This is a genomic window from Pseudokineococcus sp. 5B2Z-1, assembly GCF_037482305.1.
Taxonomy (GTDB): Bacteria; Actinomycetota; Actinomycetes; order Actinomycetales; family Quadrisphaeraceae; genus Pseudokineococcus.
Window position 1 is genome coordinate 145173 of sequence record NZ_JBBHZG010000001.1, and the last position, 57671, is coordinate 202843.

Sequence of the window (57671 nt, forward strand, 5' to 3'; positions counted from 1 at the left end):
GCCGCGCGGCGCCGCAGCACGGGTGACGACGAAAGGACGATCGACGATGGCGCAGCAGTCCCTGCTCGGACGGGTCGGGCAGCTGGTCCGGGCCAACCTCAACGCGGCGCTGGACGCCGCGGAGGACCCCGAGGTCATGCTCGACCAGATGGTCCGCGACTACACCGCGAGCATCCGGGAGGCCGAGGACGCCGTCGCGCAGACGATCGGCAACCTCCGCCTGCTCGAGGCCGACGCCGCCGAGGCGCGCCAGACGGCCTCGGAGTGGGGCGGCAAGGCGCTCGCCGCGAGCCGGCGCGCCGACGACCTGCGCGCGTCCGGGAGCGCCGCGGAGGCCGACCGCTTCGACACCCTCGCGAAGGTGGCGCTGCAGCGGCAGATGGCCGCCGAGTCCGAGCTGCGCGGCTTCGAGCCCCAGATCGCCGCGCAGACGGAGGTCGTCGAGAAGCTCAAGAAGGGCCTCGACGGCATGCGCGGCAAGTTGGCCGACCTGCGCACCAAGCGCGACCAGCTGGCGTCCCGCGCCAAGGTGGCCGAGGCCCAGAACCGCATGCACGACGCGGTGAAGGGCATCGACCTCATGGACCCCACGAGCGAGGTCTCCCGCTTCGAGGAGAAGGTGCGCCGCGAGGAGGCCCGCGCCGCCGGCCGGGCCGAGCTGGCGGCGTCGTCGATCGACGCGCAGTTCGAGGAGCTCGAGGCCGACTCCGACGCCCTCGAGGTCGAGGCCCGGCTCGCCGCCCTCAAGGCCGGCGGCGCCTGACCCGGCCCCTCCCTCCCCGCGCGTCGTCGGCACGTCGCCGTCCCGGTGGCTCGGGGGCCCCGCCTAGGGTGCGGCGGGTGCCCGACACCGATGTCACCGCCCTCCGCCAGCCCTCCGCCGTCGACGAGCTCGCCGACGCCCACGTGGACGCCTACGCCGCCCTCGACCCGGTGGCGGCCACCGGCATGGGCGCCCCCGGGCACGACGACGAGATGACCGACTACGGCCCCGCGGGCGACGCCGCGCGGGCCGACCTCGCCCGGCGCACGCTCGCGGCGCTCGAGGCGCTGCCCGCCGACGCGGTGCGCGACGACGTCGACGCCGTCACCGTCGCCGCGATGCGCGAGCGGCTCGGCCTCGAGGTCGAGATGGCGGACGCGGGCCTCGGCTCGGGCGAGGTCACCGTGCTCGCGACGCCGCTGCAGGACGTCCGCGAGGTCTTCGACCTCATGCCGGTGGCGACGGCGGAGGACTGGGCCGTCGTCGCCCGCCGGCTGGCGCGCGTCCCGGACGCGCTCGCCGGCTACACGACGTCGCTGCGGGCCGCGTGCGACGGCGGTCGGGCGCCCGCCCGGCGCCAGGTGCGCGCCGGCGCCGAGCAGGCCGCCGAGTTCGCCGGAGCCGGCGGCTTCTTCGACGCCCTCGTCGCCGGGGCGCGACCCGACGGAGCGGCCCCCGGGGGCGCGCTGGCCGCCGACCTCGAGCGCGGCGCCGCCGCCGCCCGCGGCGCCTACGCCGACCTCGCGCGCGCGCTCACCGAGGACGTCCTCCCCCGCGCGAGCGACGAGGACGCCTGCGGCCGCGAGGAGTACGCGCTGCGCAGCCGCCTCTTCCTCGGCGCCGAGGTCGACCTCGAGGAGACCTACGCGTGGGGCCTCGAGGAGGTCGCGCGCATCGAGGCGGAGATGGCCGAGGTCGCGGAGCGGATCCGCCCCGGGGCGGGCGTCGACGAGGCGATCGCCGTCCTCGACGCCGACCCCGCCCGCCGGCTGCCCGACGCCGCCGCCTTCACCGCCTGGATGCAGCGCCTGTCCGACTGGGCCGTCGAGGAGCTGGGGCGCGAGCACTTCGACGTCCCCGCGCCGCTGCGGCGCCTGGAGTGCCGCATCGCCCCGTCGGCGTCCGGCGCCATCTACTACACGGGCCCGAGCGAGGACCTCACCCGGCCGGGGCGCATGTGGTTCTCCGTGCCGCCCGGGCAGACCTCGTTCTCCACCTGGCTGGACACGACGACCGTCTTCCACGAGGGCGTCCCCGGCCACCACCTGCAGGTCGGGCACGCCATGGTGCGCTCCGACCTCCTCAACCGCTGGCGCCGCACGATGGCCTGGAGCAGCGGGTACGGCGAGGGCTGGGCGCTCTACGCCGAGCGCCTCATGGCCGAGCTCGGCCACCTCGACGACCCGGGCGACCGCATGGGGATGCTCGTCGGGTCGGTGCTGCGCGCCTCCCGCGTGGTCGTCGACATCGGCCTGCACTGCGGCCTCGCCGCGCCCGCCGAGGTCGGCGGCGGCACCTGGGACGCCGACGCGGTCTGGGCCTACCTCACGGCCCACGCGCGCCAGGACGAGCCGGTGCGCCGCTTCGAGCACCTGCGCTACCTGGGCTGGCCGGGGCAGGCGCCGTCGTACAAGGTCGGCGAGCGCCTGTGGCTGCAGCTGCGCGAGGAGGTGCGCGCCCGGGAGGGCGACGCCTTCGACCTGCGCGCCTTCCACCGGCGCGCGCTCGACCTCGGCGCCGTGGGGCTGGACGTGCTGCGCGCGGCGATGTCGCCGGCCGCCTGACCCCCGGCCGCGGGCCGCTCACCCTCCCCCGGCTATCCCGACCGCGGAGGTCGGGATAGCCGGGAATGCCGCCGGACCCGGCGGTGGTTGCGAGCCGCCGTGACTCTCCTCCGCCGCGCCGCGCGCATCCCCTTCGGCGCCCAGATCCTCGTCGGCCTCGTGGTCGGCGTCGGGCTCGGCGTCCTCGCCCGCTCCCTCGGCGGCACCTCCGAGGACCCGAACGCCCTGACGACCACCCTCGCCACCATCGGCAGCACCTTCGTCCAGCTGCTGCGGGTCGTCGTCCCGCCGCTCGTCGTGACGGCGATCATCGTCTCGATCGCCAACCTGCGGGAGGTGACGAACGCCGCCCGGCTGGCGGGGCAGACGCTGCTGTGGTTCGCCATCACCTCGCTGATCGCCGTGACGATCGGCATCGGCATCGGCCTGCTGACGAACCCCGGCGCCAACGCCGACATCAGCACGGAGGGAGCCACGGCGTCGAGCACGCAGGGCGGGTGGACCGACTTCCTCGACCAGCTCGTGCCGGCCAACGTCTTCAGCCTCGGCGCGCGCACGGACGTCGCGGTCGACCCCTCGGGCACCTCGGCGACGGCGTCGACGAGCCTGTCCTTCGGCGTCCTGTCCCTCGTCGTGCTCGCGCTCGTCATCGGCGCGGCCATCCTCAAGACCGGCGAGAAGGCCGAGCCCTTCCTCGCCGTCGTCCGCTCCGCGCTCGCCGTGACCCAGACCGCGCTGTGGTGGGTCATCCGCCTCACGCCCATCGGCACCGCGGGCCTGCTCGGCAACGCCGTCGCGTCCTACGGCTGGGACCTCGTCGCGCCGCTCGCCGTCTTCACCGCCGACGTCTACGTCGGGTCGCTCATCGTCATGCTCGGCGTGTACCCGCTGCTCGCCCGCCTCCACGGGCTGTCCGCGCGCAAGTACCTCTCCGGCGCCTGGCCCGCCATCACGCTGGCCTTCGTCTCCCGCAGCTCGGTGGGGACGCTGCCCGTCACCCAGCGCGTCGCCGAGCGGAACCTCGGCGTCCCGCGGACCTACGCCTCGTTCGCCGTCCCGCTCGCCGCGACGACGAAGATGGACTCCTGCGCGGCGATCTACCCGGCGCTCGCCGCCATCACGGTGGCGCAGCTCTTCGGGATCGACCTCGGCATCACGGACTACCTGCTCATCGCCTTCGTGTCCGTGGTCGGCTCGGCCGCCACGGCGGGCCTCACGGGCGCCGTGGTCATGCTCACGCTGACCCTCTCGACGCTCGGCCTGCCGCTCGAGGGCGTCGGCCTGCTCCTGGCCATCGACCCGATCCTCGACATGATCCGCACCGCCACCAACGTGGCCGGGCAGGCGCTCGTGCCCGCGATCGTGGCCAAGCGCGAGGGCATCCTCGACGTCGAGGCCTACCACGCCCCCCGCGGCCGCGACCCGCTCGCGCCCCGCGACGACGAGCGCGAGGACGCCGGCGTGCGCACCGGCGAGGCCGACGACGCCCGTCGCGGCGCCGACGACGGCACCCGGGTCGGCGCCCCGGCCTGACCCGCTCCCGCCCCGCTCGCGGGGCACCTCCGCCGCAGGCCCGCTCCCTCGCCGGGAGCGGGCCTGCGGCGTCCCCGACGCGCCGCGCCCTCGCGCCGTCCCTCCGGGGCCGGGGCGGGTGGCGGCCGGCGCGGCCACCGCGTCTACGGTCCTCGCGTGCGCCTCGTCCTCGCCTCCGCCTCCCCCGCCCGGCTCGCGCTCCTGCGCTCGGCGGGCACCGACCCGCTCGTGCTCGTCAGCGGGGTCGACGAGCCCGCCGTCGTCGAGCGCTACGGCGTCACCGACGCCGAGGACGTCTGCCTCGTCCTCGCCCGCGCGAAGGCCGAGGACGTCGCCGGCCGGCTCGACGAGCTCGACGTGGCCGAGGACGAGCCGCTGCTCGTCGTCGGCTGCGACTCGGTGCTCGAGCTCGACGGCGAGGTCCACGGCAAGCCCGTCGACGACGCCGAGGCCGCGGCGCGCTGGCGGCGCATGCGCGGCCGCTCGGGCGTCCTCCACACCGGCCACTGGCTCGTGGACGCGCGCGAGGACGGCGGCACGGGCGCCACGCTCGGCGCCGTCTCGTCGACGACCGTCCGCTTCGCCGACGTCGACGACGCCGAGGTCGAGGCCTACGTCGCCACCGGCGAGCCGCTGCGCGTGGCCGGCGCCTTCACCCTCGACGGCCTCGGCGGCCCGTACGTCGCGGGCGTCGAGGGCGAGCCGTCCGCCGTCGTCGGCCTCGGCCTCGCCACCCTGCGCGGGATGCTCGGCGAGGTCGGCGTGCGCTGGTCGGACCTGCGGACGCCGTAGCCCTCCTCGCCTCGCCGCACTTCGTCGGCACCTCGTCCTCCGCAGGGCCGCCCTCCCGGCACTTCGTCGACACGTCGCCGTCCGCACGTCCCCTCCCCCAGCACTTCGTCGACACATCGCCCCTCGAGCACGCCCTCCGGGGGCGCGTCGTCGACATGACGCCGCAGCGAGCGTCTCGACCTCCGCCGCGACGGCCCGGCGGGACGGACGGGCCGTCGCACCGGACTAGGCTCCCCGGCGGCGCGGAGCCGGGTCGGTCCGGCGAGCGCCACGGACGGCACCCGAGCACCAGGAGGCGGACGAGGCATGGCGACGGCGGACGACGGCGGGCGCACGATCACCAAGGTCCTCATCGCGAACCGCGGGGAGATCGCCGTCCGGGTGGCCCGGGCGTGCGCCGACGAGGGGCTGACCTCGGTCGCCGTCTACGCCGACCCCGACCGTGACGCCCTCCACGTCCGCACCGCCGACGAGGCCCACGCCCTGGGCGGCGTGACGCCGGGCGAGTCCTACCTGCGCCAGGACCTGCTCCTCGACGTCGCCCGCCGGTCGGGCGCCGACGCCGTCCACCCCGGCTACGGGTTCCTCTCGGAGAACGCCGACTTCGCCCAGGCCGTCATCGACGCCGGCCTCGTGTGGGTCGGCCCCCCGCCCGCGGCGATCCGCTCCCTCGGGGACAAGGTGGCGGCCCGCAAGATCGCCGAGCAGGTCGGCGCCCCCCTGGTGGCGGGCACGAAGGACCCCGTGTCCGGCGTCGAGGAGGTGCTCGCCTTCGTCGACGAGCACGGCCTGCCGGTCGCCATCAAGGCCGCCCACGGCGGCGGCGGTCGCGGCCTCAAGGTCGTGCGCGAGCGCGGCGAGGTCGAGGCCTCCTACGAGTCCGCCGTGCGCGAGGCCGTGACGGCGTTCGGCCGGGGCGAGTGCTTCGTCGAGCGCTTCCTCGACCGGCCCCGGCACGTGGAGACCCAGTGCCTGGCCGACGCCCACGGCGGCGTCGTCGTCGTCTCCACGCGCGACTGCTCCCTGCAGCGGCGCAACCAGAAGCTCGTCGAGGAGGCGCCGGCGCCCTACCTCACGGCCGAGCAGCAGGCCGAGCTGTACCGCGCGTCCAAGGCGATCCTGCGCACCGCCGGGTACGTCGGAGCGGGCACCTGCGAGTTCCTCGTCGCGCAGGACGGCACCATCTCCTTCCTCGAGGTCAACACGCGCCTGCAGGTCGAGCACCCGGTCTCCGAGGAGGTCACCGGGCTCGACCTCGTCCGCGAGCAGCTGCGCCTCGCCGCCGGTGAGCCGCTCGGGTACGACGACCCGCCGGTGCGCGGCCACTCGCTGGAGTTCCGCATCAACGCGGAGGACGCCGGCCGCGGCTTCCTGCCCGCGCCGGGCACCGCGAGGCGCTTCGAGGCCCCGTCGGGCCCGGGCGTCCGGCTCGACTCCGGCGTCGTGGCGGGCGACGCCGTCGCAGGCGCCTTCGACTCCATGCTGGCCAAGCTCGTCGTCTCCGGCGCGACCCGGCGCCAGGCCCTCGAGCGCGCCCGCCGCGCGCTCGGCGAGTTCGTCGTCGACGGCATGCCGACCGTGCTGCCCTTCCACCGCGCCGTCGTCGTCGACCCGGCCTTCGCGCCGGAGGTCACCGGCGGCGAGGGCCCCTTCACGGTCCACACGCGGTGGATCGAGACGGAGTTCGACAACCGGGTCGAGCCCTACGCCGGCCCCGTCGCCGACGGCCCGGAGCCGGTCGAGCGCGAGGGCGTCGTCGTCGAGGTCGGCGGTCGACGCCTCGAGGTCGTGCTCCCCGCCGGGCTCGGCGTCTCGTCGGGAGCCCCGGCCGCGGCTCCCGGCCGGGCCAAGGCCCGCCGCGGCCGCGCCCAGAAGGCGGCGGCGAGCGGTGAGTCCCTCACCTCCCCCATGCAGGCCACGGTCGTCAGCGTCGCGGTCGCCGAGGGCGACGCCGTCGAGGCCGGCGACACCGTCGTCGTGCTCGAGGCGATGAAGATGGAGCAGCCCCTGGTGGCCCACCGCGCCGGCGTCGTCAAGGGCCTGCAGGCCCAGGTCGGGCAGTCCATCGCCTCCGGCGCGGTGGTCTGCGAGGTCGTCGACCCCTCCTGAGGAGATGCCCTCGGAGGGCCGTCCCCGGCACATCGTCGACACATCGCCATTGCTAGGGGTGTTTTCACCGCACTTCGTCGACACATCGCCCTTTCCAGGGACGGCTGCACCGCACTTCGTCGACACGACGCCGCCCGGGTCGACCCGCGGAGGTCACTTCGGCGACGAAGTGCGGCCTCCGCTTCCTGTGGACGACGCGCGCCGAGGACCGCGCCGCCCCGGCACCGTCCTCCTGTGCGCGACCTCGACGACCTCGACCTGCCCCTCGTCTTCCGCGGCCGCGATGCCGTCGAGGCGGGCGTCCTCACCCCGCGGCAGCTCCGTGACGGCCGGTGGCGACGCCTGCTCCACGGCGTGTACACGCGTCGCGACGTCGAGGTCACGCACCCGCTGATGTGCGAGGCGGCCGGCCTGCTCCTCCCCTCCTCGGCGCAGGTCACCGGCCCCTCAGCCGCGACCGTCCGAGGCGCCGACTGGCTCTCGCCGCGGGATCCCGTGGAGGCCGTGCTGCCGTCCGGTGGAGCGCACCCCGCCATCCGGGGCGTCCGGGTCCGGCGGTCGAGCGCTCCGCTCGTCGCGGGGACGCCATGGCGGACCACGACCCTCGCCGTCCCCGAGCGCATGGCCTTCGACGCTGCGGCACGCGTCCCTCTCACGCTGGCCGTCGGCCGCCTCGACGAGCTCGTCCGCCGCGGCGAGGTCTCGACCGACCGACTCGCCGCGTGGCTGGAGGGGCGCCACGACAACGACGTCGCGGCCGTGAGGACGGCGCTCGACCAGGTCGACGCGTCGGCCGAGTCCCTGCCGGAGTCCGCACTCCGGGTGCTCCTGCGCCGGGCCGGTGTCCACGTCGTGCCGCAGGTCGTCGTCCGCCATCTCGGCCGTTCGGTCGCGCGGGTGGACCTCGCGCTGCCGGACCTGCGCATCGCCATCGAGTACGACGGGCAGTGGCACGCCGCCAGGGAGCAGCTCGAGAAGGACCGCGCTCGGCTCAACCGTCTTCGGGAGGCGGGGTGGGTGGTGGTGCACGTGACCGCGGCCGACCTCGCCGAGCCGGGACGGGCGGTGGCCCTCGTGCGCGCCGCGATGTCGAGGCGGTGACGCCCGCTCCAGACCGCCTCGACGGCCATCTGACGACGAAGTGCCGTGACGCAGGCGTCTGCTGAAGCGAACTGACGACGAAGTGCCGTCAGCAGCCCCCCGCGGCCGACACTGTGACGACGAAGTGCGGAGGAGGCGCCTCGGGACGGAGAGGAAGGCGACGACGTCCGAAGCGGCGACGTCGGGGTCAGTCGACCTCGGGCGCCGTGTGCAGGCGGCGGGCGGCCTCGGCGAGGGAGCCGGACAGCGAGGGGTAGACGCTGAAGGCGTGGGCCACCTGGTCGACCGTGAGGCGGTGCTCGACGGCGAGCGTCAGCGGGAAGACGAGCTCGCTGGCGCGGGGGCTGACGACGACGCCGCCGATCACCGTGCCGGAACCGGTGCGGCAGAACAGCTTCACGAAGCCGTCGTGGATGCCCTGCATCTTCGCGCGGGCGTTGCCCGCCAGCGGGAGCTTGACCACCTGCCCCTGCGCCTCGCCGGACTCGATCTGCGCCTGGGTCCAGCCGACCGTCGCGATCTCCGGTGCGGTGAACACGTTGGCCGCCACCGTCCGCAGCTTGAGCGGGGAGACGGCGTCGCCCAGGGCGTGCCACATGGCGATGCGCCCCTGCATCGCCGCCACCGACGCGAGCGGCAGGACGCCCGTGCAGTCGCCGGCGGCGTAGACCCCGCGGATCGACGTGCGCGAGACCCGGTCGACGACGACGTGGCCGGACTCCGACGTGCGGATGCCGGCCTCCTCCAGGCCCAGCCCGGCCGTGTTGGGGATCGACCCGACGGCCATGAGGCAGTGCGAGCCGCGGACCTCGCGCCCGTCGGCGAGCGTGACGAGCACGCCGTCGCCGTCGCGCGCCACCGACTGCGCCCGCGAGCGGGCCATGACGGTCATCCCGCGGCGGCGGAAGACGTCGTCGATGACCTGCGCGGCGTCGGCGTCCTCGCCCGGGAGCACGCGGTCGCGGCTCGAGACGAGGACGACGTCGGAGCCCAGCGCCTCGTAGGCGTTGGCGAACTCGGCGCCGGTGACGCCGGACCCGACGACGACCAGGCGCTCCGGCAGCTCGGTGAGGTCGTAGAGCTGCTTCCACGTGAGGATCCGCTCGCCGTCCGGCATCGCGTCGGGCAGCTCGCGCGGGTGGGAGCCGGTCGCGAGCAGGAGGACGTCGGCCCTCAGGTCCCGCGTGCCGCCGTCGGCGAGCTCGACGCGCACCCGGTCGGGGGCGAGGACGGTGCCGCGGCCGACGAGGACGTCGACGCCCTCGCGCTCGAGGCGCTCGCGGATGTCCTCGGACTGCGCCTTCGCGAGCCCGCGCACGCGGGTGTTGACCTTGTCGAGGTCCACCGTGACGGCGCTCTCGGCGTCGGTCTCGCCGCGCCCGGCACCCGGGAAGCGCAGGCCCAGCTCGACGGACTCGGTGACGGTCGCCATGACCTCCGCGGTCGCGATGAGCGTCTTCGAGGGCACGACGTCGGTGAGCACCGTCGACCCGCCCAGACCGTCGCGCTCGACGACCGTCACGGAGGCGCCGAGCTGCGCCGCGACGAGCGCCGCCTCGTAGCCGCCGGGGCCGCCGCCGAGGACGACGACGCGCGTGCTGGCGACGTCGGTGACCGCGGAGCGCACGGGCAGGGGCGGCTCGGCGGCGCGGCGGTCGGCGTCCTCGTCGTCGGCCCGGGCGGCGCCGCGCGGGGGCGCGGCCGAGCCGTCGGCCTCGCTGCCCTCCGGGGAGCGCTCGGCGGGAGCGCCCATGCCCTCGGCGCCGGGGGCGCCGTCGTCCGCGACGGGGGCGTCGGACGGCGCGACGCCGTCGCTGCCCGGGGCCGCGGCGCCGGGGTCGGGGGCCGGGGTCTGCGCGTCGCGCTCGGAGGGAGACATCGGCGCCATTCTGCCTCGCAGCCCCGCCGGCGCGGGCCCTGCACCCGCCCGGACGCAGGGGCCGCCGCTCCGGGGCCCCCGGCCGCGGCGCCCGCGGTGCGGCGGGAGGCGGCCGACGGCTGGATACAGTCCCCGGCATGCCCCAGTACGCGGCCTACGGCAGCAACCTGCACCCCGCGCGCATGGCCGAGCGCGCCCCCCACTCGCCCCTCGCGGGCACGGGCTGGCTCCACGGCTGGCGCCTGACCTTCGGCGGTGAGGACCGGGGCTTCGAGGGGGCCCTGGCCACCGTCGTCCAGGACAGCGCGGCCGACGCCGCCGTCTACGTGGGCCTGTACGACCTCACGGACGCCGACGCCAAGGCCCTCGACGACCTCGAGGGCGCGGGGCTCGGGCTCTACCGCAAGGTCCGCGTGCGCGTGGACACGCTGTCGGGCCAGGTCCTCGCCTGGGTCTACGTGCTCGACGCCTACGAGGGCGGGCTGCCCGCGGCGCGCTACCTCGGCATGGTCGCCGACGCCGCCGAGGCCGCGGGCGCCCCCGCCGAGTACGTGACGGCGCTGCGCGCCCGGCCGTGCCGCGCGTCCGAGGCCGGCGGCCCCCCGCCGTCCGGGCTCGTCGGCGGCGCCTGACGGGACGCGCCCCTCGCGCGTCGCCCTTCCCGGCGATGTGACGACGAGGTGCCGCGGCGAGCCCCTCCGGACGGCGAAGTGACGACGAAGTGCCCCATGAGAGCCACTCCGGGGGCGAGGTGACGACGAAGTACCAGCTGGGAGTCCTCGCGACGGCGATGTGTCGACGAGGTGCCCTGTGACGGCCCTCGCCCACGGCGACGTGTCGACCACGTGCCCGAGGCCTGGCCGGAGGGCGCGGACCGACGGCGCCGGTAGCGTGCGGGCATGGCCAGCACCGCACCCGCCGGGGGCCCCGGCGAGCCGACCACGCCGGCGGACGCCGGTCCGCACGCTCCCGCCGGGACGGCGCCGCCCGGGGGCGCGGACGACGTCCTCGCCGACCCCGTCCGCGCCGCCGAGTCCGCCGCCCGGGTGCTCGCCGAGCGCACCGGCGCCGAGCGCCACGACCTCGCGCTCGTCCTCGGGTCGGGCTGGGGCACCGCCGTCGAGGCGATGGAGGTCCTGGCGGAGGTGCCGGCCGACGAGGTCCCCGGCTTCACGGCGCCCGCGGTGGCGGGCCACGTGCCCGTCTTCCGCTCCGTCCGGATCGGCTCGAGCGACCGCCGGGCCCTCGTCCTCGGCAGCCGCACCCACCTGTACGAGGGCCGCGGCGTGCGCGCCGTCGCCCACGGCGTGCGGACGGCGGCCGCGGCGGGCTGCCGCGGCGTCGTCCTCACCAACGGCTGCGGCGGCCTCGACCCGGCCTACTCCCCCGGCCAGCCGGTCCTCATCGGCGACCACCTCAACCTCACCGGCCGCTCGCCCCTGGAGGGCGCGACCTTCGTCGACCTCACGGACCTCTACAGCCGCCGCTGGCGCGACGTCGCCCGCGAGGTCGACCCCTCGCTGGCCGAGGGCGTCTACGCGCAGTTCCCCGGCCCGCACTACGAGACGCCCGCCGAGGTGCGCATGGCCGGCGTCCTCGGCGCGAGCCTCGTCGGCATGTCCACGGCCCTCGAGGCCATCGCCGCCCGCGCCGCCGGCCTCGAGGTCCTCGGCCTGTCGCTGGTGACCAACCTCGCGGCCGGCGTGGGCGACCGACCGCTGAGCCACGAGGAGGTCGTCGAGGCCGGCCGTGAGGCGGGCCCGCGCATCGGCGCGCTGCTCGCCCAGGTGGTGGAGCGGCTGTGAGCGCCGGCACGACCCCCGCCGGGGACGGCGCCCCCACGGACGCCGACCGCGAGCGCGCCCTGGCCGACGCCCGCACGGCCCGCCGGGACGAGGCCCGGGCGTGGGCCGACGCCGACCCGGACCTGGCGACGACCGCGGCGCTGCGCGACCTGCTCGAGCGCGCGGACGCCGGCGAGGAGGAGGCGCTCGCCGAGCTGGACGACGCCTTCGCCGGGCCCCTGGCCTTCGGCACCGCGGGGCTGCGGGGCCGCCTCGGACCCGGCCCGAACCGGATGAACCGCGTCGTCGTGCGCCGCGCCGCCGCGGGGCTGTCGCGCTACCTGCTCGACCGCGAGGGCGGCCCGGAGTCGCCGCCGCACGTCGTCGTCGGCTACGACGCCCGCCACGGCTCCCGGGAGTTCGCGCTCGACACCGCGGCCGTCGTCGTCGGGGCCGGTCTGCGCGCGTCGCTGCTGCCGCGCCCGCTGCCCACGCCCGTGCTGGCCTTCGCCGTCCGCCACCTCGGCGCGGACGCCGGCGTCATGGTCACGGCGAGCCACAACCCGCCGCAGGACAACGGCTACAAGGTCTACCTCGGCGGCCCCGGCGAGGAGGGCGCGCAGATCGTGCCGCCCGCCGACGCCGAGATCGCCGCGCGCATCGCGGCCGTCGGCGACGTCACCGACCCCGCCCAGGTGCCCATGGCCGACGCCGGCTGGGAGGCGCTGGGCGACGACCTCGTCGACGCCTACGTCGACGGCGCCGCCGCGGTGGCCGGCCGCACCGGCCCTCGCGACCTGCGCGTCGTGCTCACCCCGCTCCACGGGGTCGGCGGTCCCCTCGTCGAGAGGGCCCTGCGCGCAGCGGGTCTCACCGACCTGCGCACCGTGCCCGAGCAGGCCGAGCCCGACCCGGACTTCCCCACGACGGCCTTCCCGAACCCCGAGGAGGAGGGCGCGCTCGACCTCGCGCTGGCGCTGGCCCGCGAGGTGGGCGCCGACCTCGTCGTCGCCAACGACCCCGACGCCGACCGCTGCGCCGTCGCGGCCCCCCTGCGGCCCGGCGTCGACGACGACCCCGACGGCGCCGGCTGGCGCCAGCTGACGGGCGACGAGGTGGGCGCCCTCCTGGGCCACCACCTCGCCGAGCGGGGACTGCCCCCGGGCTCGGTGCTCGCCCGGTCCGTCGTCTCCTCCGACCTGCTGGCCCGGGTGGCCGAGGCGCACGGGCTCGAGAGCGCCGTCGCCCTCACCGGCTTCAAGTGGATCAGCCGCGTGCCCGGGCTGGCCTTCGGCTACGAGGAGGCGCTGGGCTACTGCGCCGACCCGGCGGCCGTGCGCGACAAGGACGGCATCAGCGCCGCCGTCCTCGTCACCGAGCTCGCCGCCGCCGAGAGGGCCCGCGGCCGGGGCCTGCTCGACGTCCTCGACGACCTCGCGCGGGCGCACGGGCTGCACGCGACGGCGCCGCTGACGCTGCGGGTCTCCGACCTCACCCTCATCTCCGACGCCATGGCGCGCCTGCGCGCCGAGCCGCCCGCCGCGCTGGCGGGCAGCGACGTCGTCGAGGTGGTCGACCTGTCCGCGGGCGACGGCGGGCTGCCCCCGACCGACGGCCTCGTGCTGCGCACCGCGGACGGGGCGCGCGTCGTCGTCCGGCCGTCCGGCACCGAGCCCAAGCTCAAGTGCTACTGCGAGGTCGTCGTGCCGGTCGAGGGCGGCGGGTCGGCCGACGCCGCCGCCGTCGCGGCGGCCCGCCGCGAGGCCGGGCGGCGCCTGGACGCCGTCCGCGCCGACCTACGCGACACCATCGCCCTCCCGGCGTGAGCGGCCTCGAGGAGGCCGAGGGTCGGCACGCACGACCGGACGGCCGGGAGGCGGCGGGGCTCGGCCAGGAGGCCCTCTTCGCGGAGCCCCGCGGGGCGCGGCGCCCGCCCGCGCGCCGGGTCGTGCTCCTCACGGGGCCGAGCGGCTCGGGCAAGACGTCGATGGTCCGCCGCCTCGGCCTGCCCGTGCTGGCCCTCGACGACTTCTACCGCGACGGCGACGAGGCGGGGCTGCCGCACCGCTTCGGCATCGTCGACTGGGACGACCCGGGCAGCTGGGACGCCGGCCGGGCGCTCGACGCCCTCGAGCGGCTGTGCCGCGAGGGCGAGGCCGACGTCCCGGTCTACGACATCCCGACGAGCCGGCGCACCGGCACCGTCCACCTGTCCGTCGGGACGGCGCCCGTGGTGCTGGCCGAGGGGATCTTCGCGGCCGACCTCGTCGCCGCCTGCCGCGAGCGCTCCCTGCTCGCGGACGCCATCTGCCTGCAGCGCCCGGCGGCCGTGACCTTCACCTTCCGTCTGCTGCGCGACCTCGCCGAGGCCCGCAAGCCCCCGCACGTCCTCGTGCGACGGGGACTCGGCCTGGCGCGGGCGGAACCCGCGCTGCGGCAGCGGTGGACGTCGCTCGGCTGCCGGCCGCTCGCGCCCGCCGACGCCGAGGCGGCCGTGCGCGCCCTGCTGTGAGCGGCGGCCGGGGCACCCCTGACGGCAGCGGGTCGGCGGGCAGCGGGTCGACGACCGGCGGGTCGACGTCGGGCCGGGTGCTCACCGAGCGCCTCCTGCTGGCTCCCCCGACGGCGGCGGACGTCCCCGCGCTGGCGTCGGCGGTCTACGCCGACCCGCGCACGTGGGCGCTCGACCCGTCGCTGCGCCGCCCGCCGGAGGAGCTGCCCAGCTTCGTCGCACGGCTCGCGGAGCGCTGGGCGCGCGACGGCGCGGGCTGCTGGGTCGTGCGCCTGCGGCCCCCTCCGGACGACCGGCACGACGACGAGAACGGCGGGACCGGCGGCGGAGGGGGCGACGGCGAGGTCGTCGGCCTCGGCGGCTGCGACCTCCCCGGCGAGGGACGCGCCTGGAACCTCTTCTTCCGGCTGGCCCCGGCCCACCAGGGCCGGGGCTACGCCCAGGAGGTCGGTCGCGCCGGCCTCGCGGCCGCGCGGCGGGTCCGACCGGACCTGCCCGTCACCGCCTTCGCCGCGGAGGCGAACACCCCGTCGCGCCGGACGATCGCGCGCCTCGGCCTCGCCGAGGTGTGGCGCGGGCCGGACCGACGCAGCCCCGACCCCGGCGCCGTCGTCGTCGTGTCCGCGGACCGCCCGCTGCCGCCGGACCTGCTGCGCACGCTGACGTCCTGAGAGCAGGGCCCCGGGCGAGGCGCTCAGGCCACGAGGACCAGCGCCAGCAGGAGCTGCGCCGTCGCCGCGGCGACCCGGACGTCGTCCCAGCGCACGAGGCGCCGGTGGGCGGCCGGGTCCCACGCCCGCCCCAGCCGCCGGTGCTCCGGCACGGCGCCGAGGGCCGTCACCCCGAGCACGACGGCCGTGCACGCGGCCGCGCCCAGCGCCGTGAGCGCGTCGGGCGAGCCCGCCGTCACGACGACGAGCCACGCGGACGACGCGACGAGCGCGAGGAACAGCGGCCCGACGAGCCGGGACACCCGCCGGCCGTGCGAGGCCTCCAGCGCCGGGAAGGCCTCGGCACCCCCGGCCGCCCTCGCGGCCGTGGCGAGCTGGGGGTAGACGACGACGCGCACCGTCCACTGGAAGCCGGTGTACGCCGCGGCGGCGGCGAGGTGCACCGCCGTCGCGGCGACGGTCCCGTCCACGCGTCGCGCCCCGGGCCGTGGCCGGTCAGCCGCGCGCCGCGGCGAAGCCCGGGCGCACGACCTCCTCGACGAGGACCTCCCGCACGGGGTGGGGCAAGAAGGCCGCCCGCGCCGCGGCGACGGTGGCCGCCTCCAGGTCGTCGAGGGTCCACCCCGCCTCGCGCACGAGGAGCTCCATCTCCCGCGACACCGACGTCGCCGACTGCAGCCGGTTGTCGGTGTTGACGGTGACGACGACGCCGAGGTCGCGCAGGGCGGTGATGCCGTGCTCCGCGATGGACGCCCCCGCCCCCGTCTGGAGGTTCGAGGTCGGGCAGAGCTCGAGGGGGATGCGGCGGTCGCGGACCCACGCGGCGAGCGGGCCGAGGTGCGCGTCCGGCGTCCCGGCGCGCTCGACGTCCTCGAGCAGGCGCACCCCGTGGCCGAGCCGCTGCGCCGAGCAGGCGTGCACCGCGCCGTGGATCGAGGCCAGGCCCGCGGCCTCCCCGGCGTGGACCGTGACGGGGACGCCGGCGTCGTGCAGCAGCTGGAAGGCCTCGCGGTGGCGCTCCGGCGGGAAGCCGTCCTCGGCGCCCGCGATGTCGAAGCCGACGACCGACCCGCCGGCGGCGGACCCGAGGTGGCGCAGGGTGAGCTCGGCGATCTCGACGCCCCGGTCGGCGTGGCGCATGGCCGTCAGCAGCGTGCCGGTGCGGATGGGCGTGCCCCGCTCGGCCGCCTCGCGCTCGCCCTCGGCGAAGCCCTCCTGCACCGCGACGACGACCTCGTCGAGGGTCAGCCCGCCGGCGAGGTGCTGCTCGGGCGCGTACCGCTGCTCGGCGTACACGACGCCGTCGGCGGCCAGGTCGAGCGCGCTCTCGCGGGCCACGCGGCGCAGCGCGTCCGCCGTCTGCATGACCGCCGTCGTGTGGTCGAAGGTCTCGAGGTAGCGCGCCAGCGTCCCCGAGCTCGCCGCCTCCTCGAACCAGCGGCCGAGGGCGTCGGCCGTGCTCGCGGGCAGCTCGTGGCCCACCTCGTCCGCGAGGTCGAGGAGGGTCTGCGGGCGCAGGCCGCCGTCGAGGTGGTCGTGCAGCAGCACCTTCGGCAGCGAGGGGATCGCCCGCAGCACCGCCTGGTCGACGCCGCTCACGCCTGCGTCCCCTCGAGCACCGCGGCGGAGGAGGAGAGCCCCAGCCGCGTGGCGCCGGCGGCGACCATGGCCGCCGCCTGGTCCGCCGTGCGGATGCCGCCGCTCGCCTTGACGCCGAGGCGCCCGCCGACCGTCTCCGCCATGAGCCGGACGGCGTGCTCGGTGGCCCCGCCGCTGGGGTGGAAGCCGGTGGACGTCTTGACGAAGTCGGCGCCCGCCGCCTCGGCCGCGCGGCAGGCGGCCACGACGGCGTCGTCCTCGAGCGCCGCCGACTCGATGATGACCTTGAGGACGCCCGGCGCGGGCACCGCCGCGCGGACGGCCGCGACGTCGTCGCGGACGGCGTCCCACAGCCCGGCCCGGGCGGCGCCGACGTCGATGACCATGTCGACCTCGTCGGCGCCGTCGGCGACGGCGCGCGCCGCCTCGGCGGCCTTGACCTCGCTGGCGTGCTTGCCCGAGGGGAAGCCGCAGACCGTGGCGACGACGAGGTCGCCCGTGTCCTCCAGCGGGAGCGTCGACGGCGACACGCACACCGCGAGGACGCCGAGCGAGCGAGCCTCGGCGACGAGCGCGGCGACGTCCGCCGGCGTCGCCTCGGGCTTGAGGAGGGTGTGGTCGACCATCGCGGCGACCTGCGCGCGCGTCGGGCGGCTCGTGTCGGCTGTCATGCCCGCATCCTGGCAGCCGACCCCGTCAGCCGCTGCCCCGTGCGCCGCCCTCCCCCGACCACCCGCCGCCCGCCGCGACCGCCCGGCGGGTCGCCGCCTAGCCTCGAGGGCATGGCGCGGGCGCAGCGGGACGACGGCGCGCCCGCGCTCGTCACGCTCCACGTGTGGGGGGTCCCGGCGGCGGCCGTGCCGGCGGCGCTCGGGCGGATGGCGCTCGACCGCGCGCTGCTGCGCGGCAGCGGCGCGCGCTGGACGAAGCTCCTCGGCACCGGCTCGGGGCGCACCTTCACCGCGCGCGACGCCGACCCGCGGCACTGGGCCCTGCTGGCGGCGTGGGACTCCCCCGGCGACGCCGCCTGGTTCGAGCGCTCCGCGACCGCGCGCGGCTGGGGGCGCCTGGCCGACGAGCGCCTGCGGGTGGCCATGGAGCCCGTCGCGAGCCGGGGCCGTTGGGGCGGCGTCGCACCCTTCGGCGACCCGCGGCGCCGGCCCCCGACCGGCGCCCCCGTCGTCAGCCTCACCCGGGCCCGCGTCCACCTGCGCTCGTGGGCGACCTTCACCCGCGCGGTGCCGCCCGTCTCGGGCGACCTCGCCCGGGTCGACGGCCTGCGCGCCGCCCTCGGCGTCGGCGAGGCGCCGGTCGGGCTCCAGGGCACCGTGAGCCTGTGGCGCGACAGCGACGCGCTCACCGCCTTCGCGCACGGACGGGCGCCGCACCGCGCCGTCGTCGAGCGCACGCCCCGGGAGGGCTGGTACGCCGAGGAGCTCTTCGCCCGCTTCGCCGTCACCTCCCTCGAGGGGACCCTGCACGGGCGCGAGCCCTGAGCGACCCGCCTACCCTTGCGCCGGTGGTGACGACGGAGCCCTCCCCGCCCCCGCGGGCCGCGACCGCCCGGCGGCGCTCGCCCCTCGCGGTCGCCTCGCTGCTCCTCGCGGTCCTCGCCGTGCTGGCGCAGGTGGCCCACCCGCTGCTGTCCGGGGACGCGCTGCACACGACGACGGTGGCGGCGGTCGCCCTCTTCGCCGCGGCCGTCCTCGCCGACGCGGCGCGCCGCTTCGGCCCGGCGACGGCCGGCGGCGTGCTCCTCGTCGCGGGCGGCATCGGCCTGCTCGCCGAGGCGGTCGGGACGGCGACCGGCTTCCCCTTCGGCGCGTACTCCTACGCCGGCTCGCTCGGCCCGCAGGTGCTCGACGTGCCCGTCGTCGTGCCGCTGGCCTGGACGATGATGGCCTACCCGATGCTGCTGGCCGGGCGCACGCTCGCCCCGCCCGGGAGCTGGACGGCCGTCCCCGTCGCCGCGCTGGGCCTCGCGTCCTGGGACCTCTTCCTCGACCCGATGATGGTCGCGCAGGGGCACTGGACGTGGGCCGACCCGGCGCCGGGGCTCCCCGGGGTCCCGGGCGTCCCGCTGACCAACTACGCCGGCTGGCTCCTCGTCGCGCTCGTCATCTGCGCCGTCCTGCAGCGCGTCGTGCCCGACCCGCGACGCCCGCCGCGGAAGGGCCGGCCCGCCGGCGCCCGCGGCCCCGCGTCGCGGCCCGCCCCCGCCCCGGGCACCGACCGGGCGCGCGGCAGCGCCGAGCTCGCCGTCCCCGGCCTCCTCCTCGGCTGGACGTGGCTCGGCTCGACCGTGGACGCCCTCGTCTTCTCCGGGCGCCCGTGGGTGGCGCTGTGGGGCTTCGTCGTCATGGGCGCCGTCGTCGCGCCGACCCTGGCGCACTGGCTGTGGGCCGCCGCGTCCATGCGTCGCCGGTGAGGGCCGGCGCCGGCTCCTCCCGCCGCGGGCCGACGGCGGCCGTCGGCGCGGCCCGGGCGCTCGTGCGCGCGACGTCGGCGCTGTCGGTCGGGCTGCTGGCCCACACCTGCGCCAACGCCCTGCTGCTCCGCCGACCCGACCTCGCCCCCCCGGCGGTGACGGGGCGGGTGAGCGTGCTGCTGCCCGTGCGCGACGAGGCGCACCAGGTCGCCGAGTGCCTCGCGGCCGTCCTCGCCCAGGAGCGCGTGGACCTCGAGGTGCTCGTCCTCGACGACGCCAGCTCCGACGGCACGGCGGAGGCCGCCCGGGCGCGCGCGGGCGACGACCCGCGCGTGCGGGTCCTCACCGGGTCGCCGACGCCGCCGGGGTGGCTGGGCAAGCCGTGGGCGTGCGCCCAGCTCGCCGATCAGGCCGCCGGGGACGTCCTCGTCTTCGTCGACGCCGACGTCCGCCTCGCCCCGCGCGCCGTCGCGGCCTCGGTCGACCAGCTGCGCCGCACGGGGCTCGACCTCGTCTCCCCCTACCCCCGGCAGCGCGCGGTCACCCCGGGCGAGCGGCTCGTGCAGCCGCTGCTCCAGTGGTCCTGGCTCGCGACGCTCCCGCTGCGGCTCGCCGAGCGCTCGCCGCGCCCCTCGCTCTCGGCCGCGAACGGCCAGCTCCTCGTCGTCGACGCCGCCCGGTACCGGGCGGTCGGCGGCCACGGGGCCGTCCGCGGCGCGGTGCTCGACGACGTCGCCCTCGTCCGCACCGTCAAGGCCGCCGGCGGGCGCGGCGGCGTCACCGACGGGACGGCGCTCGCGACGTGCCGCATGTACGACGGCTGGGCGGGCGTGCGCGACGGGTACGCCAAGTCGCTGTGGAGCGCGGCGGGCTCGCCGGGCCGCTCGCTGGCGCTGGCCGGCGGGCTCGCGGCCCTCGGGCTCGGGCCGCTCGTCGGCGCCCTCGCCGGCTCCCGCGCCGGGGCGCTGGGCCTCGCGGCGGGCGTCGCCTCCCGCGTCGTGGCCGCACGCCGGACGGGCGGGCGGGCCTGGCCCGACGCCCTCGCGCACCCGGCGTCGCTCGCCGTCCTCGCCGGGCTCGTCGTCCGCTCCGTGCGGGGGCACCGGCGCGGCGACCTGCGGTGGAAGGGACGCCGGCTCCCCACGGCGTGACGCCGCCCCCGCGCACGGCCCGACGGGGGTCCCCGGCGCCGCTCGACTACCGTGGCGGGATGCCCACCGGTCGCCCCGCCCGCCCGCGCGCGGGCCGCCTCCGGGCGCTCGCCCCGGCGGTGCTGCTCGTCACCCTCGTCGGCGCGGCCGGCTGCACCGACGGGCGCGAGCCCTCCGCCGACCCCGCGCCCTCCTCCGCGTCGGCGCCGAGCGCGAGCCCCAGCCCCAGCACGGCCCCGACCGAGGCGGGCGCGACGCCGTCGGCGTCCCCCTCGGAGAGCGCCTCGCCGTCGGCCTCCCCCACGCCGGCGCCGTCGGAGGTCGCCGTCGGCGAGGTCGTCGAGGGCTTCCCCCTCGACGTCGTGCCGCTCCTGCCCGACGCCGAGGTGGCCCTGTCCAACGTCGTCCGCGACGAGGGCGGCCGTTCGGTCGCGCTGGCGGGGCGCACCTCCCGCAGCCCGCAGGAGGTCGTCGACTTCTACACGCAGGCGCTGACGGCGCAGGGCTTCACGGCGACGACGCCCCCGGCCGTCGACGGCGCCGTCGTGACGACCTACACGCGCGGGCCCGCCGCCGCCGACCTCCTCACGCTGTCGGTTACCTCCTCCGCGGGGCTGCAGGACTTCTCGATCGGCGGTCGGCTGGCCTGATGGCCCGCGTCGTCGTCGTCGGCGCGGGGGCCGGCGGGCTCGCCGTCGCCATGCGCCTGGCCCGCCGCCGCCACGACGTCCTCGTCCTCGAGGCGGCCGACGAGGTCGGCGGCAAGCTCGGCTGGGTCGAGCACGAGGGCTTCGGCTTCGACACCGGCCCCTCGCTCATCACGCTGCCCGCCGTCTACCGGGACCTCTTCCTCAAGACGGGGAAGAAGCTCGAGGCGTGCCTCGACCTCGTGCCGCTCGAGACGGCGGCGCGCTACCGCTTCGCCGACGGCACCGTGCTCGACCTGCCGGCCGGCTCGCGGGGCGCGCTGCGCCGAGCCCTCGACGACGCCCTCGGCGCCGGCGCCGGCGACCAGTGGATCCGGCTGCTGGAGCGCGGGTCCCGCATCTGGGACCTCTCCCGCGGACCCTTCCTCACCTCGCCGCTGCGGGGTCTGCGCACGCTGCTGCCGCTGGCCCGCCGCCGCCGCGACCTCGCGACGATCGCGCCGACGACGTCGCTGCGCCGCCTCGGCGAGCAGCTCCTCGAGCACCCGCACCTGCGGACGATGCTCGACCGCTACGCCACCTACTCCGGCTCCGACCCGCGCCGCGCGCCCGCGGCCCTCGCCTCGACGGCCTTCGTCGAGCAGGCCTTCGGCTCCTGGTACGTGCGCGGCGGCCTGCGCCGCCTGGCCCTCGCGATGGCCGGGCGCGTCGAGGCCCTCGACGGCGAGGTGCGCTGCGGCGCCGCGGTGGAGGAGGTCCTCGTCGACGGCGGGCGCGCCGCGGGCGTCCGGCTCGTCGGCGGCGAGGAGGTGGCGGCCGACGTCGTCGTCATGGCCGGCGACGCCGCCGCCCTGTACGGCGTCGGCACCGGCGGGCGCGCCCTCCTGCCGCCGGGCCGGGTGCGCCGTCGCGGGGCCCGCCGGCTGCGGCTGGCGGAGCCGTCCGCGAGCGGCTTCGTGCTGCTGCTGGCCCTGTCGGGCCGGACGCCCGACCTCCAGCACCACACGGTGCTCTTCCCCGCCGACTACGACGCCGAGTTCGACGCCCTCTCCGGCACGGGGCGCCACCGCGGCGCGCCCGTCCCGGTGGAGGACCCGACCGTCTACGTCAGCGCGCCCGACGACCCCGCGACGCGCCCCGACGAGGACTCCGAGGCCTGGTTCGTGCTCGTCAACGCCCCCCGCCACCGCCCCGGCGCCCCGCGCGAGGGCGTCGACTGGGACGCCGTGGGCGACGACGGCGTGCCGCTCGCCGAGCGCTACGCCGACCACGTGCTCGACGTCATGGCCCAGCGCGGCCTCGACGTCCGCGACCGGGTCCTCTGGCGCGGCGTCCGCACCCCCGCCGACCTCGAGCGCCTGACCGGCAGCGTGGGCGGGTCCATCTACGGCAGCTCGAGCAACGGCGCCCGGGCCGCCTTCCTGCGCCCCGCCAACGCGACGGCGCTCCCGGGCCTGTACTGCGTCGGCGGCTCCAGCCACCCCGGCGGCGGGCTGCCGCTCGTGGGCCTGTCCGCGGAGGTCGTCGCCGGGCTCGTCGGCGACGCCTGACGCGGCTCCCGCCCCGCGGGCGGAGGAAACCTTCACCGTCCGAGGCCCCTCCCCGGCGAAGGTGACGCCCCCTTCACCCCGTGAGGCCCCTCCCCGGCGAAGGTGACGCCTCCTTCACCCCGTGAGGCCCCTCCCCGGCGAAGGTGACGCCCCCTTCACCCCTCGGGGCCTCCCCCGGGTGGAGGTGACGCCCCCTCCGCACCTCGGGGCCCCGGGGACGACGACGCCCGGCCGCGAAGAGGCCGCGGCCGGGCGTCGTGGAGCGTGAGGGAGGAGGCGTCAGCGACCGCCGCGGCGTCCGCCGCCCGCGCGGGAGACGTCGACGACGGAGCGGCGCTGGGCCGGCGGCCGGGACGCGGAGCCCGAGCCGGAGGACGAGCCGCCGCCGTAGCCGGGCGAGGACGACGACCAGCTCGAGGGCGCCCCTCCGGAGCCGGAGCCGCCGCGACCACGGCCGCCACCCGCGCCGCCGCCGGAGCGCCCGCGGCCGCCCGCGGGGCCCGAGGCCTGGCGGGCGCCACTGCTCCGCCCCTGGCCCTGGGCCTGCCCCTGGGAGCCACCGCCGCCGGCGCCACCACGGCCGCGGCGACGCCCGCCCCCGGCGGCCGGCTGCTGCGGAGGTGCGGGCGGGGCGGGCTCGACGTGCGGGGCCACCGGCCCGGTGAGGTCGGCGACCACCGGCGAGGAGGCGTCGACGTCGTGCTTGGCCGGTGCGATGCCCGCGAGGCGCACGAGGGTGCGCACGTCGCCGTTCTGCTCGGGCAGCACGAGCGTGACGACGTCGCCGCCCGAGCCGGCGCGCGCCGTGCGCCCGGAGCGGTGCAGGTACGCCTTGTGCTCGGTGGGCGGGTCCACGTGGACGACGAGCTCGACGTCGTCGACGTGGATGCCGCGCGCCGCGATGTCGGTGGCGACGAGGACCTTGACGTCGCCCGTGGAGAAGGCGGCGAGGTTCTCCTGCCGCTTGTTCTGCGACAGGTTGCCCTGGAGGTCGACCGCCGGGATGCCCTGCGCCGTCAGCTGCTTCGCGAGCTTCTTCGCTTGGTGCTTGGTGCGCAGGAACATCATCCGGCGCCCGGTGCCGGAGGCGAGCGTGCGGACGACCTCGGCCTTGGTCTCGGCGTCGCGCACGGCCAGCCAGTGGTGGGTCATCTCGACGACCGGCGAGGTGGCCGGGTCGATGGCGAAGGTGAGGTGGTCGGCGAGGTAGCGGCGCACGAGCACGTCGACGCCGTTGTCCAGCGTCGCGGAGAAGAGCATCCGCTGGCCGCCCGCGGGGGTCCGGTCCAGCAGGCGCTTCACGCCGGGCAGGAAGCCGAGGTCCGCCATGTGGTCGGCCTCGTCGAGGACGGTGACCTCGACCTCGTCGAGGCGCAGGAAGCCCTGGCCGATGAGGTCCTCCAGTCGCCCCGGGCAGGCGACGACGACGTCGACGCCCGCCTGGAGCGCGGTGACCTGACGGCCCTGCGGCACCCCGCCGAAGATGGTCGTGACCTTGAGCCCGACGGCGGTCGCCAGCGGCTCGAGCGTCGCGGTGATCTGCGTGGCGAGCTCGCGCGTCGGCGCCAGCACCAGACCGCGGGGGCGACCGGCGGGGCGGCGGCCGCCCGCGCGGGTCCCGCCCTCGCCGGCGAGCCGCGCCGCCAGCGGCAGCGCGAAGGCGAGCGTCTTGCCGGAGCCCGTGCGCCCGCGGCCGAGGACGTCGCGACCGGCCAGCGTGTGGGGCAGCGTCACGGCCTGGATGGGGAAGGGCTTCGCGAAGCCGCGGTCGGCCAGCGAGGCCGCGAGCGGCGCCGGGACGCCGAGCTCGGCGAAGGTCTGCTCGACGAGCGCGTCCTCGGAGACGAGGACGGCGCCGGCGAGCTCGTCGGCGGGGGCCGCGGGCGCCGGGGCCGGCCGGCCGCCGCCGCGGGGGGCGCCGCCGCGGCCGCCGCCGGGACGACCGCCGCGGGGCGGGCGGGGTCCGCCGCTGCGGGCGGGGCGGCCGGAGGTGGCGCTGCGGGACGCGCCCGAGGGCGCGGACGAGGTGGGACGGGGCGTGCGGGAGTCGGGCACAGGTGCCTCTCGGGCCGGTGTTCTCAGGGCGCCGAGGAGGTCCTCCCGCGCGTGGTCGGCGGGCCCGGAGGGCCGCGGCCGGGAGCTGCGGGGGCGGCTCGGCGGGGCGCCGGAGGCGCCGCGGTCCTCCCAGTGTGCCGCATCGGCGGCGGTGACGCCGTCGCCGCCGCCCGCGAACAGGGACGCGCCGCCGTGACGACCGACCTCGACCCGCACGGCCCCGCGCCTCCGGTCAGCCCTCCCGGGACCCACCCGGCGAGCCGGCGTCCGGCGCGGCGCGGCGCGGGGGCCGGCGGGCGGGCTCGCCGAGGGCCGCCCGCACGTACGGGACCTGCAGGAGGACCCACGTCAGCGCGGTCGCCGCGAGGAGGTGGGCCGGCAGGAGGAGCAGCACCGTGCCCAGCACCTCGGCGAGGGAGTCGGGCGGCCCCGTGAGGGCGCGCAGGCCGTAGACGAGCGCGCCGTGCACGAGGAAGACGCCGAAGGCGTACGGCGCCGAGCGCGCGAGCGCCGTCCCGACGCGCCGCGGCGCCCGGTCCAGGCCGCGGTGCAGGAGGAGGTAGGCGCACGTCGAGGCGACGACGACCGTCGGGGAGAGGAAGTCGTAGGCGTAGCGGCCGAGGGAGCCGTAGCCGGTGGCGCCCGCTGCGAGGGCCGTGAGCGCCAGCGAGGTCCAGAGGCCCACCCGCGCCAGCAGCAGCGCCCTCCCCCGCACGAGCACGTCGCGCAGGCACCAGCCGAGGACGTAGTAGCCCGCGAAGGGGAGGAAGCGCGTGGCCGCGTTGGCCTCGCCCACCCCGCCGGCGAAGGCCAGCACCTGGTCGAGGACGCCCAGCCCGAGGAGCACGACGGCGAGGCCGAGGGACATCCGCCAGGTGGCGTGCCGCGTGACGACCTTGAGGAAGGGCGTGGCGAGCACGAGCCCGGCCAGGACGTAGAGGAAGTACAGCTGGAGGAACGGCGCCCCGGCGGCCACGTCGGCGGCCGCGTCGGCCGGGGTGAGGTCCGCGCCGAGCACGTACGCGCGGAAGAGGAGGTAGAGCACCGTCCACACGACGAGCGGGATCCCGATGCGGGCCGCCCGTCGCCGGAAGTACTCGCGCGGCCGCGCCGTGCGGCCCGGGTCGAGCGCGAGAGCCCCGGAGATCATGACGAAGACCGGCACGCACCAGCGCGTCCCGGCGTCGAGCGCGTTGGCCACCCACCACCCGGCGCTGCCCACCGGCACGCCGCGGCCCTCGACGACCGGCGCCAGCAGGTGGATGAGGACGACGGCGACGATCGCGAGCACGCGGGCGCCGTCCATCCACCGGGTGGCCGTGGGACGCGGCGCCCGCTCCGGGACGCGGTCGACGACGCTCACGCCCCTCGCCCCCCGCGCTCGCCTTCCCCTCGTCCGACGCCTTCCCCTCGTCCGACGCCGTCCCCTCGCCCGTCGAGCTCGCGCAGCTGGCGCCGGAGCACGGGCAGCAGCTGGACGAGGGCCACGACGGCGACGACCAGCGCCGCCCAGGCGCCCACGGCGGCCCACGTGGCGGCGTCCTGCGGACGCAGCCCGGCCACGAGCGCGGTCGCCGCGACGACGAGGACGCGCGTCGGCCGCTCCCCCACGGTGACGACGCCGACGTCGCGCACCCCGGCGCCGCCGCCGCGGGCCCGCGCGTACTCGGCGAGCGCGGCGAGCGCCCCGGCCGCGACGACGACCGGCCCGGGCGCGCCGAGAAGCCACAGGGCGGCCAGGGCCAGGGCGTCGGCGACGCGGTCGGCGAGGGCGTCCGCCACCGCGCCCCACGCGCTCGTGCGCCCGCGCAGGACGGCGACGCCGCCGTCGAGGCTGTCGACGACGCCGCTCACGGCGACGAGCAGCGGCACGAGCAGCGCCCAGCGGCCACCCGCCGCGGCGGCGGGCAGGGCCGCGACGGGCAGGAGGAGACCCACGGCGGTGAGGGCCGTCGGCGCGACGCCCGCGCGCGCCAGCGGCGCCGACAGCACGTGCACGAGCGAGAGCCACCAGCGCACGACCCCGGTCGGCGCCGGGGCGCCGTGGAGGGCGGCCCAGCGCCGCAGGTGCTCCTGGCGGTCGGGGACGGCGCCCCCCGCGTCACCCGCGCCCACCCCGGGACCTCAGGAGGCGACGGCGGCGGGCGCGCCGGCGTGCTCCGGGTCGCGCAGGCCCAGGGCGCGGACGATCTCGAGCGAGGCGGAGGAGCGGTTGAGCGTGTAGAGGTGCAGGCCCGGGGCGCCAGCGTCGAGGAGCTCGGCGCCGAGCTCGGCGGTGAGCGCGACCCCCGTGCGGCGCACCTCCGCGGCGCCGCCCCGGCGCTCGGCCTCCTCCAGCCGCTCGACGACGCGAGCGGGCACGGGCGCGCCCGCGAGCTTGGTGAAGGTGGCCACCTGGCGCAGCGAGGTGATGGCCATGAGCCCGGGCAGGACGGGGATCTCGCAGCCGTGGCCGGCGGCGCGGTCGACGAGCTCGCTCCACAGCCGCGCCTCGTAGAAGAGCTGGGTGACGGCGAAGGACGCGCCGGCGCGCGCCTTGAGGGCCAGGACGCGGGCGTCCTGGTCGGCGTCGGCCGACTCCGGGTGCGGGGTGGGGAACGCGGCGACGCCGACGGTGAAGTCGCCGAGGGAGCGCACGAGCTCGACGAGCTCGAGCGCGTTGCGCAGCCCGCCGGGGTGCCGCTCGAACGCCGTCCCCGGGCCGCCCGGCGGGTCGCCGCGCAGGGCCAGCACGGAGGACACGCCGGCGTCGGCGTACTCCCCGACGACCCGGCGCAGCTCCGAGCGCGAGGCCGAGACGCAGGTGAGGTGCGCCACCGGCTGCATCGTCGTCTCGCGGGCGACCTCGCGCGTCGCCCGCACCGTGCGCTCGCGCGTGGAGCCGCCGGCGCCGTAGGTCACGGAGACGAAGGTCGGGTCGAGGGCCTCCACGCGCCGCAGCGACTCCCAGAGCACGGCCTCGCCGGGGTCGTCGCGCGGGGGGAAGAACTCGAAGGACAGGGACGGCCGGCCCTCGGCGCGCAGGTCCGCGAGCACGTCGCGCAGCGGGGCGCCGCGGGTCACCATGCCCCGAGGCTAGCCAGCGCGGGCGCCGCCCGACCCGGCGCCCACGGTGCGGGACGCGGCACCTAGGCTCCGCTGCGACGGCGGGCCGCCCGGGCCCGGCCGGGTCGGGCCGGTGCGCAGCAGGAGGTCGCAGGTGGACGTGCACGGGGCGAGGGCGCAGGCGGTCCGCAGCGCCGTGCAGGCCGAGCTGGACGCCGTGCTGGCCCGCCAGCGCGCCGTCCTCGCCGAGGTGGCGCCGGAGACCGAGCCGCTCGTCGACGCCGTCGCCGACCTCGTGGCCGGCGGCAAGCGCCTGCGCCCCGCCTTCTGCACAGCGGGCTACCGGGCGGCTGGCGGCCAGGACGGCGCCGTCGAGGCGCGCGTGGGCGCGGCCCTCGAGCTCTTCCAGGCCGCCGCGCTGATCCACGACGACGTCATGGACGGCTCGGACACGCGCCGGGGCATGCCCGCGCTGCACCGCCGCTTCGGCGACCTGCACGCCACGAGCGGCTGGAGCGGCTCCTGCGAGCGCTTCGGCGAGGCCGCGGCGATCCTCGCCGGCGACCTGTGCCTGTCCTGGAGCGACGAGGCGCTCGCCGGCTGCGGGGCCGACGCCGAGCGCCTGGCCTCCGCCCGCCTCGTCTTCGACCGCATGCGCACCCAGCTCATGGCCGGCCAGTACCTCGACGTCCTCGAGCAGGCCTCGGGCGGCGCGCCCGAGGGCGCCGACGAGCGGGCGCTGCGCGTGCTGCGCTGGAAGAGCGCCAAGTACACGGTCGAGCACCCGCTGCTCATCGGCGCCGCCCTCGCGGGCGCGGACCCGGCGCAGCGGGAGGCCCTGTCCGCCTACGGGCTGCCGCTGGGCGAGGCCTTCCAGCTGCGCGACGACGTCCTCGGCGTCTTCGGCGACCCGGCCGTCACCGGCAAGCCGGCCGGGGACGACCTGCGGGAGGGCAAGCGCACCATGCTCGTCGCCCTGGCCGCGCAGGGCGCGGGTGCTGAGGACGCCGAGCTGCTCACCTCCCTCCTCGGCGCACCCGACCTCGACGACGCCGGGGTGGCCGCGCTGCAGGACCTCATCCGCCGCACGGGCTCGCTCGCGGCCGTCGAGGACCTCATCGACGACCTCGTGGCCCGCTCCCGCGCGGCGCTGGCGACGGCGCCCGTCACCGAGGAGGCCCGCGACGACCTCGAGCGCCTCGTGGGCATCGCCACCGCCCGCACCGCCTGACCCGCCCCGCGACACCTGGACCGCGCGACCCACGGCCCGAGCCCCCGGCCCCCGAGCACGACGAGCACCGACGCGAGGACACCTCATGAGCCCGCTCCTGACCGGCTCCGGCCGCACCGGCGACCTGACCACCCGCTCGCGCCGCTGGGCCCGCTGGGCCGCGCAGGCCGCGGCCCCCGGGCGGCTGCGCACGACGTCCGGGCCGAGCGACCACGTCGTCGTCGTCGGCGCCGGCCTCGCGGGCCTGTCCGCGGCGATGCGCCTCGCCGGCGCGGGCCGCCGCGTCACGCTGCTCGAGCGGGAGGCCGTCCCCGGCGGCCGCGCGGGGCGCCTGGAGCTCCCCGGGCCGACGGGCACCTACCGGTTCGACCCCGGCCCGACCGTCCTGACGATGCCCGACCTCATCGCCGACTGCTTCGACGCCCTCGGCGAGGACATGGCGGACTGGCTGACCCTGGAGCCCGTGTCCCCGCTCTACCGGGCGCAGTTCGCCGACGGCTCCTCCATGGACGTCCACTCCGACCCCGGCGCCATGGCCGCCGAGGTCGAGCGCGTCATCGGCCCCGAGGAGGCGCGCGGCTACCTGCGGTACGTCGACTACGTCTCGAAGCTCTACCGCGCGGAGATGCGCGACTTCATCGACACGAACATCGACACGCCCCTGGACCTCATCACCCCCGACCTCGCCCGGCTCGCCGCCCTCGGCGGCTTCGGCAAGCTGGCCCCGCGCGTCGAGAAGTACCTGCGCGACCCCCGCACCCAGCGCGCCTTCTCCTTCCAGGCGCTCTACGCCGGCCTGTCGCCCTACGACGCCCTCGCCCTGTACGCGGTCATCGCGTACATGGACTCGGTCGCCGGCGTCTTCTTCCCGAAGGGCGGCGTGGCCGCCGTGCCGGAGGCCATGGCCGCAGCGCTCGAGGCCCACGGCGTCGACGTCCGCTACAGCACCCCCGTCGCCTCCGTGGAGCACAGCGGCGGACGGGCGAGCGCCGTCATCACGGAGGACGGCGAGCGCATCGCGTGCGACGCCGTCGTCCTCAACCCCGACCTGCCGGTGGCCTACCGCGACCTGCTCGGCGTCGAGAGCCGGGCGTCGCGGCGGATGACGTACTCGCCGTCGTGCTACCTCATGCTCGCGGGCTCGACGGCGCACTACCCGGGCGCGGCGCACCACACGATCTCCTTCGGCCACGCGTGGGAGGAGGTCTTCGCCGAGCTGACCGGCGGGCGCCTCATGAGCGACCCCAGCGTGCTCATCTCGACGCCGTCGCTCTCGGACCCCACCGCGGCGCCCGAGGGACGGCACACCTACTACGTGCTCTTCCCGACGCCGAACCTGCAGAGCGCGCCCGACCTCGACTGGGAGCGCATCGGCCCGCACTACCGCGAGCACGTGCTGCGCACGATGGAGGCGCGCGGCTTCCCCGGCTTCGCGGACGGCATCGAGGTCGAGCACGTGACGACGCCGCTGGACTGGCAGCGCCGCGGGATGGAGGCGGGCGCGCCCTTCGCGGCGTCGCACGCCTTCAGCCAGACCGGGCCCTTCCGCCCCGGCAACCTCTGGGGCGAGAACGTCGTCCTCACCGGATCGGGCACGCAGCCCGGCGTCGGCGTGCCCATGGTCCTCGTCTCGGGGCGCCTGGCGGCCGAGCGCATCACCGGCAAGGTGCCCGGCTACCGGTCGCGGGCCTACCGGTGAGCGCCCCGACCGCCGCCGCGGTGCGCAGCCCGGCGCCCGGGCGCTACCGCCTCGGCGAGCGCTCGCTCGACGCGGCCGGCATCGCCGACCCCGGGCTGCGCGCCGACTTCCAGGAGTGCCGGCGCCTGCACGCCGAGCACGGGCGCACCTACTACCTGGCGACGGCGCTGCTGCCGCCCGCCAAGAGGCCGTGGGTGTGGGCGCTGTACGGCTTCGCCCGCTACGCCGACGAGTTCGTCGACAGCCTCACCTCCCCCGACCCGGCGGCGCTCGTGCGCTTCGAGGAGGAGTTCTGGCGCGGCCTCGACGGCGCCCGCGCGGGCGGCACGGCCCCCGACGCCGTCAGCCGGGCCATGGCGCTGACGATGGAGCGCTGGGCCATCCCCCGCGAGCACGTGCGGGCCTTCCTCGAGTCCATGCGCATGGACATCACCGAGACCGGCTACGCGACGTGGGCCGACCTCGTGCACTACATGCACGGCTCCGCCGCCGTCATCGGCCTGCAGATGCTGCCCGTCCTCGAGCCTCTGCCCGGGCTCGAGGAGCCGGCGGCCCGCTGCGCGCGGACGCTCGGCGAGGCCTTCCAGATGTCGAACTTCATCCGCGACGTGGGCGAGGACCTCGAGCGCGGGCGCGTCTACCTGCCGCAGGAGGACCTCGACGCGTGCGGCGTCGACCGCGACGAGCTGTGGCACTGCCGGCGCTCGGCGTCCCTCACCCCCGGCGTGCGCACGCTGCTCGAGCTCGAGGTGGCCCGCACCCGCGAGCTCTACGCCCGCGCGCGCCCCGGCATCGGGATGCTCCACCCGACGAGCCGCGACGCCATCGCCTGCGCCGACGAGCTCTACGGCGGCATCCTCGGCGCCGTCGAGGACGCCGACCTCCGCGTGCTCCACCAGCGGGTCTCCGTGCCCGCCCCCCGGCGCCTGCGCGTGGCGCTGCCCGCGCTGGCGCGGGCCCGCCGCTCCCGCCGCGACGAGCGCGCCTGGCGCCGTCCCTGACGTCGCCCCTCTGGGGCGACGTGTGGCCATCTCGCCCCTCAGGCGCCGCCGCCCGGGCGACGTGTGGCCATGTCGCCCCTCAAGCGCCGCCGCCCGGGCGACGTGTGGCCATGTCGCCCCTCAAGCGCCGCCGCCGGGGCGACGTGTGGCCATGTCGCCCCTCAAGCGCCGCCGGCAGGGCGACGCTGCGGCCATGTCCCCCTGAGCGCCGTCTCCGGCCTGGAGGGCGACATGGCCACACATCGCCCTCACCCCCCGCGCGGGAGGGCGACATGGCCACACATCGCCCGCCCGACACGGGGGACGTCGCTCCAGGGCGGGTCAGAAGGCCAGCGCCTGCGCCCGGCGGCGCACCTCCGTGGTGCGGTGCTCGGCCCGCAGCGCCTCGACCGGGGTGCCCGGCAGCGACGGGTCGGGCGTGAAGAGCCACCGCAGCGCCTCGGCGTCGGAGTAGCCGGCGTCCGCCAGCAGCACGGCCGTGCCCCGCAGGCGCCGCAGCGGCTCGGGGTCGGCGAGCGCCCGCGGTACGCAGTCGGCGCGGGGCTTCCCGCGGCGGACGGCCACGAGGTCGCGGTCGGCGACGAGCCGGCGCACCTGGGAGACCGACAGGTCGAGGTGCTCGGCGACCTCGGCGAGCGTCCACCACTCCCCCACCAGCCCCTCGAGGTCGGCGAGGGCGGAGCCCTCCGCCGTCGTCGGGCGCGCCGTGCCGGAGCCCCCGTCGGGGGCGTCAGCGGCGGAGGGGTCGGTGGTGGGGCGGTCGTCTGGGGCGCCGGGTGCCGTGCTCACCCGCCCGAGCCTGCCACGCCGTGGCGACCGGCACCCCGCGGCGCCCCGGGCTCTCGCACCGGCCCCGCGACGTCGGGCGACGGGGCAGTCGGCCGGCCCCTCGAGACCGCCTGCTCCGAGGTGGCCGGGAGCCCCGTCACCCCGCGGGAGGAGTTCCACCGATGTAACTCTCGGTGATCCGCGACTCCTCCGGTACGTTCCGTCACGGCAGCATCACGAGTCACACGAGTCCCGTTCGTCACAGGTGTCACACGGCCTCGCCGGGACGCCCGCCGACCTGGGCACGTCCCCCGACGACCCACCGCCGACCGACCGCGAAGGACGCCATGTCGACGCCCCCCGCGCTGGCCCACGCCGGCACCGACGCCCCCCTCCCGACGACCGGACGCGGCGCCCCCGCGCGCCCGCGGCGCCGTCGCCACCTCTCCCTCGCCCTGGCGGCCGCGCTCGGCGCGAGCGGTCTGCTGCCCGCGGCGGCGCAGGCGACCGGGCCGCAGGGCGCCCCCGGGACGGCGGACGACGCGGCCGCGGAGCAGCGCGGCGCGCGCTCCGCGTCCCCGGCCGCACCCCGACGGGCCCCGGCGGCCCCGCAGGGCGAGGTCCAGCTGGCGGCTCCCGTGGCGGTGGTCGCCGCGGCGACGGCGCGGACGCACGTGGTGCGCCCGGGCGACACCGTGAGCGCCATCGCGCGCAGCAGCGGCCTCACGCAGGCGGAGGTCGTCGCCGCCAACGGGCTCGACGCCCGCGCGACCATCCGCGTCGGCCAGGTCCTGCGCCTGGACCGCGCGGTCGCCGCCGCCGCCTCGCCGGGCGGGACCTACGTCGTCCGCTCCGGCGACACCGTCAGCGGCATCGCCGCCCGCACCGGCACTCCCCAGCGCGACATCATCGCCGCCAACGGCCTCGACGCCCGCGGGTCCATCCGCGTCGGGCAGGAGCTCCGCCTGGGCGGCGCCCCGGCGAAGGCCCCCGCCCCGGCGGGGGCCGCGCCCGCTCCGGCGCGCGCCGGCGGCGCCACCTACACGGTGCGCCGCGGCGACACCGTCAGCGGCATCGCCGCCCGCACCGGCACCAGCCAGCGCGACATCATCGCCGCCAACGGCCTCGACGCCCGCGCCTCCATCCGCGAGGGCCAGGTCCTGCGGCTCGGCGGCGGCGCGGCCGCCCCCGCACCGGCGAAGGCCGCGCCCGCTCCGGCGCGCACCGGCGGCGCCACCTACACGGTGCGCCGCGGCGACACCGTCAGCGGCATCGCCGCCCGCACCGGCACCAGCCAGCGCGACATCATCGCCGCCAACGGCCTCGACGCCCGCGCCTCCATCCGCGAGGGCCAGGTCCTGCGGCTCGGCGGCGGCACGGCCGCCCCCGCACCGGCGAAGGCCGCGCCCGCTCCGGCGCGCACCGGCGGCGCCACCTACACGGTGCGCCGCGGCGACACCGTCAGCGGCATCGCCGCCCGCACCGGCACCAGCCAGCGCGACATCATCGCCGCCAACGGCCTCGACGCCCGCGCCTCCATCCGCGAGGGCCAGGTCCTGCGGCTCGGCGGCGGCACGGCCGCCCCCGCACCGGCGAAGGCCGCGCCCGCTCCGGCGCGCACCGGCGGCGCCACCTACACGGTGCGCCGCGGCGACACCGTCAGCGGCATCGCCGCCCGCACCGGCACCAGCCAGCGCGACATCATCGCCGCCAACGGCCTCGACGCCCGCGCCTCCATCCGCGAGGGCCAGGTCCTGCGGCTCGGCGGCGGCACGAGCGCCACCCCGCCGAAGGCGGCGCCGACGCCCGCGGCGCCGGGCCAGCCCGGCAGCTACGTCGTCCGCTCGGGCGACAGCCTCAGCACCATCGCCCGCCGCCACGGCACGACCGTCGCCGCGCTGCGCCAGGTCAACCCGGGCGTCGGGGCCGACGGCCTCATCCGCGTCGGCCAGCGCCTGTCGGTCCCCGGCGCGGGCAGCGCGAGCGCGCCGACCACGAGCAAGCCCGTGCCGTCGACCTTCCTCGGCCGCTCCTACCCCGGTTCGACGACGCAGGCGGCCACGGCCAACCGCGACGCCCTCCTGGCCCGCTCCGTGCCCGGCCGGGACGAGATGCGCCGCATGGTGCGGGACACGGCGCTGCGCTGGGGCGTGGACCCGGCGCTCGCCCAGGCCGTGGCCTTCCAGGAGTCGGGCTTCAACATGCGGGCCGTCTCCCCCGCCAACGCCGTCGGCGTCATGCAGGTCATCCCGTCCTCCGGTCGCTGGGCGGCCGACCTCTCCGGCCAGGACATCGACCTGCTCGACCCGCAGGACAACGTCACGGCCGGCGTCGTCATCCTCCGCTCCCTCGTGCGCAGCGCCCCCGACCAGGCGAGCGCCATCGGCGGGTACTACCAGGGCCTCGCCTCGGTGCGCAGCCGCGGCATGTACGCCGACACCCGCCGCTACGTCGCCAGCGTCCAGACGCTCATGCGGCAGTACCGCTGACCCGCCGGCGCACGGGGCCCGCCGGGTCCCGTGCGCCGGGCCGGTCCGGCGCACGGGAAGGTCCTGCCCGCGGGGCGGACCCACCCCGTGCGAGGGCCGCCCGGCGGGGCGCACCGGGCCACCGGGCCCCCCTCCCTAGGATCGGCGCATGGCGGCAGCAGGGGCGGAAGGGGTCCCGGACCCCCTCGTCGGCGCCTCCGTCGACGGCCGCTACACCGTCGTCCGCCGCATCGCCCGCGGCGGGATGGCCACGGTCTACCTCGCCACCGACACCCGCCTCGACCGCGACGTCGCGCTCAAGGTCATGCACCCGCACCTGGCGCAGGACCCCGACTTCGTGGCGCGCTTCCACCGGGAGGCCGTCGCCGCCGCCCGCGTCTCCTCGCCCAGCGTCGTCGCCGTCCACGACCAGGGCCGCGACGACCGGCTGGCCCACGGCACGGTCTACCTCGTGCTCGAGCACGTGCCCGGCACCACGCTGCGCGACCTGCTGGCCGCCGAGGGGCTGCTCAGCGCCGGTGCCGCCCTCGCCGTCCTCGAGCCCGTCCTCGAGGCCCTCGCCGCCGCCCACCGCGCCGGGGTGGTCCACCGCGACGTCAAGCCCGAGAACGTCCTGCTCACCGACGACGGGCGCGTCAAGGTGGCCGACTTCGGGCTCGCCCGCGCCGCGAGCAGCCAGACCACGGGGGCCACGACGGGCGTCCTCATGGGGACCGTGGCCTACCTGGCGCCGGAGCTCGTCCTCCACGGCACCGCCGACGCGCGCGCCGACGTCTACGCCGCCGGCATCACCCTCTTCGAGATGCTCACCGGGGCGCAGCCCTTCACCGGCGAGGTGGCGGTGCAGGTCGCCCACCAGCACGTGACGCGCGACGTGCCCGCGCCCAGCGAGCTCGTCGCGACCGTGCCCCCCGAGCTGGACGACCTCGTGCTCTGGATGACCGCCCGCGACCCCGACGACCGGCCCACCGACGCGCGCGAGCTCGTCCACGAGGTGCGGGCCCTGCGCCGGGACCTGCCCGACGCCGTCCAGGACGCTCCGCCGCGGCGCACGGGTCGCGCCCCCGAGCGCGGGGCGACCCTCGGCGGCCTCGCCCCGGGCGCGGGCACGACGACGGCCCTGCCCGTCCACCACGACGTCGCCGCGCCCGTGCCGCTGGGGCCGCCGGCGGTCGACGGCGCGGGGGCGGGGGTCACCGCGGTGCTGCCCCGCGGGGGCGGCGGCGCGGGGGCGACCGGACGGGGGGACGAGCCCGAGCGGGGGCGCCGCCGGCGCGGCCGGGTCCTCGCCGCGGTCCTGGCCGTCCTCGTCGCCGCCGCCCTGGCCGTCGGGGCGTGGTGGGCGCTGCTCGGGCCGGGCGCGGCCGTGCCCGCTCCCGCCGTCGCCGGCCTCGAGCAGTCCGCCGCCGAGGGCGCGCTGGCGGACGCGGGGCTCGTCGCCGTCGTCTCCGAGCGCTTCGACGACGAGGTCCCCGAGGGGTCCGTCATCACGACCAGCCCGGGGCCCGGGGAGGACGTGCGGCCCGGCGGCGCCGTCCGGCTCTTCGTCTCGCGGGGCCCCGAGCTCGTCGCCGTCCCGGAGCTCGTCGGCGACGACCTCGCCACCGCCCGCGCCGACGCGCAGGACGCCGGCCTGGGGCTCACCGAGGCCGAGCCCGTCTACGACGAGCAGGTGCCCGAGGGCGCCGTCGTCCGCCAGGACCCCGCCGCCGGCGTCGAGCTGCGCCGCGGCGAGCAGGTCACCGTCGTCCCCTCGCAGGGCCGGCAGCCGATCGACGTCCCCGACCTCGTCGGCAGCACCCGCGAGGACGCCCTCGCCGCCCTCGACGGCGCCGGGCTCGAGGCCTCCGTCGCGGAGGAGAACAGCGACGCGGTGCCCGAGGGCGACGTCGTGCGGCAGGAGCCCGCGGACGGGACCCTCTTCGCCGGCGACGAGGTCTCCCTCGTCGTCTCCCTCGGGCCCGAGCTCGTCGACGTCCCCGACGTCGTCGGGCAGCAGCTCGACCCGGCCCGCGAGGCGCTCGAGGCCGCCGGCTTCGTCGTCGAGGAGGAGCGCGTCCTCGGCGGCTTCTTCGGGACGGTGCGCGACCAGAGCGTCGAGGGCGGCACGCGCGCCCGGCCGGGCACGACGATCACGCTCACCGTCGTCTGAGCGCTCGTCCCGCGCGGCGCGGACGCCGCCCGGGACGGCGGGTCATCCGCGCCCGGGCGCCTCGTCCTCCTGGTAGGCGTAGCGCTCCTGGCGCCAGCAGTCCCCGACGGCGTGGTAGCCGCGCTCCTCCCAGAACCCCCGCTTGACCTCGGTGAGGTACTCCCAGCCGCGGAACCACTTCGGGCCCTTCCACGAGTACAGGTGCGGCAGCACGAGGCGCACCGGGAACCCGTGCTCGGGCGTCAGCGGCTGCCCGCCCCGGTGGGTGGCCAGCAGGGTCCGCGGCGAGGTGAGGTCCTCGATCCGCACCGTGGCGGAGTAGCCGTACTCGGCGTAGACGAGGGCGGCGACGACGTCGTCCGCCGGCGGGTGCCGCTCGACGAGCTCGCGCGCCGGGACGCCCTCCCACTCGTTGTCGAGGACGCTCCACCGCGCGGCGCAGTGCAGGTCCGAGCGCACGCGCGCGCGGGGCAGCCCGCCGAACTCCTCGTAGTCGAGCTGGTGGCGCTCCCCGTCGCGCGTGGCGCCCTCGACGACGAGGTTCCACCGCTCGGGGCGGAAGCGGGGCACCCGCCCGTAGTGCATCACCGGCAGGTCGGGAAGCGCCTGCTGCCCCGGCGGCAGCGTCCGCGGCGCCACGTAGGCCGCGAGCGGCGCGCCCGCCGCACCGGCGCGGGAGCCCGGCTCCTCCTCCGGCCGGCCCTCCTCCGGCGGCTCCCCCGTGCCCCGGCTCACGGCTGCCGCTGCCCCCGCGGCTCGTCGGACGCCCCGGGCGGGCCGCCGCCGTCGGGCAGGGCGGCCAGCAGCTCGTGCAGCACGTCGGCCGCCCGGCGGGCCCCGTCGTCGTCGACGTCGAGGTGCGTGACCAGCCGCAGCACCCGCGGGCCCAGCGCCGAGGTGCGCACGCCCCGAGCGGCCGCGGCCGCCGCGACGTCGGGCGCACCCGGGACGTCGAGGACCACGATGTTGCTGCGCACCGCCGCCGGGTCCACGCACCCCGGCCGCGCATCGGCGCACGCCGCGGCGAGCTCGCGGGCGCGCCGGTGGTCCTCGGCCAGGCGGTCGACGTGGTGGTCGAGGGCGTGCAGCCCCGCGGCCGCGAGCACCCCGGTCTGGCGCATGCCGCCCCCGAGCCGCTTGCGCAGCACCCGTGCCCGCTCGACGCGCTCGGCGCTGCCGACGAGCACCGAGCCGACGGGCGCCCCCAGCCCCTTGGACAGGCAGACGGAGACCGTGTCGGCGCAGGCGCCGTGGGCGGCGAGCCCGGCGAGACCCGTGCCCTCCGCCACGACGGCGTTCCACAGCCGCGCGCCGTCGAGGTGCACCGCCACACCGGCCGCCCGGGTGCGCTCGCGCAGGTCCTGCAGCACCGGCAGGGGGGTGATCGTGCCGCCGCCGAAGTTGTGCGTGTTCTCGACGGCGACCGCCGCCGTCGAGACGAGGTACGGGCCGGCGTCCGGCGTCATGAGCGCCTCGACGACGTCGGGGTCGACGAGCCCGACCGGCGCCCCGGGCCGCGACGCCGAGGGCCACGTGCGCGTCGTGACGCCGCCGAGCGCCCCGTGCGCGCCCATCTCGGCGCGCACGACGTGCGCGAGGCTGTCGCACAGCAGCTCCTGGCCCGGCTCCACGAGCAGGCGCACGCCGAGGACGTTGGCCATGGACCCGCTCGGGGTGAGCAGCCCGGCCTCGTGGCCGAGGAGCTCGGCCACCCGCTGCTCCAGCTCCGTGGTCGTCGGGTCCTCGCCGTAGACGTCGTCCCCGACGGGCGCCTCGGCCATCGCCCGCCGCATGGCGGCCGTCGGCCGCGTGACCGTGTCGGAGCGCAGGTCGACGGGCGCCCCGGCGCCGGGCGCCGTGCCGGACGTCGACGGGGCGGGCGCGGTGACCGCCACGCTCATCGGCCCCGCAGCATGTCGGCGGCCAGGAACGCCAGCTCGAGCGACTGCTGGTGGTTCAGCCGCGGGTCGCACAGCGTCTCGTAGCGCGTCGCGAGCGCGGCGTCGTCGATGTCCTCGACCCCGCCGAGCACCTCCGTGACGTCGTCGCCCGTGAGCTCGATGTGCAGGCCGCCCGGCACGGTGCCCGCCTCCCGGTGCGCCTCGAAGAAGCCGCGCACCTCGTCGACGACCTCGTCGAAGCGCCGGGTCTTCACGCCGGAGGCGGTGGTGAAGGTGTTGCCGTGCATGGGGTCGCAGATCCACAGCGGCGTCCGCCCGGCGTCCGCCACCGCCCGCAGGAGCGGCGGGAGGCCCTCGCGGATGCGCCCCGCGCCCATGCGCGTGACGAAGGTGAGGCGGCCGGGCTCGTGCTCCGGGTCGAGCTTGTCGGCCAGGGCGAGCGCGTCCTCCGGCGTCGTCGTCGGCCCGAGCTTCACGCCGATGGGGTTGCGCACCCGCGACAGCAGGTCGACGTGGGCGCCGCCGACCTGGCGCGTGCGCTCGCCGATCCACAGGAAGTGCGCCGAGACGTCGTAGGGCAGCTGCGTGCGCGAGTCGATCCGCGTGAGCGCCCGCTCGTAGTCCAGGAGCAGCGCCTCGTGGCTGGAGAACATCTCGGTCGAGCGCAGCGCGTCGAAGTCCGCGCCGCACGCGGCCATGAACGCCATGGCCCGGTCGATCTCGCCCGCGAGGTCGGCGTACGCCGACGTGGCGCTGTTGCCGACGAAGCCCCGGTTCCACTCGTGCACCTGCCGCAGGTCGGCGAAGCCGCCCGAGGTGAAGGCCCGGATGAGGTTCAGCGTGCTCGCGGCCGTGTGGTACGCCTTGACGAGCCGCTGCGGGTCGGGCGTGCGCGCCTCCTCGGTGAACGCGAAGCCGTTGACCGCGTCCCCCCGGTAGGCCGGCAGCGTGACGCCGTCGCGGGTCTCGCTGTCGCTGCTGCGCGGCTTGGCGAACTGCCCCGCCATCCGGCCCATCTTCACCACCGGCAGGCTCGCGCCGTAGGTGAGCACGACGGCCATCTGGAGCACCGTCTTGACGCGGCGGCGGATGGCGTCGGCCGTCGCGTCCGCGAAGGTCTCGGCGCAGTCGCCGCCCTGGAGGAGGAACGCCCGCCCCTGCGCCGCCTCCGCCAGCCGGCCGCGCAGGCGGTCGACCTCGCCCGCGAAGACGAGCGGCGGCAGCGCGGACAGCTCGGCCACCGCGCTCTCCAGGGCCGCCGCGTCCGGCCACGCCGGCTGCTGGACCCGCGGCAGGTCGCGGTGGGCGTCGAGGCCCCCCGCCGAGCGCGGGGCCGGGCCGGGGACGTCGTCCCCGGCGCCGCCGGGGACCTCGAGGCGGGTGGCGGGTGCGGTGCTCACGGCCGTCAGGGTAGGCGCCCCGTCCGACAGCCCGTCCGCGGCGTCCGGTGCGCGGTCAGGGGGCCGCACCGGTGGTCCCCTTCCTCGTGGTCGGGCGCGGCGTCGCCTCGTCGCCCGGTCCCCTCGTCCGGTCGCCGTCGGTCGGTCTCGTGCCGGGTGCCGCTCCTCAGGGGGCGACGCGACCGTTGCGCTCGAAGGCCGCGTGGGTGAGGGGCATGAGGTCCTTCCAGACCTCCTCCATGGCCTCGGCGCACATCTCGATCTCGCGCTGGGGGAAGGAGGGGAAGGTCGAGCCCTCGCGCTGCGTGCGCAGGCTGAGGAAGTTCATGAGGGCGCGCGCGTTCATCGTCACGTACATCGACGAGTACGTGGTGACCGGCAGGACGACGCGGGCGACCTCGCGGGCGACACCGGCGTCGAGCATGGCCCGGTAGGCCTCGTAGGCGCGGGTGCTCGCGGCGCGGACCTCGGCGTCGACGAGCGCGTGCTGGTCGGGCGTCCCCGCGGTGAAGCGGTAGGCGCCCGGCTTCCCCTCCTGGACGAGCCGGCGCTCGGGGCCCGGCACGTAGAAGACGGGCCGCAGCTCGCGGTAGCGGCCGCTCTCCTCGTTGTAGGACGCGATGCGGTGCCGCATGAACTCGCGGAAGACGAAGATCGGCGCCTGCACGTAGAAGGTCATCGACGTGTGCTCGAAGGGGCTGCCGTGCCGGTCCCGCATGAGGTAGTTGACGAGCCCCGCGGAGCGCTGCTGCGCCTGCTCGTCCGCGCCGACGTCGTCGCGGCTCGCCTCGCCCCTCGTCGAGACCCGCGCGGCGAAGAGGACGTCGGCGTCGCTCGCGCTCGAGCGCACGAGCTCGACGACGACGTCGCTGCGGAAGACGGGCTCGGGGACCGCGTCGCCGCCCGCGCCGCTGCCGCCGCCCGCGGGGGCCGACGAGGTCGCGCGCGGAGCGCCCTGCACCCGCTCCTGGCGGGCCACCTCCTGCTCGGGCCGCTCGCTCACCGCTCCTCCCCCGCGGCGAGGACGCGGACGCCGTCGTCGTCCACGACGAGCCGCACGTGCCCGAGGTCGGGGACGACGACGTCGGCGTCGAGGGCGTCGGCGGGCGTCGTCGTCGTCACGGCGAGCGTGGCGCACCCCGCCGCGCGGGCGGCGGCGAGCCCGGCGGGGGCGTCCTCGACGACGAGGCACCGGGCCGGGTCGACGCCGAGGCGCTCCGCGGCGAGGAGGAACGGCTCGGGGTCGGGCTTGCCGCGCTCGACGTCGTCGGCCGTCACGACGACCTCGGGCACGGCGAGCGCCGCCTCGGCGATGCGGGCCAGCGCGAGGGGGCGCGTGCACGACGTGGCGACGGCGGCGCGCCCGGCGGGCAGGAGGCCCAGCGCCTCCGCGGCGCCGGGCAGCGGGAGGATCCCGGCGGTGTCCTCGACCTCGAGCCGGTCGATGAGGGCGACGCCCTCGGCGACGCGCTCGGGCGGCACGAGCGCGGCGACGATGGCGCGGGCCGGGACGCCGTGCCAGCCGAGGAGGCGCTCGGGGGCCACGCCCATCTCGCCGGCCCAGCGCGTCCAGCAGCGCTCCACCGACGGCGTGGAGTCGATGAGCGTGCCGTCCATGTCGAAGAGGACGGCCGCGAACGGGGCGCGGCCCGCGTGCAGCACCGCGCCGGACGCCGCCGCGTCCCGGGTCCCCGCCGACGGCGCCCCGGGGCCGGGCTCGGCGCCCGGGGGGCTGGTCGGGGCGGGGCTGCTCGGGGTGGTGCTGCTCGGGGTGGTGCTGCTCGGGGTGGTGCTGGGCATGGGCGGCACCCTACGGGCGGGCGGGCCGGCCCCCCGCGCGCCGCGGCCCGTGCGAGCATCGCGCCCGTGACCGCGCCGTCCGCCCCGCCGTCGCGCGGCGCGCGGCTGCGCGGGCCCTCCCGTCTCGTGGGCGTCGACGCCGCCCGCGGCCTCGCCCTGCTCGGCATGGTGGCCACCCACGTCCTGTCGCTCGAGACCTACGACGCCGACGGCTTCTCCACGGGGCCGAGCGCGACGGCGCTCGTCGCGGCGGGGCGCGCGTCCGCGCTCTTCGCCGTCCTGGCGGGCGTGTCCCTGGCGCTGGCGAACGGCGGCGTGCGGGCGCCCGCGGGCGCCGACCTGGCGCGGGCGCGCCGGGGGGTCGCGGCGCGGGCCGGCGTCGTGGCGCTCGTCGGGCTCCTCGTCGGGTCCTTCGGGGCGCCCGTCGCCGTCATCCTCGTCAACTACGCCCTCCTCTTCCTCGCCGTGCTGCCCGTCCTCGGCTGGGGGCCGCGCCGCCTCGTGCCGCTGGGCGCCGCCTGGCTGCTCGTCGTCCCCGTCCTCCTGCACCCGCTGCGGGACGCGCTCGTCGGCAGCGGCGCCCTCCCCCTCTCGCCGGGGAGCAGCCCGTCGTTCGCCTCCCTGGCCGACCCCGGCGTGCTCCTCGGGCACCTGCTCCTCACGGGCTACTACCCCGTCCTGTCGTGGGCGGGCTTCGTGCTCCTCGGCCTGGGGGTCGGGCGCCTGGACCTGCGCCGGTCCGCCACCGCGGGCGCCGTCGCCCTCGCCGGGCTGGCGGCCGCGCTGGGCGCGTGGGCGGTCTCCGCCGCGCTGCTCCCGCTCGCGCGACCGTCCCTCGCCGTCCCCCTCGGCTTCCCCCTCTCGGGCGAGGACCTCGCGACATCGCTCGAGACGGGGTTCTACGGCACGACGCCGACGACGTCGTGGTGGTGGCTCGCCGTCGACGCCCCGCACTCGGGGACGCCGCCGGACATGGTCGGGGTCGCCGGCAGCGCGCTCGCCGTGCTCGGCGTCGCCCTGCTCGTCGCCCGCTTCGCCCGGCCCGTCGTGTGGCCCTTCGCCGCGATGGGCTCGATGACGCTCACGCTCTACTCGCTGCACGTCTTCTCCCTCGCCGTCATCGCGGTCTACGAGTACGGCGGCGGTGCGCCCCCGCCCGAGGGCCCGCTCTACGCCGCCCAGGTCGTCGGGCTGCTCCTCGTCGGCGGGCTGTGGCAGCTCACCGGGCTGCGCGGGCCGCTCGAGGGCCTCGTCGCCTCGGCCTCCCGCGCGGCGCGGGGGCCCGTGCGCTGAGAGCTGTGCGCCGAGGTCGCGGTGCACCGCGTCCTCAGCGCACAGCTCTCGCTCCGTCCACAGGGCTGCGAGCACGTCGGCCGCGCGGTCGGCACCCTCCTGACGTGCGCCGCCTCCCCCTCCCCCGGGAGCTGGAGCACCTGGCCGACGCCCAGACCCGCTGCGTCTCGCGCGAGCAGCTGCGCGAGCACGGCCTGGACGCCGACCTCGTCGCCCGGCGCGTCACCTCCGGCGCCTGGCGCGCCGTCGGCCCGCTCGCCGTCGTCCTCCACACGGGGCCGCTCGCCGCGGCCGAGCGGCGCTGGTGCGCCGTCCTCGGCACCGAGGGCGTCCTCGGAGGTCTCGCCGCGCTCGAGGTCCACGGCCTGCGCGCGTGGGAGCACGAGGAGGTCGACGTCGTCGTGCCCCGCTCGGCCGGTCGCACCGGGCCCGCGTGGGCCCGGCTGCGGACGTCGACCCGTCGGGCGGACCACGACGTCACGCGACGGGGCGGGCTGCCGGTCCACCGGGTCGAGCGGGCCGCCCTCGACGCGGCGTCGTGGTCCTCGTCGCCCCGGACGGCGGGGGGCCTCGTCGCCGCGGTGGTGCAGCAGCGGCTCACGACGGCGGAGCGCCTGCTCGCCGCCGCGGAGGAGGTGAGGACCGGACGCCACCGGAGGGAGGTCGTCGCCGTCCTCCGGGACGTCGCCGGCGGGTCCCAGGCCCTCAGCGAGGTCGACCTCGTCCGCCTCTGCCGCCGCTACCGGCTGCCCCTCCCCGTGCGGCAGGCGCGTCGCGAGGACGACGTCGGCCGCACCCGCTACCTCGACGCCGAGTGGCTGCGCCCGGACGGGTCGCGCGTGCTGCTCGAGGTCGACGGCGTCGGGCACCTCGACGAGTCGCGCTGGTACGACGACCTGCTGAGAGCCGCCGAGGTCACCCGCGCCGGCGAGGTGCTCGTCCGACTGCCGGCACGGGCGCTGAGAGCCGAACCGGAGCGTGTCGCCGCCCTGCTGCGCCGGCTGCTCGACCCGTCGGCCGGAGCTGTGGGGGGGGGGGGGGGGGGAACAAAGTACCAANGCCGGCACGGGCGCTGAGAGCCGAACCGGAGCGTGTCGCCGCCCTGCTGCGCCGGCTGCTCGACCCGTCGGCCGGAGCTGTGCGCCGAGGTCGCGGTGCACCGCGTCCTCGGCGCACAGCTTCGCCCCTCGGCGGTCGCGACTAGCCGTGGAGCTCGATGGCGTGCCGCGCGGCGGCGCGGGCGCGGCGGCGGTCGCCCGCGGCGTCGTAGGCCAGGGAGAGGCGGTACCAGGCGGCCCAGTCCTCGGGGCGCTCCTGCACCTCGGCGCGGTACCGGGTGAAGAGGCGCTCGGCGTCCTCGCGGACCACGCGGCCCGAGGGGCGCCGCCGCAGGTCGTCCACGGGCAGCCCCCCGGTGACGGCCAGCTCGTCGGCGAGCCGCTCGCTCGCGCGGCCGAAGAGCAGCTCGCGCACCACCGCCCAGCCGCACAGCACCGGGACGAGCAGGACGGCGAGGCCGAGGAGCACGCCGACGACCTCGCCCGTGAGCAGGAGCCGCACGCCCTGCTGCACGAGCAGCGCCAGGTACAGCGCCGACAGCAGCAGCAGGACGACGACCACCGCCTTCGCGGGCACGCGCCGGGGGCGCCGCGCGGGGCCCCCGCCGCCGCCCGAGGGGCTGCCGGCGGGGTCGGGCGCGGCCGAGGAGCCCGGCATCAGCCGTCGAGGTCCATGAGGTGCTCCAGCCCGACGAGGAGCCCCGGGTGGTCGGCCACCCGGCGCACGGCCAGCAGCACGCCCGGCATGAAGGACTCGCGGTCGAAGGAGTCGTGCCGGATCGTCAGCTGCTCCCCCGGCCCCCCGAGGAGGACCTCCTCATGGGCCACGAGCCCGCGCAGCCGGACGCTGTGGACGCGCACGCCGTCGACGTCGGCGCCGCGCGCGCCCTCGAGGGCGCTCGTCGTCGCGTCCGGCGACGGCCCGAGGCCGGCGGCGCGGCGGGCCTCGGCGACGACGCGGGCCGTGCGCGCCGCCGTCCCCGACGGCGCGTCGACCTTGTCGGGGTGGTGGAGCTCGACGACCTCCACCGACTCGTAGAAGCGCGCCGCCTGGGCGGCGAAGCGCATGGCCAGCACGGCCCCGACGGCGAAGTTCGGCGCCACGAGGACGCCCGTCGACGGCTCCGACCCGAGCGCCTCGCGCACGGCGTCGAGGCGCTCGTCGGTCCAGCCCGTGGTGCCGACGACGGCGTGGACGCCGTGGCGCACGCACCAGTCGACCTGCGCCGGCGCGGCGTCCGGCACGGACAGCACGACGGCGACGTCAGCGCCCGCCGCGGCGTCCATGGCGTCGCCGCGGTGCACGCGCGCGACGAGCTCGAGGTCGTCGGCCGCCTCGACCGCCCGGCAGGCGGCCGTGCCCATCCGACCCCCGGCGCCGACGACGGCGACCCGCAGCGGCGCGCTCACGCGTGCGCCCCGGCGACGGCGCCCGGCGGCGTGCTGCGGTGCGCGGCGGCCGCGCCGGAGCGCGGGGCGACGTCGTCGAGCACGAGCGCCGTCGCGAGCGCGGCCTCGACGGCCTCGCGGCCCTTGTCCTCGCGGCTGCCCTCGAGCCCGGCGCGGTCGAGGGCCTGCTCCACGGTGTCGACGGTGAGCACGCCGAAGCCGACCGGGATGCCGGTGCCCACGGCGACCTGCGTGAGCGCCTGCGTGGCCGACTGGCAGACGTACTCGAAGTGCGGCGTCCCCCCGCGCACGACGACGCCGAGCGCCACGACGGCGTCGACGCGCGGCGCGAGGCGGGCGGCGGCGACGCCGAGCTCGACGGTGCCCGGCACGCGCACCTCGAGGACGTCGCGCACCCCCGCGTCGGCGAGCGCGGCGCGCGCGCCCGTCAGGAGACCGCCCATGACCTGCTCGTGCCACGACGCCGCGACGAGCCCGACGCGCAGGCGCGCCGCGCCCTCCAGCGACGGCGTCGGCGACCCCTCGCCGCTCACCGGGCCACCCCCGTGCCGGTCGTGCCGGCCCCGTGGGTCCCGTCCGTGGCCGACAGGGGCAGCAGGTGCCCCATCCGGTCCCGCTTGACCTCCAGGTAGCGGCGCGACTCCGGCGCCGCCGCCACCACGAGGGGCTCCCTGCCGCTGACGACGACGCCGTGCTCGGCCACGCCCTCCTCCTTCTCCGGGTTGTTGGTGAGCAGACGCGCGCTGCGCACGCCCAGCGCGCGCAGCACCGCCGCCGCCGCGCCGTACTCGCGCGCGTCGACGGGCAGGCCGAGGCGCTGGTTCGCCTCGACCGTGTCCGCGCCGCGGTCCTGCTCGGCGTAGGCGGCCATCTTGGCGGCCAGCCCGATGCCGCGGCCCTCGTGGCCGCGGACGTAGACGACCACGCCGGCGCCCGCCGCGGCCACCGCGGCCAGCGACGCCCGCAGCTGCGGCCCGCAGTCGCACTTCAGCGACCCGAGCGCGTCGCCGGTGAGGCACTCCGAGTGCACGCGCACGAGCACGTCCTCCTCGGGCAGCTCGGCGCCCTCGGGCACGAGCGCGAGGTGCTCGGTGCCCGTCGCGGGCTCGGTGAACGCGTGGGCCGTGAAGCGGCCGGCGGCCGTCGGCAGCGAGGCCACCGCCCCGGCGACGACGCGCCCGCGCTCCGCGGGCGGCGCCTGCGGTGCGCCCGTGGCGCGCAGGTGCGCCGCCAGCTGGGCGATCGACACGAGCGGCAGCCCGTGCGCGTCGGCGAAGGCGCGGCACCCGTCGCGCCGCAGCATGCCGCCCTCGGGGTCGGCGTCGTCGACGAGCTCGGCGATGAGCGCCGCCGGCCGGAGCCCGGCCAGGCGGCACAGGTCGACGGCGGCCTCGGTGTGGCCCGGCCGCTCGCGGACGCCGCCGCCGGCGGCCCGCAGCGGCAGCACGTGCCCCGGCCGCCGCAGGTCGTCCGGCGCGGACGCCGGGTCGGCGAGCGCCCGCAGCGTGCGGGCGCGGTCGGCGGCGCTGATGCCCGTCGTCGTCCCGACCGCCGCGTCGACGGTGATCGTGTAGGCCGTCCCGTGCGCGTCGCCCCGGTTGCGCCGCGACCCCGCGCCCATGAGCGGCAGCTCGAGCCGGTCGGCGTCCTCGGCCGCGAGCGGCGCGCACAGCAGCCCGCTCGTCCAGCGGACGACGAAGGCGACGGTGGCCGGCTCCGCCAGCTCGGCCGCGAGCACGAGGTCGCCCTCGTCCTCCCGGTCGGCGCCGTCGAGGACGACGACGGGCCGGCCCGCGGCGAGCGCCGCCAGCGCGTCGTCCAGCGGGTCCAGCGCCACGCCCGAGTCGCCGTCGACGGCCGGCGCCGCGAGCGGCTGGTCGACGTCCTCGCCGTCGCGCGGGGGGACCACCGACGGCGTGCCCGTGGTCGCGCTCACCGGGGCCCGCCGGGCAGCGCGCCGGCGGCCAGCAGCCGCTCGACGTGCTTGGCGAGGACGTCGACCTCGAGGTTGACCGGGTCACCGACCCGCCGCTCGCCGAGCGTCGTCGCGGCGAGGGTCGTCGGGATGAGCCCGACCTCGAGCCACGAGCGCTCCCCCTGCAGGTCGAGGCCGCCGGGTCCCTCGGCCGGGCCGTCGTCCCCGACGGCCGTGACCGTCAGCGAGACGCCGTCGACGGTGATGGAGCCCTTCTCCGCGACGTAGCGCGCCAGGTCGCCCGGCACCGACACGCGCACCGTCTCCCAGCGCTCGAACGGGGTGCGCGCCACCACGTGGCCGACCCCGTCGACGTGCCCCTGCACGACGTGGCCGCCGAGGCGGGCGTCGGCGCGCAGGGCCCGCTCGAGGTTCACCGGATCCCCCGGCGACCGCCCGCCGAGGCTGGTGCGGCGCAGGGTCTCCCCCATGACGTCGACGGCGAAGACGCCGTCCTCCGGCTCCCCCGTGACGGTGAGGCAGACGCCGTCGACGGCGATCGAGTCGCCCTCGCGTGCGTCGCCCACCACGAGCGGGCCCCTCACGCTCAGCCGCGCGTCGTCGCCCGCCACCTCGATCGCGACGACCTCGCCGCGCTCCTCCACGATGCCCGTGAACACCCGCTCCTCCTCCTGGCCTCAGCCGACGGGCCGGGGCGCCGGCGACCGGCGCGGGCCGCGGGAGGACGTGCGGGGGCAGCTCCGCCGTCGCCGGCGGTCGGTGGGAGGGGTGCGCGGACGACGTCGACCGGCGCGGGGGTGCCCGCGGAGGACGACGGCGCTGCGCGCCCCCGGGCCACCGCGTGCTGCCTCCCCTCCGGACTCTCACCGTCGGTCCCGGACTTCCACCGGGTCGGCCGCGCCGACCGGCCGCGCCTGGAGGGCGCGAGGTCGCCGCGGTTCGCGGACTGTCACCGCCGGTTCGGACTTGCACCGACCCCGGGAGCACGCGCTGGACGGGGCGCTGGCCACGTCGAGCACTCCCATGGTGCCACCCCTCGGCCCGACCGCGCGTACCGGCGACCCGCGCGGGTGACGGGACGGCGCCCCAGACGCCCAGGGCGGCGGACGGCCGAGCCCGGCGGACGGGGCGGCGCGCTCGGCCGGGTCCGCGTCCAGCGGCGCGGCGCTCCGGGCACTGGCTCGGCGCGCCGTGGTCACCCCGCGCTCGGTGCGGGGCGCCGGCCTGACGTCCTCTCCGCGCCACCCCGCCGGACGCTCGAGCGGGACCTCGCCCGACGTGCTGGACGCCGACCCGTCTCCGGGCGCCCGATGACGAGGGCGGGAGCCCGCGGCTGAGCACGAGCGTCCGGGGCGGTGCGGCGGAGGGGCACGTCAGGCCGGCGCCCGGACCACCGCGGCACCCGGCCGCAGCGCGCCGAGCCAGTGCCCGGAGCCGCGCCGCCCCGGACGCGGACCCGACAGAGCGTCCGCACGCCGCGGACGACGCCGGACGCGGACCCGACCGACCGCACGGCGACCCAGCAGGGCCCACGAGACCGACGAAGGGCGGGCACCCGATCACGGGTGCCCACCCTTCGTCGGTCTCGCGAGCGGTCAGGGGGCGACGGCCACCGGGTCGTCGTCGAAGGGCCCGACGACGACGAGCGAGCGCGGGGCGTCGAGCAGCTCGCCCGCGAGCGCGACGACGTCGTCCGCGGTGACGGCCGCGATGCGCTCCAGCGCCTCGTCGACGCCGGTCCAGCGGCCGTGGACGAGCTCGGTGCGCGCCAGGCGGGTCATGCGCGCGCCGGAGTCCTCCATGCCGAGGACGAGGGAGCCGGACACCTGGCCGCGGCCGCGGCGCAGCTCGTCCTCCCCCAGGCCGTCGCGGGCCAGCAGCGCCCACTGCTCGGCGAGGAGGTCGACGACCTCGGGGACGCGGGCGGGCGTGCACCCGGCGTAGAGGCCGAAGAGCCCGTCGTCGGCGTAGGCGGCGTCGAAGGCGTACGTCGAGTAGGCCAGGCCCCGCTTCTCACGGACCTCCTGGAAGAGCCGCGAGCTCATGCCGCCGCCGAGGACGGCCACGAGGACGCCCATGACCCAGCGGCGCTCGTCGGTCGCCGTGAGGCCCGGGCCCCCCAGCAGGACGTGCGCCTGCTCGGTGTCGCGCTCGACCGTGACGACGCCGCCGGGGCCGCGGCGGCTCGGGACCGGCTCGCCCGCCGTCGCGTCGCGGCGCGGCAGCGGGTCGGGGGCGTCGCCGACGGGCCAGCCCGCCTCGGCGAGGGCCCCGCTGACGAGGTCGCAGACCGCGTCGTGCTCGAGGCCGCCCGCCGCCGTGACGACGACGCCCTCGGGCACGTAGTGGCGGCGGTAGTGGTCGGCGACGGCGTCGCGCGTCGCGCCCCGGATGTCGTCCGGAGTGCCGCCGATGGGGCGCCCCAGCGGGGTGTCGCCGTGGACGGCGAGGGCGAAGCGCTCCTGCGCGACGTCCTCGTCGTCGTCCTCGGCCGCCGCCAGCTCCTCGAGGATGACGCCGCGCTCGCCGTCGACGTCCTCCGGCCGCAGGACGGCCGAGGTCACCATGTCGCAGACGACGTCCACGGCCACGGGCAGGTCGGCGTCGAGCACCCGGGCGTAGTAGGAGGTGGTCTCCTTGCCCGTGGCGGCGTTGGCGTCGCCGCCGACCTCGTCGAGGGCGACGGCGATGTCCATGGCCGAGCGGCGTCGGGTGCCCTTGAAGAGCAGGTGCTCGAGGAAGTGCGTCGAGCCCCGCTCGTGGTCGGCCTCGTCGCGGCTGCCCACGCCGACCCAGGCGCCGAGCGTCGCGGAGCGCGCGCCCGGCACCTGCTCGGTGAGGACCCGGACGCCGCCGGGCAGGCGGGTGCGGCGCACGCGCGCACCCGCCCGCCCGGCGGCGTCGTGCTCGAGCCACCCGTCGAGGCCCTCGAGCGTGGTCAGGTCGACCGGCATCAGATGTTGGCGGCCTCCGCCTGCTGGCCCTGGGCGTCGCCGGACTCGCCGCCCTCCTCGGCCAGCACGGGCTCGAGGGAGAGCTTGCCGCGCGGGTCGATCTCGGCGATCTGGACCTGGACCTTCTGGCCGACGCCGAGGACGTCGTCGACCGAGTCGATCCGCTTGCCGCCCACCATCTTCCGGATCTGGGAGATGTGGAGCAGGCCGTCCTTGCCCGGGGTGAGCGAGATGAAGGCGCCGAACGTCGTCGTCTTGACGACGGTGCCGACGAAGCGCTCGCCGACCTCCGGCATCTGCGGGTTGGCGATGGCGTTGACCATCGACCGCGCCGCCTCGGCGGACGGGCCGTCCGTCGCGCCGATGTAGACCGTGCCGTCGTCCTCGATGGAGATGTCGGCGCCGGTCTCGTCCTGGATCTGGTTGATCATCTTGCCCTTGGGGCCGATGACCTCGCCGATCTTGTCGACCGGCACCTGGACGGCGATGACGCGCGGCGCGTGCGGGCTCATCTCGTCGGGCGCGTCGATGGCCTCGGCCATGACGTCGAGGATGTGCAGGCGCGCGTCGCGGGCCTGCGTCAGCGCGCCGGCGAGCACCGAGGCGGGGATGCCGTCGAGCTTGGTGTCGAGCTGGATCGCCGTCACGAACTCCTTGGTCCCGGCGACCTTGAAGTCCATGTCCCCGAAGGCGTCCTCGGCGCCGAGGATGTCCGTGAGCGCCGCGTAGCGGGTCTCGCCGTCCACCGTGTCGGAGATGAGGCCCATGGCGATGCCGGCGACCGGGGCGCGCAGCGGCACACCGGCGTTGAGCAGCGACAGGGTCGAGGCGCAGACCGAGCCCATCGACGTCGAGCCGTTGGAGCCCAGCGCCTCGGAGACCTGGCGGATCGCGTAGGGGAACTCCTCGCGGCTCGGCAGGACCGGGACGAGCGCGCGCTCGGCGAGGGCGCCGTGGCCGATCTCGCGGCGCTTGGGCGAGCCCACGCGGCCCGTCTCGCCCGTGGAGAAGGGCGGGAAGTTGTAGTTGTGCATGTAGCGCTTGCGCGTCTCGGGGCCGAGCGAGTCGATCTGCTGCTCCATGCGGAGCATGTTCAGCGTCGTGACGCCGAGGATCTGCGTCTCGCCGCGCTCGAAGAGCGCCGAGCCGTGGACGCGCGGGAGCACCTCGACCTCGGCGCCGAGCGTGCGGATGTCGGCCGGGCCGCGGCCGTCGATGCGGACGCCGTCGCGCAGGACGCGCTGGCGCACGAGGGCCTTGGTCAGCGAGCGGAACGCCGCCGAGACCTCCTTGTCGCGCCCCTCGAAGCGGTCGGCGAGCTCCGAGCGCACGGCACCCTTGACCTCGTCGAGGGCGGACTCGCGCTCCTGCTTGCCGGCGATGGTGAGGGCCTGCGCGAGGCGCTCCGAGCCGGCCTCCTCGACCGCCGCGTAGACGTCGTCGGAGTAGTCGAGGAAGCGCGGGAACTCCTGCGTCTCCTTGGCGGCCGCGTCGGCGACCTGCTGCTGCGCGGCGCACAGCTGCGCGATGAAGGGCTTGGCGGCCTCGAGCCCGGCGGCCACGACCTCCTCGGTGGGCTTCTGGGCGCCCTCGGAGACCAGCGTCCACGCGTCCTCGGTGGCCTCGGCCTCGACCATCATGATCGCGACGTCGGCGTCGTCACCGGAGCCGACGACGCGGCCGGCGACGACCATGTCGAAGACGGCGCGCTCCATCTGGCTGTGCTTGGGGAAGGCGACCCACTGGCCGTCGACGAGCGCCACGCGGACGCCGCCGACCGGGCCCGAGAAGGGCAGGCCGGAGAGCTGCGTCGAGAGCGACGCGGCGTTGATGGCGAGGACGTCGTAGGCGTCGTCGGGGTGCAGCGCCATCACCGTGATGACGACCTGGACCTCGTTGCGCAGGCCCGAGACGAACGACGGGCGCAGCGGCCGGTCGATGAGGCGGCAGGTGAGGATCGCGTCGGTGCCGGGGCGGCCCTCGCGGCGGAAGAACGAGCCGGGGATGCGGCCCGCGGCGTACATGCGCTCCTCGACGTCCACCGTGAGGGGGAAGAAGTCGAAGTGGTCCTTCGGGTTCTTGCCGGCCGTCGTGGCCGACAGGAGCATCGACTCGCCGTCGAGGTAGGCGGCGACGGAGCCGGCGGCCTGCTTGGCCAGGCGGCCCGTCTCGAAGCGGATGGTGCGGGAGCCGTGCGAGCCGTTGTCGATGACGGTCTCGACGGCGGTGGGGGTGGTCTCCACGAGGAGGTCTCCGTTCGTCGGTCGTGCGCGCCGGGGTCCCGGTGCGCCCGGGTGACGACGGGCCGGTGCTGCGGAGGTGCGCTGGGCCAGTTCCCGATCGAGGCCCACGGGCCGCGCGCGGAGCGCGCGCCTCCCGGGGGCCACCACCGAGGACCGGCTGTCCGGCTCGTCGGCACCCGCGTGCGCGGCGCCCGGCCGGGCCGGGTCGCGCTCGTGCGGGGTGCTCGCGCGCCGCGGCGGGGCCGCGGGGGCGGAGCGGTGGGGCGGTGGATCTGTCGAGCGGTGAAGCGGTGGAGCGGCGTCCGGGCGGGCCCGGACGCACCGACGCCGCCCCCTCACCTGAGGGGGCGGCGTCCGGGGGTCAGCGGCGGATGCCGAGCCGGCCGATCAGCTCGCGGTAGCGGTTGACGTCCTGCTTGGCCACGTACTTGAGGAGCCGGCGGCGCTGGCCGACCAGCAGCAGCAGCCCGCGGCGGCTGTGGTGGTCGTGCTTGTGCTCCTTGAGGTGCTCGGTCAGGTCGGTGATGCGCTTCGTGAGCATCGCGACCTGCACCTCGGGCGAGCCGGTGTCGCCCTCGTGCGTCGCGTACTCGGTCATGATCTGCTGCTTGGTGGCGGCGTCGAGGGGCACTGCTCTCCTTGGGTCCGTTGCGCGGTGCGCCGGGGCACGTCCACCCGGGCTCTCTGGGTCCGCGGCCGATCAGACGGCCCTCCCAGGGTAGCAGCGGGCGCGCCGGGGCCCGACGGCTCGCCGAGGTCGTCCCGGCGGGCCCTCCTCAGCGCCCCGGGGCGGACGCCGCGGCGTCGAGCACCTCGCGGGCGCGGTCGACGTCGCGCGCCATCTGCGCGCAGAGGGCCTCCACGCCGTCGAAGCGCAGGGTCTCGCGCAGCCGCTCGACGAGCTCGACGCGGACCCGGACGCCGTAGAGGTCGAGCGGGCTCCCGTCCGGGACGTCGAGGACGTAGGCCTCCACCCGCCGCTCGAGGCCGTCGAAGGTCGGGTTCGTGCCGATGGAGACGGCGGCGGGGCGGCGCTCGCCGGGGCGGACGCCGCCGCCCAGGGCCCCGCCAGCCAGCGCGGTGAGCCAGCCGGCGTAGACGCCGTCGGCGGGCACGAGCCCCTCGGCGCCCGCGGAGAGGTTCGCCGTCGGGTAGCCGAGCTCGCGCCCCCGGTGGTCGCCGTGGACGACCTCTCCCACGACGCGGTGCGGGCGGCCGAGGACGTCGGCGGCCCCCCGGGCGTCACCGGCCGCGAGCAACTCGCGCACCCAGGAGGACGACCAGCGCCGACCGGCGGAGACGGCGTCGTCGAGCACGACGACGTCGGCGCCGGCCTCGGCGGCCAGGTCCCGCAGCGCCCGGAGGTCCCCGGAGTTGCGGACGCCGAAGCGCACGTCGTGGCCGACGACGAGGACGCGGGCGCCGAGGCCCGCCACGAGGTCCTCCACCACCCACTCGCGCGGCGTGCGCGCGGCGAGGGCGGACGTGAAGGGGAGGACGACGACGCCGTCGAGACCCGCGCCCCCGAGCAGCTCGAGCCGCTCGTCCAGGCCGGTCAGCAGCGCGGGCGCCCGGTCGGGGTGGAGGACGTGCAGGGGGTGGGGGTCGAAGGTGACGGCCAGCGAGCGCAGGCCGCGCTCGCGGGCGACGCGCACGACCTCGTCGAGCAGGACGCGGTGGCCGCGGTGCACGCCGTCGAAGTTGCCGACGGCGACGACCGAGCCGCCCGGCGCCGACGGCACCTGCTCCGCTCCGTACCAGCGCTCCACGCGGGGCCGCCCCTCACCTCTCCGAGCCCGTCCCGGTCGGTCCCACTGTGCCAGGCCGGGTCGGCGCGGCCCCGGCCGGTCTCCCCCGGGCGGCGACCGGCCCGCGCGGGGCCGGCCGCCGGAGCAGGTGCGACGCCGGTCAGGCGCCGGCGCGGGCGGGCGCCGCCTGCTTGTCGGTGCCCATGTCCTCGAGCTCGACGCCGTTCGTCTCGACGACCTTGGTCTTGACGAAGAGGAACGACAGGGCCGCGAAGACGGTGTAGATGAGGTACGTCGCCCACAGCGAGACGTCCTGGGAGAGCACCGGGAACGTCACCGTCACGACGAAGTTGGCGATCCACTGCGCGGAGGCGGCCACCGCGAGGGCGGCGGCGCGGATCTGGTTGGGGAACATCTCGCCCAGCAGGACCCACACCACGGGTCCCCAGGAGGCGCCGAAGGCGATGACGAAGAGGTTGGCGCCCACGAGGGCCACGGGGCCCCACCCGGTGGGCAGCGAGACGTCGTCCTGGCCGGGCACGACGGCGGCCTGCGTGAAGGCGAGGGTGACGGCCCCGAGCCCGAGCACCATGCCGGCGGAGCCGGCCATGAGGAGCTTGCGGCGGCCGACCTTGTCGACGAAGGCCACCGCGACGAAGGTCACGAGGACGTTGAGCACGGCCGTGAAGACGGAGATCGTGAAGGAGTCCGACTCGTCGAAGCCGACGGACTGCCACAGCGTCGTCGAGTAGTAGAAGATCACGTTGATCCCGACGAACTGCTGCAGGACCGACAGGATGATCCCGGTCCAGACGATCGGCTGGAGCCCGAGGCGCGGCCCGCGCAGGTCGCGCATCGACGGCTCGTCCTCGCGCTGCAGGCTCTTGCGCACGGCCTGCACGAGCGCGTCGGCGTTGCGGGCGTGCAGCGAGTCGCGGAAGACGGCGACGGCGCGCTGCGTCTGCCCCTTGGCCACGAGGTAGCGCGGCGACTCGGGGATGAGCAGCGCGAGGATGCCGAAGACGACGGCCGGCACGGCCTCGGCGAGGAGCATCCAGCGCCAGGTGTCGAGGCCGGCGAAGGTGCCGCTCGCGCCGCCGTCGGCCGCGCCGGCGAAGAAGGCGTCCGACAGGAGCGCCGCGAAGATGCCGAGCGTGATGGCGAGCTGCTGGAACGACGCGAGCCGCCCGCGGATCTTGCTCGGGGAGATCTCCGCGATGTAGGCCGGGGCGATCACCGAGGCGATGCCGATGGCGACGCCGCCGACGACGCGCCAGAAGGTGAGGTCCCAGGGGGTGAAGGCGAAGCCGGAGCCCACCGCGGACGCGAGGAAGAGGACCGCCGAGACGAGCATGACGCGGGTGCGCCCGATGCGGTCGGCCAGCGGCCCGGCGAACCACGCGCCGACGGCGGAGCCGAGCAGCGCCACCGCGACGACGAAGCCGATGACGAAGGACGACAGCTCGTACTGGCCCTGGATGGCCGAGACCGCGCCGTTGATGACGGAGGAGTCGAACCCGAAGAGGAACCCTCCGACCGCGGCCGCCAGGGCCAGGGCCACCGCCTTGCGGTTGCTGTCGCGGCGGGCCGGCGGCGCCGCGCCCCCGCTCTGCTCGCTGCTGCTCATGCCGGTCTCCGTCCGCGCGCCGCGGCGCGCAGGGTGCGGCGCCGCGCCGACCGTTGTACGCCCCGCGGGCTCGCGGCGCAGCGCGAAGATCGCCGGGCGCCCGGCGGGGACGGCGCCGTCGCTCAGCCCGCGGCGGCGCCGGGGGCCCGGCCCGGGCGGCGCGCGAGGACGAGGTCGCGGTGCACGGCCTGGTCGACGCGGTGCGCGAGGGCGCCGTCCTCCCCCGCCGCGAGCACCTCGAGCCCGTGGCGCTCGAGCAGCGCGACGAGCTCCGGGCGCGGCAGGACGTGCGTGTTCCAGGACATCGCGAGGACGCCGCCGCGCCGCAGCAGCGGCACCCAGACGGGCAGCGCCCGCTCGAGCAGGTCCCGCGGGCCCCTGTCCCGGCCCGCACCGTCCCGACCAGCACCGTCCCGGCCCGCACCGTCCCGACCGGCACCGCCCCCACCGGCCCTGGCGCCGCGCCCGCCGGGACGGGCGCTGCCGTGCTGGACGCCGTAGGGCGCGTCGGTGACGAGGAGGTCGAACGAGCCGTCGGCGAGGACGGGGCCGACGGCGGCGGTGTCGGCGCGGAGCACCTCGAGGACCTGGACGTCGCCGGCCCGGGCGGCCTCCTTGGACGGCGAGACCTGCACGCGCAGGCGGTCGCCCAGCCGGGTCCCCGCCACCGTGAGGCGACCGGCGTCGACGGAGTGCTTGAGGCGCTTGGTGCGCAGCCACCGGACGAGGAAGGCGCGGTGGGCGTCGACCTCCCCGGCGTCCACCTCCACGCCCGTGGCGTCCATGCCGGCCATGAGGGCGAGGTGCAGCGTCGTGCCCCGCCCCGCGAGCGGGTCGAGCAGGCGCAGGCGGCGTCCGGCGGCCGGCGCTCCCCCCGCCGCCCCCGCCGGGCCGTACTCGAGCGCCGCGACGGCGAGGTGCAGCAGCAGGCGCGTGACGTGCTCGTTGGTCTTCCCCGGGTACTTGGGGATGGTCAGGAGGTCGTCGTCGTAGAGGTCGACGGCGGGAAGCGGCACGGGGACGAGGGCCTCGGCGCCGTCGGGCAGGGTGCGGCGCTCGAAGAGGGCGTGCGCGGTCGACGCCGCGGCGACGGCCCGCCGGCTCCGGTCGTCGAGGTCCCCCGGGGTCGTGAGGACGACGTAGGGCAGGCCGGCGACCTGCTCCACCGCGACGTCGGCGGGCGCCCCGCCCGCCCCCAGCACGAGGGCGAGCTCGGCGGCGAGCAGCCGGGGGGCGTCCCCGGCGTAGACGCGGTTGGCCACGGGCGTCACGAGCACCGCCCAGCGGCGCGCGCCGGTCATCCCGTCCGCCCGGCCCGCCCCGTCGGACGCGCTCACGCCGTCGGACGTGCCCACGCCGTCGGGGCCGCTCACGCCGGCCGCAGGACGAGCGTCGGCCGGGTCCGGCCGTCCTCGTCGAGGACGAGGGCGACGAGCTCGCCCGCCGGGTCGAGGGCGGCGACGGGACGCTCGGCCGTGCCCGTCGGGCCGTCCTGGGCCGGGGCGATGCGCCGCCCGTGGGCGAGGTCCGCGGCCTCCGCGTCGTCGACGTGGCGCAC

48 protein-coding genes and 1 riboswitch (1 of these 49 only partly in view) are annotated in these 57671 nt (G+C 77.7%); of the genes, 22 read left to right on the plus strand and 26 right to left on the minus strand.

The window, feature by feature from the left end; genetic code table 11:
* Positions 1-46 precede the first annotated feature (46 nt).
* The 6 genes from WDV85_RS00600 (at position 47) to WDV85_RS00625 (ending at position 8082) form a co-directional block, all read left to right on the plus strand.
* On the plus strand, positions 47-763 hold the full coding sequence (locus WDV85_RS00600; protein WP_445263152.1) for a PspA/IM30 family protein: 717 nt from the start codon (positions 47-49) through the stop codon (positions 761-763).
* Positions 764-840: 77 nt separating this feature from the next.
* On the plus strand, positions 841-2547 hold the full coding sequence (locus tag WDV85_RS00605; RefSeq protein WP_339568786.1) for a DUF885 domain-containing protein: 1707 nt from the start codon (positions 841-843) through the stop codon (positions 2545-2547).
* A 99-nt stretch (positions 2548-2646) separates the two neighbouring features.
* Positions 2647-4080 (plus strand): dicarboxylate/amino acid:cation symporter, encoded by a 1434-nt coding sequence (locus WDV85_RS00610; RefSeq protein ID WP_339568787.1) that lies wholly within the window; start codon positions 2647-2649, stop codon positions 4078-4080.
* A gap of 156 nt (positions 4081-4236) precedes the next feature.
* Positions 4237-4872, plus strand: coding sequence for a Maf family protein (locus WDV85_RS00615; protein ID WP_339568788.1), 636 nt, complete (start codon positions 4237-4239; stop codon positions 4870-4872).
* A 336-nt stretch (positions 4873-5208) separates the two neighbouring features.
* The gene (locus WDV85_RS00620; protein WP_445263153.1) at positions 5209-6981 is read left to right on the plus strand and encodes an acetyl/propionyl/methylcrotonyl-CoA carboxylase subunit alpha; all 1773 of its coding nucleotides are present in this window, start codon (positions 5209-5211) and stop codon (positions 6979-6981) included.
* Between the two features lie 234 nt (positions 6982-7215).
* Positions 7216-8082, plus strand: a complete 867-nt coding sequence (locus WDV85_RS00625; RefSeq protein WP_339568790.1) for an endonuclease domain-containing protein — start codon at positions 7216-7218, stop codon at positions 8080-8082.
* A 187-nt stretch (positions 8083-8269) separates the two neighbouring features.
* On the opposite strand, the gene WDV85_RS00630 is transcribed toward WDV85_RS00625, so the two are convergent.
* Entirely contained in the window at positions 8270-9961 is a 1692-nt protein-coding gene (locus WDV85_RS00630) for an NAD(P)H-quinone dehydrogenase (RefSeq protein ID WP_339568791.1), read from the minus strand.
* 137 nt (positions 9962-10098) lie between these two features.
* Here WDV85_RS00630 and WDV85_RS00635 point away from each other — a divergent pair, with 137 nt between their 5' ends.
* The 5 genes from WDV85_RS00635 (at position 10099) to WDV85_RS00655 (ending at position 14928) form a co-directional block, all read left to right on the plus strand.
* A complete protein-coding gene (locus WDV85_RS00635) occupies positions 10099-10593 on the plus strand; it encodes a gamma-glutamylcyclotransferase family protein (protein ID WP_171203398.1) in 495 nt (164 codons plus the stop codon).
* A gap of 267 nt (positions 10594-10860) precedes the next feature.
* Positions 10861-11766 (plus strand): purine-nucleoside phosphorylase, encoded by a 906-nt coding sequence (locus WDV85_RS00640; protein ID WP_339568792.1) that lies wholly within the window; start codon positions 10861-10863, stop codon positions 11764-11766.
* A 59-nt stretch (positions 11767-11825) separates the two neighbouring features.
* Entirely contained in the window at positions 11826-13571 is a 1746-nt protein-coding gene (locus tag WDV85_RS00645) for a phospho-sugar mutase (protein ID WP_445263154.1), read from the plus strand.
* Positions 13568-14257, plus strand: coding sequence for a uridine kinase family protein (locus WDV85_RS00650; RefSeq protein ID WP_339568794.1), 690 nt, complete (start codon positions 13568-13570; stop codon positions 14255-14257). The genes WDV85_RS00645 and WDV85_RS00650 overlap by 4 nt, the downstream gene beginning before the upstream one ends.
* Positions 14254-14928: a GNAT family N-acetyltransferase gene (locus WDV85_RS00655; protein WP_339568795.1), complete on the plus strand. Its 675-nt coding sequence runs from the start codon at positions 14254-14256 to the stop codon at positions 14926-14928. The genes WDV85_RS00650 and WDV85_RS00655 overlap by 4 nt, the downstream gene beginning before the upstream one ends.
* Positions 14929-14951: 23 nt before the next feature.
* On the opposite strand, the gene WDV85_RS00660 is transcribed toward WDV85_RS00655, so the two are convergent.
* Genes WDV85_RS00660 through deoC form a run of 3 tightly spaced genes read right to left on the minus strand, consistent with a single transcriptional unit; the run spans position 14952 to position 17198 of the window.
* Complete coding sequence (locus WDV85_RS00660) at positions 14952-15398, minus strand: hypothetical protein (protein ID WP_339568796.1); 447 nt, start codon at positions 15396-15398, stop codon at positions 14952-14954.
* Between the two features lie 25 nt (positions 15399-15423).
* The gene (locus WDV85_RS00665) at positions 15424-16527 is read right to left on the minus strand and encodes an adenosine deaminase (protein ID WP_339568797.1); all 1104 of its coding nucleotides are present in this window, start codon (positions 16525-16527) and stop codon (positions 15424-15426) included.
* A complete protein-coding gene (gene deoC, locus WDV85_RS00670) occupies positions 16524-17198 on the minus strand; it encodes a deoxyribose-phosphate aldolase (protein WP_339568798.1) in 675 nt (224 codons plus the stop codon). Before deoC ends, WDV85_RS00665 begins: the two co-directional genes overlap by 4 nt.
* 111 nt (positions 17199-17309) lie before the next feature.
* Here deoC and WDV85_RS00675 point away from each other — a divergent pair, with 111 nt between their 5' ends.
* From WDV85_RS00675 to WDV85_RS00695, 5 genes are read left to right on the plus strand one after another with little or no spacing between them, the layout of a single operon-like run.
* A complete protein-coding gene (locus tag WDV85_RS00675; RefSeq protein ID WP_339568799.1) occupies positions 17310-18023 on the plus strand; it encodes a monooxygenase in 714 nt (237 codons plus the stop codon).
* Positions 18024-18046: 23 nt separating this feature from the next.
* Complete coding sequence (locus tag WDV85_RS00680; protein ID WP_339568800.1) at positions 18047-18955, plus strand: carotenoid biosynthesis protein; 909 nt, start codon at positions 18047-18049, stop codon at positions 18953-18955.
* Positions 18952-20106: a glycosyltransferase family 2 protein gene (locus WDV85_RS00685; RefSeq protein ID WP_339568801.1), complete on the plus strand. Its 1155-nt coding sequence runs from the start codon at positions 18952-18954 to the stop codon at positions 20104-20106. Before WDV85_RS00680 ends, WDV85_RS00685 begins: the two co-directional genes overlap by 4 nt.
* 59 nt (positions 20107-20165) lie before the next feature.
* Entirely contained in the window at positions 20166-20756 is a 591-nt protein-coding gene (locus WDV85_RS00690) for a hypothetical protein (RefSeq protein WP_298804165.1), read from the plus strand.
* Complete coding sequence (locus WDV85_RS00695) at positions 20756-22303, plus strand: phytoene desaturase family protein (protein WP_298804163.1); 1548 nt, start codon at positions 20756-20758, stop codon at positions 22301-22303. The genes WDV85_RS00690 and WDV85_RS00695 overlap by 1 nt, the downstream gene beginning before the upstream one ends.
* Positions 22304-22582: 279 nt before the next feature.
* Here WDV85_RS00695 and WDV85_RS00700 read toward each other — a convergent pair whose 3' ends face one another.
* The 4 genes from WDV85_RS00700 to WDV85_RS00715 form a co-directional block, all read right to left on the minus strand.
* Positions 22583-24358, minus strand: a complete 1776-nt coding sequence (locus WDV85_RS00700; protein WP_298991656.1) for a DEAD/DEAH box helicase — start codon at positions 24356-24358, stop codon at positions 22583-22585.
* 232 nt (positions 24359-24590) lie between these two features.
* Positions 24591-25721, minus strand: a complete 1131-nt coding sequence (locus WDV85_RS00705; RefSeq protein ID WP_298804159.1) for an acyltransferase — start codon at positions 25719-25721, stop codon at positions 24591-24593.
* Complete coding sequence (locus WDV85_RS00710; protein WP_298804156.1) at positions 25718-26473, minus strand: CDP-alcohol phosphatidyltransferase family protein; 756 nt, start codon at positions 26471-26473, stop codon at positions 25718-25720. The genes WDV85_RS00705 and WDV85_RS00710 overlap by 4 nt, the downstream gene beginning before the upstream one ends.
* 9 nt (positions 26474-26482) lie before the next feature.
* The gene (locus tag WDV85_RS00715; RefSeq protein ID WP_298804154.1) at positions 26483-27424 is read right to left on the minus strand and encodes a methylenetetrahydrofolate reductase; all 942 of its coding nucleotides are present in this window, start codon (positions 27422-27424) and stop codon (positions 26483-26485) included.
* Positions 27425-27557: 133 nt separating this feature from the next.
* On the opposite strand from WDV85_RS00715, the gene WDV85_RS00720 reads away from it, so the two are divergent.
* The 3 genes from WDV85_RS00720 (at position 27558) to WDV85_RS00730 (ending at position 31334) form a co-directional block, all read left to right on the plus strand.
* Complete coding sequence (locus WDV85_RS00720; RefSeq protein WP_339568802.1) at positions 27558-28634, plus strand: polyprenyl synthetase family protein; 1077 nt, start codon at positions 27558-27560, stop codon at positions 28632-28634.
* 85 nt (positions 28635-28719) lie between these two features.
* Positions 28720-30333 (plus strand): phytoene desaturase family protein, encoded by a 1614-nt coding sequence (crtI, locus tag WDV85_RS00725; protein WP_339568803.1) that lies wholly within the window; start codon positions 28720-28722, stop codon positions 30331-30333.
* Positions 30330-31334 (plus strand): phytoene/squalene synthase family protein, encoded by a 1005-nt coding sequence (locus tag WDV85_RS00730; protein WP_339568804.1) that lies wholly within the window; start codon positions 30330-30332, stop codon positions 31332-31334. Before crtI ends, WDV85_RS00730 begins: the two co-directional genes overlap by 4 nt.
* A gap of 321 nt (positions 31335-31655) precedes the next feature.
* Here WDV85_RS00730 and WDV85_RS00735 read toward each other — a convergent pair whose 3' ends face one another.
* Entirely contained in the window at positions 31656-31991 is a 336-nt protein-coding gene (locus tag WDV85_RS00735) for an Rv2175c family DNA-binding protein (protein WP_445263155.1), read from the minus strand.
* A gap of 458 nt (positions 31992-32449) precedes the next feature.
* On the opposite strand from WDV85_RS00735, the gene WDV85_RS00740 reads away from it, so the two are divergent.
* Together WDV85_RS00740 and pknB are read left to right on the plus strand one after the other, a co-directional pair.
* The gene (locus WDV85_RS00740; protein ID WP_339568806.1) at positions 32450-34591 is read left to right on the plus strand and encodes a LysM peptidoglycan-binding domain-containing protein; all 2142 of its coding nucleotides are present in this window, start codon (positions 32450-32452) and stop codon (positions 34589-34591) included.
* 148 nt (positions 34592-34739) lie between these two features.
* On the plus strand, positions 34740-36743 hold the full coding sequence (gene pknB / locus WDV85_RS00745) for a Stk1 family PASTA domain-containing Ser/Thr kinase (RefSeq protein WP_339568807.1): 2004 nt from the start codon (positions 34740-34742) through the stop codon (positions 36741-36743).
* Between the two features lie 42 nt (positions 36744-36785).
* On the opposite strand, the gene WDV85_RS00750 is transcribed toward pknB, so the two are convergent.
* The 5 genes from WDV85_RS00750 to WDV85_RS00770 form a co-directional block, all read right to left on the minus strand.
* Entirely contained in the window at positions 36786-37478 is a 693-nt protein-coding gene (locus WDV85_RS00750) for a molybdopterin-dependent oxidoreductase (RefSeq protein WP_339568808.1), read from the minus strand.
* Positions 37475-38536 (minus strand): threonine aldolase family protein, encoded by a 1062-nt coding sequence (locus WDV85_RS00755; protein ID WP_445263156.1) that lies wholly within the window; start codon positions 38534-38536, stop codon positions 37475-37477. Before WDV85_RS00755 ends, WDV85_RS00750 begins: the two co-directional genes overlap by 4 nt.
* A 104-nt stretch (positions 38537-38640) precedes the next feature.
* Complete coding sequence (locus WDV85_RS00760; RefSeq protein WP_445263157.1) at positions 38641-39939, minus strand: class II 3-deoxy-7-phosphoheptulonate synthase; 1299 nt, start codon at positions 39937-39939, stop codon at positions 38641-38643.
* 271 nt (positions 39940-40210) lie between these two features.
* A complete protein-coding gene (gene thyX, locus WDV85_RS00765; protein WP_445263158.1) occupies positions 40211-40894 on the minus strand; it encodes an FAD-dependent thymidylate synthase in 684 nt (227 codons plus the stop codon).
* Between the two features lie 149 nt (positions 40895-41043).
* On the minus strand, positions 41044-41844 hold the full coding sequence (locus WDV85_RS00770; protein WP_339568812.1) for an HAD-IA family hydrolase: 801 nt from the start codon (positions 41842-41844) through the stop codon (positions 41044-41046).
* Positions 41845-41910: 66 nt separating this feature from the next.
* Between WDV85_RS00770 and WDV85_RS00775 the strand changes: the two genes are divergently transcribed.
* Positions 41911-43137: a heparan-alpha-glucosaminide N-acetyltransferase domain-containing protein gene (locus tag WDV85_RS00775; protein ID WP_339568813.1), complete on the plus strand. Its 1227-nt coding sequence runs from the start codon at positions 41911-41913 to the stop codon at positions 43135-43137.
* 1200 nt (positions 43138-44337) lie between these two features.
* Here WDV85_RS00775 and WDV85_RS00780 read toward each other — a convergent pair.
* The 12 genes from WDV85_RS00780 to truB form a co-directional block, all read right to left on the minus strand.
* Positions 44338-44853: a hypothetical protein gene (locus tag WDV85_RS00780; protein ID WP_339568814.1), complete on the minus strand. Its 516-nt coding sequence runs from the start codon at positions 44851-44853 to the stop codon at positions 44338-44340.
* Entirely contained in the window at positions 44853-45605 is a 753-nt protein-coding gene (dapB, locus tag WDV85_RS00785; RefSeq protein ID WP_339568815.1) for a 4-hydroxy-tetrahydrodipicolinate reductase, read from the minus strand. The genes WDV85_RS00780 and dapB overlap by 1 nt, the downstream gene beginning before the upstream one ends.
* The gene (ribH, locus tag WDV85_RS00790; protein ID WP_339568816.1) at positions 45602-46138 is read right to left on the minus strand and encodes a 6,7-dimethyl-8-ribityllumazine synthase; all 537 of its coding nucleotides are present in this window, start codon (positions 46136-46138) and stop codon (positions 45602-45604) included. The genes dapB and ribH overlap by 4 nt, the downstream gene beginning before the upstream one ends.
* Entirely contained in the window at positions 46135-47541 is a 1407-nt protein-coding gene (gene ribA / locus WDV85_RS00795) for a GTP cyclohydrolase II (RefSeq protein ID WP_339568817.1), read from the minus strand. The genes ribH and ribA overlap by 4 nt, the downstream gene beginning before the upstream one ends.
* On the minus strand, positions 47538-48200 hold the full coding sequence (locus WDV85_RS00800) for a riboflavin synthase (RefSeq protein ID WP_339568818.1): 663 nt from the start codon (positions 48198-48200) through the stop codon (positions 47538-47540). Before WDV85_RS00800 ends, ribA begins: the two co-directional genes overlap by 4 nt.
* 180 nt (positions 48201-48380) lie before the next feature.
* A riboswitch (FMN riboswitch) is annotated at positions 48381-48530 on the minus strand.
* A gap of 606 nt (positions 48531-49136) precedes the next feature.
* Positions 49137-50495, minus strand: a complete 1359-nt coding sequence (locus tag WDV85_RS00805) for a M16 family metallopeptidase (RefSeq protein WP_339568819.1) — start codon at positions 50493-50495, stop codon at positions 49137-49139.
* A complete protein-coding gene (locus tag WDV85_RS00810) occupies positions 50495-52738 on the minus strand; it encodes a polyribonucleotide nucleotidyltransferase (RefSeq protein WP_339568820.1) in 2244 nt (747 codons plus the stop codon). The genes WDV85_RS00805 and WDV85_RS00810 overlap by 1 nt, the downstream gene beginning before the upstream one ends.
* A gap of 361 nt (positions 52739-53099) precedes the next feature.
* Complete coding sequence (rpsO, locus tag WDV85_RS00815; protein WP_171203167.1) at positions 53100-53369, minus strand: 30S ribosomal protein S15; 270 nt, start codon at positions 53367-53369, stop codon at positions 53100-53102.
* A 145-nt stretch (positions 53370-53514) separates the two neighbouring features.
* The gene (locus tag WDV85_RS00820) at positions 53515-54507 is read right to left on the minus strand and encodes a bifunctional riboflavin kinase/FAD synthetase (protein WP_339568821.1); all 993 of its coding nucleotides are present in this window, start codon (positions 54505-54507) and stop codon (positions 53515-53517) included.
* A gap of 139 nt (positions 54508-54646) precedes the next feature.
* Positions 54647-56113, minus strand: a complete 1467-nt coding sequence (locus WDV85_RS00825; protein ID WP_339568822.1) for a sugar porter family MFS transporter — start codon at positions 56111-56113, stop codon at positions 54647-54649.
* 122 nt (positions 56114-56235) lie between these two features.
* A complete protein-coding gene (locus WDV85_RS00830) occupies positions 56236-57450 on the minus strand; it encodes a hypothetical protein (RefSeq protein ID WP_339568823.1) in 1215 nt (404 codons plus the stop codon).
* Positions 57451-57482: 32 nt separating this feature from the next.
* A protein-coding gene (truB, locus tag WDV85_RS00835; RefSeq protein ID WP_339568824.1) for a tRNA pseudouridine(55) synthase TruB crosses the window boundary here: on the minus strand, positions 57483-57671 show its 3' portion. It continues 801 nt past the right edge of the window; only the last 189 of its 990 coding nucleotides appear in the window; its start codon lies off the right edge, out of view — the gene reads right to left on this strand; its stop codon occupies positions 57483-57485.

Bases quoted from the DNA above. Each gene is read 5' to 3' on its own strand.
- WDV85_RS00600 (WP_445263152.1), top strand. From the start codon at position 47: ATGGCGCAGCAGTCCCTGCTCGGACGGGTCGGGCAGCTGGTCCGGGCC.
- WDV85_RS00630 (WP_339568791.1), bottom strand. From the start codon at position 9,961: ATGTCTCCCTCCGAGCGCGACGCGCAGACCCCGGCCCCCGACCCCGGC.
- WDV85_RS00635 (WP_171203398.1), top strand. From the start codon at position 10,099: ATGCCCCAGTACGCGGCCTACGGCAGCAACCTGCACCCCGCGCGCATG.
- WDV85_RS00640 (WP_339568792.1), top strand. From the start codon at position 10,861: ATGGCCAGCACCGCACCCGCCGGGGGCCCCGGCGAGCCGACCACGCCG.
- deoC (WP_339568798.1), bottom strand. From the start codon at position 17,198: ATGACAGCCGACACGAGCCGCCCGACGCGCGCGCAGGTCGCCGCGATG.
- WDV85_RS00675 (WP_339568799.1), top strand. From the start codon at position 17,310: ATGGCGCGGGCGCAGCGGGACGACGGCGCGCCCGCGCTCGTCACGCTC.
- WDV85_RS00690 (WP_298804165.1), top strand. From the start codon at position 20,166: ATGCCCACCGGTCGCCCCGCCCGCCCGCGCGCGGGCCGCCTCCGGGCG.
- WDV85_RS00695 (WP_298804163.1), top strand. From the start codon at position 20,756: ATGGCCCGCGTCGTCGTCGTCGGCGCGGGGGCCGGCGGGCTCGCCGTC.
- WDV85_RS00715 (WP_298804154.1), bottom strand. From the start codon at position 27,424: ATGGTGACCCGCGGCGCCCCGCTGCGCGACGTGCTCGCGGACCTGCGC.
- crtI (WP_339568803.1), top strand. From the start codon at position 28,720: ATGAGCCCGCTCCTGACCGGCTCCGGCCGCACCGGCGACCTGACCACC.
- WDV85_RS00740 (WP_339568806.1), top strand. From the start codon at position 32,450: ATGTCGACGCCCCCCGCGCTGGCCCACGCCGGCACCGACGCCCCCCTC.
- pknB (WP_339568807.1), top strand. From the start codon at position 34,740: ATGGCGGCAGCAGGGGCGGAAGGGGTCCCGGACCCCCTCGTCGGCGCC.
- WDV85_RS00755 (WP_445263156.1), bottom strand. From the start codon at position 38,536: ATGCGGCGGGCGATGGCCGAGGCGCCCGTCGGGGACGACGTCTACGGC.
- WDV85_RS00770 (WP_339568812.1), bottom strand. From the start codon at position 41,844: ATGCCCAGCACCACCCCGAGCAGCACCACCCCGAGCAGCACCACCCCG.
- WDV85_RS00780 (WP_339568814.1), bottom strand. From the start codon at position 44,853: ATGCCGGGCTCCTCGGCCGCGCCCGACCCCGCCGGCAGCCCCTCGGGC.
- WDV85_RS00805 (WP_339568819.1), bottom strand. From the start codon at position 50,495: ATGCCGGTCGACCTGACCACGCTCGAGGGCCTCGACGGGTGGCTCGAG.
- WDV85_RS00825 (WP_339568822.1), bottom strand. From the start codon at position 56,113: ATGAGCAGCAGCGAGCAGAGCGGGGGCGCGGCGCCGCCGGCCCGCCGC.